This window comes from Neorhizobium sp. SHOUNA12A, from assembly GCF_023006505.1.
Taxonomy (GTDB): domain Bacteria; phylum Pseudomonadota; class Alphaproteobacteria; order Rhizobiales; family Rhizobiaceae; genus Neorhizobium.
This window is the reverse complement of sequence record NZ_JALBGV010000051.1, coordinates 1-43,302: the sequence shown is the minus strand read 5'-3', so window position 1 is coordinate 43,302 and position 43,302 is coordinate 1. Positions and strand designations below refer to the sequence as shown.

At 60.9% G+C, this 43,302-nt stretch carries 43 protein-coding genes and 1 tRNA gene; 17 read left to right on the top strand and 27 right to left on the bottom strand.

The window, feature by feature from the left end; all coding sequences use genetic code 11:
• Positions 1-105: 105 nt before the first annotated feature.
• From MOV63_RS21050 to MOV63_RS21025, 6 genes are all read right to left on the bottom strand, one after another.
• Positions 106-1,401, bottom strand: a complete 1,296-nt coding sequence (locus tag MOV63_RS21050; RefSeq protein ID WP_247036496.1) for a CpaE family protein — start codon at positions 1,399-1,401, stop codon at positions 106-108.
• Positions 1,402-1,422: 21 nt separating this feature from the next.
• Entirely contained in the window at positions 1,423-2,103 is a 681-nt protein-coding gene (locus tag MOV63_RS21045) for a CpaD family pilus assembly protein (RefSeq protein WP_247036493.1), read from the bottom strand.
• Between the two features lie 51 nt (positions 2,104-2,154).
• Complete coding sequence (locus MOV63_RS21040; RefSeq protein WP_038548173.1) at positions 2,155-3,696, bottom strand: type II and III secretion system protein family protein; 1,542 nt, start codon at positions 3,694-3,696, stop codon at positions 2,155-2,157.
• Between the two features lie 13 nt (positions 3,697-3,709).
• A complete protein-coding gene (gene cpaB / locus MOV63_RS21035) occupies positions 3,710-4,522 on the bottom strand; it encodes a Flp pilus assembly protein CpaB (protein ID WP_038549949.1) in 813 nt (270 codons plus the stop codon).
• A 114-nt stretch (positions 4,523-4,636) separates the two neighbouring features.
• Positions 4,637-5,149: a prepilin peptidase gene (locus tag MOV63_RS21030; protein ID WP_247036500.1), complete on the bottom strand. Its 513-nt coding sequence runs from the start codon at positions 5,147-5,149 to the stop codon at positions 4,637-4,639.
• A 129-nt stretch (positions 5,150-5,278) separates the two neighbouring features.
• Complete coding sequence (locus MOV63_RS21025; RefSeq protein ID WP_247036491.1) at positions 5,279-5,464, bottom strand: Flp family type IVb pilin; 186 nt, start codon at positions 5,462-5,464, stop codon at positions 5,279-5,281.
• Between the two features lie 419 nt (positions 5,465-5,883).
• Here MOV63_RS21025 and MOV63_RS21020 point away from each other — a divergent pair, with 419 nt between their 5' ends.
• The 7 genes from MOV63_RS21020 (at position 5,884) to MOV63_RS20990 (ending at position 11,282) form a co-directional block, all read left to right on the top strand.
• Positions 5,884-6,276, top strand: a complete 393-nt coding sequence (locus MOV63_RS21020) for a pilus assembly protein N-terminal domain-containing protein (protein ID WP_405029360.1) — start codon at positions 5,884-5,886, stop codon at positions 6,274-6,276.
• Positions 6,277-6,376: 100 nt separating this feature from the next.
• On the top strand, positions 6,377-7,012 hold the full coding sequence (locus tag MOV63_RS21015) for a TadE/TadG family type IV pilus assembly protein (protein WP_247036490.1): 636 nt from the start codon (positions 6,377-6,379) through the stop codon (positions 7,010-7,012).
• Entirely contained in the window at positions 7,012-7,605 is a 594-nt protein-coding gene (locus MOV63_RS21010) for a TadE/TadG family type IV pilus assembly protein (protein ID WP_247036489.1), read from the top strand. The genes MOV63_RS21015 and MOV63_RS21010 overlap by 1 nt, the downstream gene beginning before the upstream one ends.
• Before the next feature lie 112 nt (positions 7,606-7,717).
• Positions 7,718-8,938: a phosphopentomutase gene (locus tag MOV63_RS21005; RefSeq protein ID WP_247036486.1), complete on the top strand. Its 1,221-nt coding sequence runs from the start codon at positions 7,718-7,720 to the stop codon at positions 8,936-8,938.
• Positions 8,935-9,951: an adenosine deaminase gene (locus MOV63_RS21000; RefSeq protein WP_247036484.1), complete on the top strand. Its 1,017-nt coding sequence runs from the start codon at positions 8,935-8,937 to the stop codon at positions 9,949-9,951. Before MOV63_RS21005 ends, MOV63_RS21000 begins: the two co-directional genes overlap by 4 nt.
• A gap of 61 nt (positions 9,952-10,012) precedes the next feature.
• Positions 10,013-10,642: a uracil phosphoribosyltransferase gene (upp, locus tag MOV63_RS20995; protein ID WP_038592343.1), complete on the top strand. Its 630-nt coding sequence runs from the start codon at positions 10,013-10,015 to the stop codon at positions 10,640-10,642.
• A 124-nt stretch (positions 10,643-10,766) separates the two neighbouring features.
• The gene (locus tag MOV63_RS20990; protein ID WP_247036482.1) at positions 10,767-11,282 is read left to right on the top strand and encodes a TIGR02281 family clan AA aspartic protease; all 516 of its coding nucleotides are present in this window, start codon (positions 10,767-10,769) and stop codon (positions 11,280-11,282) included.
• On the opposite strand, the gene deoA is transcribed toward MOV63_RS20990, so the two are convergent.
• The 9 genes from deoA to MOV63_RS20945 form a co-directional block, all read right to left on the bottom strand.
• Positions 11,283-12,593 carry a thymidine phosphorylase gene (gene deoA / locus MOV63_RS20985; protein ID WP_247036480.1) on the bottom strand — a complete coding sequence of 437 codons (1,311 nt, stop codon included), beginning with the start codon at positions 12,591-12,593 and terminating at the stop codon, positions 11,283-11,285.
• A 4-nt stretch (positions 12,594-12,597) separates the two neighbouring features.
• Complete coding sequence (gene deoC / locus MOV63_RS20980; protein WP_247036478.1) at positions 12,598-13,368, bottom strand: deoxyribose-phosphate aldolase; 771 nt, start codon at positions 13,366-13,368, stop codon at positions 12,598-12,600.
• Positions 13,369-13,581: 213 nt separating this feature from the next.
• Positions 13,582-14,370, bottom strand: coding sequence for a purine-nucleoside phosphorylase (locus MOV63_RS20975; RefSeq protein ID WP_247036476.1), 789 nt, complete (start codon positions 14,368-14,370; stop codon positions 13,582-13,584).
• Positions 14,371-14,380: 10 nt separating this feature from the next.
• Positions 14,381-14,773 carry a cytidine deaminase gene (locus MOV63_RS20970; protein WP_247036474.1) on the bottom strand — a complete coding sequence of 131 codons (393 nt, stop codon included), beginning with the start codon at positions 14,771-14,773 and terminating at the stop codon, positions 14,381-14,383.
• 3 nt (positions 14,774-14,776) lie between these two features.
• Positions 14,777-15,748 carry an ABC transporter permease gene (locus MOV63_RS20965; RefSeq protein ID WP_038548141.1) on the bottom strand — a complete coding sequence of 324 codons (972 nt, stop codon included), beginning with the start codon at positions 15,746-15,748 and terminating at the stop codon, positions 14,777-14,779.
• 4 nt (positions 15,749-15,752) lie between these two features.
• Positions 15,753-16,856, bottom strand: a complete 1,104-nt coding sequence (locus tag MOV63_RS20960; RefSeq protein WP_038548138.1) for an ABC transporter permease — start codon at positions 16,854-16,856, stop codon at positions 15,753-15,755.
• Between the two features lie 76 nt (positions 16,857-16,932).
• Positions 16,933-18,456: an ABC transporter ATP-binding protein gene (locus MOV63_RS20955; RefSeq protein WP_038548135.1), complete on the bottom strand. Its 1,524-nt coding sequence runs from the start codon at positions 18,454-18,456 to the stop codon at positions 16,933-16,935.
• A gap of 75 nt (positions 18,457-18,531) precedes the next feature.
• Complete coding sequence (locus MOV63_RS20950; RefSeq protein ID WP_038592324.1) at positions 18,532-19,524, bottom strand: BMP family protein; 993 nt, start codon at positions 19,522-19,524, stop codon at positions 18,532-18,534.
• Positions 19,525-19,869: 345 nt separating this feature from the next.
• Positions 19,870-20,196, bottom strand: a complete 327-nt coding sequence (locus MOV63_RS20945) for a hypothetical protein (RefSeq protein ID WP_051900233.1) — start codon at positions 20,194-20,196, stop codon at positions 19,870-19,872.
• Positions 20,197-20,418: 222 nt separating this feature from the next.
• On the opposite strand from MOV63_RS20945, the gene MOV63_RS20940 reads away from it, so the two are divergent.
• The 3 genes from MOV63_RS20940 to MOV63_RS20930 all read left to right on the top strand — a co-directional run bounded on the left by MOV63_RS20940 (position 20,419) and on the right by MOV63_RS20930 (position 23,937).
• Positions 20,419-20,508: transfer RNA gene (locus MOV63_RS20940), tRNA-Ser, on the top strand.
• A 521-nt stretch (positions 20,509-21,029) separates the two neighbouring features.
• Positions 21,030-22,019 carry a cytochrome-c peroxidase gene (locus MOV63_RS20935; protein ID WP_247036472.1) on the top strand — a complete coding sequence of 330 codons (990 nt, stop codon included), beginning with the start codon at positions 21,030-21,032 and terminating at the stop codon, positions 22,017-22,019.
• 10 nt (positions 22,020-22,029) lie between these two features.
• The gene (locus MOV63_RS20930; RefSeq protein ID WP_247036470.1) at positions 22,030-23,937 is read left to right on the top strand and encodes a methyl-accepting chemotaxis protein; all 1,908 of its coding nucleotides are present in this window, start codon (positions 22,030-22,032) and stop codon (positions 23,935-23,937) included.
• 461 nt (positions 23,938-24,398) lie between these two features.
• Here the strand turns inward: MOV63_RS20930 and MOV63_RS20925 are convergent, their stop codons facing one another.
• Positions 24,399-24,728: a hypothetical protein gene (locus MOV63_RS20925; RefSeq protein ID WP_247036468.1), complete on the bottom strand. Its 330-nt coding sequence runs from the start codon at positions 24,726-24,728 to the stop codon at positions 24,399-24,401.
• Between the two features lie 235 nt (positions 24,729-24,963).
• On the opposite strand from MOV63_RS20925, the gene MOV63_RS20920 reads away from it, so the two are divergent.
• Both MOV63_RS20920 and MOV63_RS20915 read left to right on the top strand, forming a co-directional pair.
• Positions 24,964-26,388 carry a phosphomannomutase gene (locus tag MOV63_RS20920; RefSeq protein WP_247036466.1) on the top strand — a complete coding sequence of 475 codons (1,425 nt, stop codon included), beginning with the start codon at positions 24,964-24,966 and terminating at the stop codon, positions 26,386-26,388.
• Between the two features lie 28 nt (positions 26,389-26,416).
• Positions 26,417-27,844, top strand: a complete 1,428-nt coding sequence (locus MOV63_RS20915) for a mannose-1-phosphate guanylyltransferase/mannose-6-phosphate isomerase (protein ID WP_247036464.1) — start codon at positions 26,417-26,419, stop codon at positions 27,842-27,844.
• A gap of 21 nt (positions 27,845-27,865) precedes the next feature.
• On the opposite strand, the gene MOV63_RS20910 is transcribed toward MOV63_RS20915, so the two are convergent.
• Both MOV63_RS20910 and MOV63_RS20905 read right to left on the bottom strand, forming a co-directional pair.
• Positions 27,866-28,873 carry an NAD-dependent epimerase/dehydratase family protein gene (locus tag MOV63_RS20910; protein WP_038548110.1) on the bottom strand — a complete coding sequence of 336 codons (1,008 nt, stop codon included), beginning with the start codon at positions 28,871-28,873 and terminating at the stop codon, positions 27,866-27,868.
• 102 nt (positions 28,874-28,975) lie between these two features.
• Positions 28,976-29,371 (bottom strand): response regulator, encoded by a 396-nt coding sequence (locus tag MOV63_RS20905; protein ID WP_038592299.1) that lies wholly within the window; start codon positions 29,369-29,371, stop codon positions 28,976-28,978.
• A gap of 320 nt (positions 29,372-29,691) precedes the next feature.
• On the opposite strand from MOV63_RS20905, the gene MOV63_RS20900 reads away from it, so the two are divergent.
• Positions 29,692-30,090, top strand: coding sequence for a DUF1236 domain-containing protein (locus tag MOV63_RS20900; RefSeq protein WP_038548104.1), 399 nt, complete (start codon positions 29,692-29,694; stop codon positions 30,088-30,090).
• 84 nt (positions 30,091-30,174) lie between these two features.
• Here the strand turns inward: MOV63_RS20900 and pncB are convergent, their stop codons facing one another.
• The 9 genes from pncB to MOV63_RS20855 all read right to left on the bottom strand — a co-directional run bounded on the left by pncB (position 30,175) and on the right by MOV63_RS20855 (position 39,724).
• Positions 30,175-31,479, bottom strand: a complete 1,305-nt coding sequence (pncB, locus tag MOV63_RS20895) for a nicotinate phosphoribosyltransferase (RefSeq protein ID WP_247036462.1) — start codon at positions 31,477-31,479, stop codon at positions 30,175-30,177.
• A gap of 167 nt (positions 31,480-31,646) precedes the next feature.
• On the bottom strand, positions 31,647-31,970 hold the full coding sequence (locus tag MOV63_RS20890) for a hypothetical protein (protein ID WP_247036460.1): 324 nt from the start codon (positions 31,968-31,970) through the stop codon (positions 31,647-31,649).
• Positions 31,971-32,053: 83 nt separating this feature from the next.
• On the bottom strand, positions 32,054-33,004 hold the full coding sequence (locus MOV63_RS20885) for a glyoxylate/hydroxypyruvate reductase A (protein ID WP_247036458.1): 951 nt from the start codon (positions 33,002-33,004) through the stop codon (positions 32,054-32,056).
• A 26-nt stretch (positions 33,005-33,030) separates the two neighbouring features.
• Positions 33,031-34,659 (bottom strand): ABC transporter ATP-binding protein, encoded by a 1,629-nt coding sequence (locus tag MOV63_RS20880; RefSeq protein WP_247036455.1) that lies wholly within the window; start codon positions 34,657-34,659, stop codon positions 33,031-33,033.
• Complete coding sequence (locus tag MOV63_RS20875; protein ID WP_247036454.1) at positions 34,656-35,153, bottom strand: type II toxin-antitoxin system VapC family toxin; 498 nt, start codon at positions 35,151-35,153, stop codon at positions 34,656-34,658. The genes MOV63_RS20880 and MOV63_RS20875 overlap by 4 nt, the downstream gene beginning before the upstream one ends.
• Positions 35,153-35,449, bottom strand: coding sequence for a hypothetical protein (locus MOV63_RS20870; protein ID WP_038548091.1), 297 nt, complete (start codon positions 35,447-35,449; stop codon positions 35,153-35,155). The genes MOV63_RS20875 and MOV63_RS20870 overlap by 1 nt, the downstream gene beginning before the upstream one ends.
• Positions 35,450-35,512: 63 nt before the next feature.
• Positions 35,513-36,655 (bottom strand): ABC transporter permease, encoded by a 1,143-nt coding sequence (locus tag MOV63_RS20865; RefSeq protein WP_038548088.1) that lies wholly within the window; start codon positions 36,653-36,655, stop codon positions 35,513-35,515.
• A complete protein-coding gene (locus MOV63_RS20860) occupies positions 36,655-37,740 on the bottom strand; it encodes a microcin C ABC transporter permease YejB (RefSeq protein WP_247036453.1) in 1,086 nt (361 codons plus the stop codon). The genes MOV63_RS20865 and MOV63_RS20860 overlap by 1 nt, the downstream gene beginning before the upstream one ends.
• A gap of 145 nt (positions 37,741-37,885) precedes the next feature.
• The gene (locus MOV63_RS20855) at positions 37,886-39,724 is read right to left on the bottom strand and encodes an extracellular solute-binding protein (protein WP_247036452.1); all 1,839 of its coding nucleotides are present in this window, start codon (positions 39,722-39,724) and stop codon (positions 37,886-37,888) included.
• A gap of 219 nt (positions 39,725-39,943) precedes the next feature.
• On the opposite strand from MOV63_RS20855, the gene mepA reads away from it, so the two are divergent.
• From mepA to dapB, 4 genes are all read left to right on the top strand, one after another.
• Complete coding sequence (gene mepA / locus MOV63_RS20850; protein WP_247036498.1) at positions 39,944-40,978, top strand: penicillin-insensitive murein endopeptidase; 1,035 nt, start codon at positions 39,944-39,946, stop codon at positions 40,976-40,978.
• A 119-nt stretch (positions 40,979-41,097) separates the two neighbouring features.
• Positions 41,098-41,478 carry a methylglyoxal synthase gene (locus MOV63_RS20845; protein WP_247036451.1) on the top strand — a complete coding sequence of 127 codons (381 nt, stop codon included), beginning with the start codon at positions 41,098-41,100 and terminating at the stop codon, positions 41,476-41,478.
• 8 nt (positions 41,479-41,486) lie between these two features.
• Positions 41,487-42,509 (top strand): glucokinase, encoded by a 1,023-nt coding sequence (locus tag MOV63_RS20840; protein ID WP_247036450.1) that lies wholly within the window; start codon positions 41,487-41,489, stop codon positions 42,507-42,509.
• A 155-nt stretch (positions 42,510-42,664) separates the two neighbouring features.
• Positions 42,665-43,302: 4-hydroxy-tetrahydrodipicolinate reductase (gene dapB / locus MOV63_RS20835; protein WP_247036449.1), on the top strand; the 638-nt coding region annotated here is incomplete at its 3' end.

Here is a 43,302-nt window from a genome sequence, read left to right as displayed (position 1 = left end):
GGACCGCGCCGAGGCAGGCGCTGGCGCAGCCGGCGGCGGCGCGACGCTGCCGCTCTTCCCAAATCCCTCGTTTCCGCGTTTTCCAAACATACCGGTTTCCTGGTGTTATGCCTTCTTGCGCCCGAGCATGCCGAGCATCTTGCCAAGCCCACCCTTCTTCACCTTCTTCATGGCGACCCGACCCGTGACGATGTGGGCGATCTGCGAGAAGGTTTCGGCGGCTGGCGATTTTGCGTCGATTTCGGAAATCATGCGGCCGCTATTGGCGGCATTGCCGAACAGCTGCACGTCGAACGGCAGGATGGCGATCGGCTCGATCTCCAATGGTTCAATGAAATCGTTCGGAGCGATCTCCGGACGCTTCGGCATGCCGACCTGGTTGAGGATCAGATGCGGCGCACGGTCGTTCGGCCGAAGCTTCTTCAAGGCATCGATCATGTTCTTGGTGTTGCGCAGGTTGGCGAGATCCGGCACCGCGCAGATCACCACCTCGTCGACCTCCGACAGAACCGCCCGCGTCCATTCCGTCCAGCCATGCGGAACATCGAGAACGGCCATCGGTGCGCTGCGCTGCAGGAGCTCGATGATCGGCGTGAACGCGTTGCGATCGAAATCATAGGCGCGATCGAGCAGCGAGGGAGCCGCCAGCAGCGAGAGATGCTCGGAACACTTGGTCAGAAGGCGATCGAGGAAGACCTCGTCCAGGCGTTCCGGCGCAAAGACCGCTTCAGCGATGCCCTGGGCCGGATCCTGGTCGAAATCGATATTGGCCGTGCCGAAGGGAAGATCGAGATCGGCGAGGATGGTCTCGGTCGAGAACAGATTCGAGATACCGAAGGCGCAGTTGTGCGCAATGGTCGAGGCACCGACGCCGCCCTTGGCACCAATGAAGGCGATCGACTTGCCGAGCGGCTCGGCTTCGGGATCCACGAAAATCGCCGAGATCGAAGCCAGCATGTCGGGCATTTGCACCGGGCCGACGAGATATTCAGAAATGCCGTTGCGGATCAGCTCGCGATAGAGCGAAATATCGTTGTAACGGCCAACGACGATGACCCTGGTCGAGGGGTCGCACACTTCCGCAAGCGGCGTGAGCTCATGCAGCAGGTTCTTCGGCTCGGCGTCGGTTTCCAGAATGATGAGGTTCGGGGTCGGCGTGGACGAAAACATGTTGGCGGCGGCACTGGTGCCGCCGATGGTCACGCGCAGGTTGACCTTGGCCATGCGGCGATCACGGGCCATGCGGTCCATCGTACGCTGCATCGCTTCGCTTTCGCAGAAGGAATGAATGGAGATGCGCGGCAACGGGCGCAGCGCGTCGAAATCGCCGGGACGATCGGCGTCCTCGACAGACCCTTCACCCTGGCCGGGAGTGCGGATTTCGTAGTTGATCGCGCTCATTGTTTTCTCCGGTTCCCTGGCTTACGGCGTCGTGGTGCCACTGGATTCCCCGCGATAATCGCTGATGACCTTGGCGCGCTGCGCCGCGTCGATCGGCGTGATAGCGCGCGGGGCGATGAGGTCCGTGGGGTTGGCGACCTGAGCTGCAAGATTGTTCTGGCTGGCGCAGCCGAAATTGTACCAGTTCTTATTGCCGAACGTGTTGTCCGACAGATCCGCCGGCCATTCACCGCACTGGCCGGTCATCGCCTTGGTCGTCACGTAGGAAAGCCGGATCGGCGCGGCATCGCCGTTCGGCGAGGCTGCATAGCTGCTCATCAGGATCCGCTGCGGCTTGATGCCGGAACGCGTCAGTTCACGGCGGATATCGCCCGCCAGATGTTGCGCGGCACCGGAATTATACGAGCCGTACGGCACCTGGATCTGCATTACGCCGGCTGGCGACGCCATGAAGTTCTGCGCAAATCCCTTGACCGTATCGCGCATCCCGGTGGTCAGGCGGACATCGCCCGAGGCGATCGGAATATCAAGCGCCGACTGACCTTCCGCCAGGACGATCGGATGGCGGGTGCGATAGTCGTCGGGGATGGCGCCGGTGGTGAGCTGGCTGTTGCCGCAGGCCGACAGGAGCATGCCGGATGCCGCGAGCGCGAAGGCTGCGGCAATCTGGCGGCGACGGGACCTGGTTGTAACCTTGGTCATGGCATCCTGTCCTTCGGCGGAGATTTTCTGCGTTTCAATGTCCATGACCGCTCACTTGTAGATAAAGCCGACGGCGCCGTGATATTGGCCCGTCGCGACGGGCTCCTTGCGGCCGTAGATCTTGTTGACGCGGTTCAGGAAGAAGGTCGCCGCATCGTTTTCCGGATTGAAGTTGTCGTCCGGCCGAGCGATCTCGCTGCGCGCAACGGGACGGACCAGATAAGGCGTCGCGATGATCACGAGTTCGGTTTCGTTGCGGACGAAATCCTTGCTGCGGAAGAGCGTGCCGAACACCGGCACCTTGGAAATGCCCGGCAGGCCGGACATCGCCTGTCGGACGTTGTCCTGCACCAGGCCAGCGATCACGATGGAGCCCCCGGAGGGCAATTCGACCGTGGTCGAAGCCTCGCGCTTGCGGATCGACATGTAGGTATTGCCGGGGATCCGCAGCGAAGCACCGTTACCGGTCGCGGCAGAACCTTCATAGGTCGGCTCCGACACGTTGGTTTCGATCACCAGGCTGATGCGTCCCGGCGACAGAACGACGGGCTTGAAGTTCAGTTCGATGCCATAATCGACCGTGTTGACCGTCTGCGTGACGGTCCCCTTCTGGCCGTCGACCTCCTGCTGGGCAGGCAGGCGGAATTCGCCGCCGACGTAGAATTTTGCCTGCTGGCCCGAAATGGCGGTCAGGCTGGGTTCGGCAAGCGTGCGCATAACGCCCGCCTGTTCCATGGCGTTCATGTAAGTCGAAAGAGCGACATTGCCGATGTTGCCGGACAGGACGCCTTGAGCAGCCAAGCCGACGGCATTTCCCAGATTGGCGGGATTGGCAAAGGAAATCGAACCCTTGGGACCGGCCACCGAGCCATTGAAACCAAGCTGCTTCAACACCTGCCGGCTGACTTCCGCAACCGTCACCTTCAGCGTGACTTGGTCTTCACCCTCGATCGTCAGGAGGTTGACGATCTGAGATTTCTGTCGGTTTTCCGCGAAGATGTCCGCGTCGCCGTTATTGCCCTGAGCCGTGATATTCCGGGTGGTCGCCTCACCGCCCTTGAGGAAGGCGGTGGTGAGCTTTTCCGCCTGCGCCGAGTCCTGGGGGGTGCGCACACTTCCCGACAGCACGATGTTGTCCGAGATGATCTCGACCTTGATGTTCGATTCCGGCAGGAACCGGCGAAGGTTCTGCTCAAGACCGGAAATGTCGCGTTCGATTGCCACGTCCAGGCTGACGATTTCCTCGCCGTTGGGCCCGAAGACGAAGATATTGGTCTGGCCAACGGTCTTGCCGAACAGATAGATGCGGCGGGAGGTGCGCGTCACCGCGTCTGCCATGCTCGGGTCGGCGACCAGAATATCGTGGGCGTCGGAAGGCAGGTCGACGACCAGGGCCTTGTTGAGGCCGAGCTGCAGCCGTTTACGTATGCCAGGGCCACCTTCGGTGATGCGGACGACGCTGTTTTCGGCCGCCAGGGCTTGCGCAGGTTCAAGGCTGATCGGGGCGATATTCAGCGAAATGCCGGAAAAGGCGAGGCAAAAAGCCAAGCCTGCCGCTGCCGAGCTACGAATCTTGTGTTTCAGACTGTTCACTTGAGCGCTCCGTTCATTTCGCCTGCACCGCCGTCGCCGTGCTCTTGACGATCGCGCCCGATTTGATGACCTGGATATCCGCCTTGCCATCGCCCCCATGCAGCAAATAGCCCGGGGCGACCGTGTCGGCCTCCTGCGAGTCCGCGACCGAGCGCAGCGCGAGCGTCAGCCGCTGGGCCATCTGCTGGGCGACGGCGATGACCTTTGCCTGATCCGGCGTCAGTTCCAGCGTCGCCGTCGTGCCGACCACCGATTTCTTGCCGTCTTCACTTTCCTGGACCTGCTGGTCGATCGCGAGGACGCGGACGTTGCTCAGGATGGTTTCGGTAATGTAGTTGCCGCTGTCCTTGTTCTCGCGCACCATGATGATGTCGACGCGATCATTCGGCAGCACGAAGCCGCCGGCGCCTGTCGCCACCGAAATCTCGGTTGCGACGGCCCGTTTTCCTGACGGAAGCAACGAGGACATGATGCGGCTGGATGAATCGGCAATCTTCTCGGCGCGCATCGGCTCGCCCTTGAACATCGGCATGCGGACCACGACGCCCTGAAGCTCGGTCATCGCGTTCGGCCGTGTGGAATCGGTGATGAAGCCGTCGACGACGCCGCTCGAGGGCCAGGACGCCCACTGCATCGACTTATCGTTCAGCCGGCTGCCGATGGGCAGGTTCTCAGCCGAGACGAGCACCTTGACCGTCGGCTCCTTCTGGATGACGGTTTCCACCAGTTCGGGTGCCTTGGTGCCGGAAAGGCGCATGGCGAGCATGCCGGCGAGACCCGCCGCCACCACGGCAACCGCGAGAATAATGATACGGGTGGGCTTCATGGCCATTCCTTGAGGGAACACTAATTCCCCCGGAGAATGGTCTCCAATGGTGTAATTATAGTTAATGAGACGCTTACAATTCTGGTTAACGCGATCTTTCCATCGCGGAAACCTTTATTGAAACGCCTTCACGGCCAGGAGATGGATCGGGGCAAGCTCGAGGGTCAGGAAGCCAGCGATCGCGATGGCGATACCGTAAGGAATCTTCTTGGCGTTGACGAGGGATGAGGGGAGCGGGATGCCCATGGCCATGACCGACTCCGCCTGCGAGCGCAGGAGCAAGAAAGCAAGCGTCACCGCGCCGCCGACATAACCGACGGTGACGAGGAAAACGAGAAGCGAATGATTGAAGCCGAACCAGACGGCGGTCGCGGTCAGGAGCTTCGCATCGCCGCCGCCCATGACATTGAAGGCAAACAGCGCGAAACACGCGCCGAACACGGCAAGGCCGGCGACCAGATTCATGCCGATCTCCGGCCATGCGAGACCCGAAAACGGCGCCAGTATGAGAAAGCACGCAAGAAGCCCAACCGATACACGGTTGGGGATCGTCATCGTAAACAGGTCGCTGATCGCAGATATCGCTAGGCCAAGAGGAAGGATGGCGAGAATCGCTACTGCGGCTATCACGTTTACCATGTATCCACCTCAGTTTTTACAGGCATTCGGCCATTGGCCGCTCGAGCGTCAAAACACGTAAAGCCGCCCAACGAGGCGGCTCGACGAGACACATGCAGATAACCCGAAGCGGGCCTATTACGGATGTGCAGTACTTGCAGTCGTCATCTTAGTAGAGATGCTATTGAACGTGGTGCTCAGCGAATTGCCGAGGGTCGTTGCACCAGCGATCAGAGCAACGGAGATGAGAGCTGCGATGAGACCATACTCGATGGCGGTCGCACCAGACTCATCTTTCATAAAACGGGCGAAAATCTTGGTCATGGAACTCTCCTACTCCACATTTGTTGTTCAGCACGTCCCGACAACTGTTTCCGTTGTTCGGATGACTGCAATCTACAGAGGGACGATTGCCATCGGCTTAAGGAACATCGTTACCGACCCGTTAATGGAGGATTGCCGGTGGCGTGGTAAACGAAGGGGAAAGAAAAAAGATCGCATTCGACCATGTGTTCACTACCGCTCATAATTGACTAATGTACATTTTTTTACAGAGCTTTAATTTACATGCGGGAAGGCTGATACTTGCTCCATGGGCTGCGATCCCGGCCATTCGGCAATGGTTAAGATGAGATCAAACCCGGCCGCCTGTGCCGCTTAACCTTTCATACACCAATCACATCCATTCTTGGCCGATAACAACCGCACCCTAAAGGCTGCCCCCAATGCTGTTCCGTAGCGTCATGGTCCGACTCCTCGCCATTTGCGGTGGCGTGTTCGCTGGCGCAGGACATGTTACTGCGCAGGATCAGGGGGATCTTCTGCGCGTATTCATGAATCATGCGCGCGTGCTGAAACTCGACCGTCCGGTCAGCAAGGTCATCGTTGGCAATTCCAACGTCGCCGATGCCACCGTCGCGGACTCCACTACGATCGTTCTCACCGGCCGCAGTTTCGGCACGACCAATCTGGTGCTGCTCGATGCCCAGGGCAATGCGATTGCCGATGAACGCATCCTCGTTTCCATCGACGAAGGCAACACGGTGCGCGTCTTCCGGCAAACGGAACGTTCCATCCTCTCCTGCACACCCAATTGCGAGCAGCACGCCGAGTTCAAGAACACCGCTTCGCCCTGATCGGGGACAGGTGGTTAAACTGCAGACGATTGCGGCAACGGAATCTCAATAATCGAACCCTAGGATCGGCGTGCTCAAACCGGGCTGTCGGGCGGGAACCATGTGCCAGGATCATGACGATACCAAAAGCGATGCGCCCGTACCTGTAAAGGGTAGGCGCGGTGCATGGCGGCGGATCATCCGCTCGAAAGACGGAGCAGCGGCGATCGAATTCGCGCTGCTGGCAATTCCCTATTTCCTGATCGTTTTTGCGATTGTCGAAACCTTCATAGCCTATACCGGAGAACAGCTTGTCGCCAATGCCGTCGACACGATGGCGCGCAAGCTCAGGACCGGCAACATCACCTACCAGCTCGGCCGCACTACCTACAAAAACGAAACGGATTTCCGGCGCGCTTTCTGCGCCGAAATATCGATCATGATCACCTGCAGCGACGCAGAAATTACGACGCCGGACAAACTTCTGCTCGACGTCCGTTCGTTCGCGAGCTTCGCATTGATTCCGACGACGATCCCGCGTACCGGCGGCGCTTTCGGGGATCTCGATACGTCTTCCTTCGCCTATGCGCCGGGGCCCGCCAAAAGCATCAACATGCTGCGCGCCTATTACCGCTGGGACGTCATCACCGATCTGATCCGGCCTTACATCACCAATGTCCGGCCCGCGGACGGCGGACGGCCGAACTATTTCCTGATCGTCGAGACATCCGCCTTCCGAGCCGAGGACTATCCGTGATGGAAGAGCAAAAACCCCAGCCGCAGTTGCGATATCCGGGCCTGTTGACCCGCATCAGGCAGTTCTTAACCGACAGGCGTGGCGTCGGCGCAGTCGAGTTTGCGCTGATCGCACCGCTGCTTCTCAGCCTCTATATCACGTCCTTCGAGATCACCATCGGCCTCAGCGTCTCCAAGCGGGTGACGCGCAGCGCCAGCACCATCGCCGATCTCGTGACCCGGGAAACGAGTGTCGACAAGACGATGCTCACGACGATGAAAGATGTCACCGCCAGTCTTTTCGCCCCCTATACGCCCAACACGCTCAGCATCAAGATCACGGGGGTGACGCTCGATGCCAATGGCAGTCCAACCGTTGCCTGGTCGTGGAACCAGGATAACGGCAGGCCCTATGTGGTCGGTTCTGCGGTCCCGGTGCCGCCCGACATGCATATAGCCAATTCCTTCCTCGTCCGGGCGGAAGTTTCGGTCCACCACGAACTGTTGATGTTCATGCCCGGCCTTTTGCCAAGCGAGGTTCAGAACATCACCATCGCGCGGGAGTATTTCTACCGCCAGCGCCTCGGGAACAACGTCGCCTGCACCAATTGCTGACGCGCATCGGACGTCATGCCCTTTGCTAATACATCCGCACGGCTATATGAATCCCGATTCGAGCCGGCAGCCAGACCGTCGGCCGGGCGATATTCAAACTTCCGGGTGACCGATGGCGCGTGCGTTCCTGTTCGTTCTTGATTCCTTCGGCGTGGGCGGTGCCCCCGATGCAGACGAGTATGGCGATCTCGGCTCCAATACGCTCGGGCATATCGCGCAGTTCTGCGCCGCAGGCGTCGGCGACCGCGCGGGTCTGAGGGAAGGCCCGCTGCATCTGCCGAACATGTCATCGCTCGGTCTTCTGGAAATCGCAAAGCTCGCCGGCGGCGACTATCCCGTCGGCATGCCGATGCCGGAGCGGATCTTCGGCCTGTACGGCGCAGCCAACGAAATTTCCCGTGGCAAGGATACGCCATCCGGCCATTGGGAAATCGCCGGCACGCCGGTTATGTTCGATTGGGGTTATTTCCCGACCGAAGGCGAGGCCTTCTCTCCCGAACTGGTGGACGCCATCTGCCGTGAAGGCGGCATTTCGGGCATTCTCGGCAATTGCCACGCATCCGGCACCGAAATCATCGCCCGGCTTGGGGAAGAGCATATCCACACCGGAAGGCCGATCTGCTACACATCAACCGACTCCGTCTTCCAGATTGCCGCCCACGAAACCCATTTCGGCCTCGACCGACTGCTCAAGCTCTGCGAAACCGTACGGGTGCTGGTCGATCCGATGAATATCGGCCGGGTGATCGCCCGGCCTTTTGTCGGCGAAACGGCGGCCACGTTCCAGCGAACCGGCAATCGCCGCGACTTCTCCGTGCCGCCGCCCGAGCCGACATTGCTCGACCGGCTGATCCGGGGCGGCCGGTCGGTACATGCCATCGGCAAGATCGGCGACATCTTTGCGCACCAGGGCGTGTCGCGCGTCATCAAGGCGGACGGCAATGCGGCGCTGATGGAAGCGACGCTTGCTGCGATGGACGAGGCGACCGTCGGTGATCTGGTCTTCACCAATTTCGTCGATTTCGACATGCTCTACGGCCATCGCCGTGACGTGCCGGGTTATGCCGCGGCGCTCGAAGCCTTCGACCGCGCGCTGCCGGATGTCCACCGGCGGCTGAAACCGGGGGATCTCGTCATCCTCACCGCAGACCACGGCTGCGATCCGACCTGGCGCGGCACCGACCATACCCGCGAGCGGGTGCCGGTCATGGCGTTCGGGCCGGGTATCCGCTCTCGCTCGATCGGGATCAGATCAACCTACGCGGATATTGCCGAAACAATCGCTGCCCATCTATCGATCCCGCCTGGGCCCAACGGATGGAGCTTCCTTTGACCAGACACCTCCTCAAGGCCGAGATCCACTGCCATATCGAGGGCGCCACGCCCCCGGCACTGGCTGCAGCCCAGGCCAGGAAATACGGCGTCGATGCCAGCAAGGTGCTGCGCGACGGCGCTTATGTCTGGTCGGATTTCTCAGAATTCCTCGTCTGCTACGATGCTGTCGCCGCGCTCTTCAAAACCGCCGACGACTATGCGCTGCTGACCGAGACCTATCTTCTGGAACTTGCCGCCGCCAGCACGATCTACAGCGAGATCATCGTCTCGCCCGATCATGGAGACCGGATCGGGCTCGGAGCGGATGCCTATCTCGCCGGCATCTGCGACGGCATCCACGCAGCCCGCGAAAAGACCGGCATCGAGGCGCGGATCATCGTCACGGGCGAGCGGCATTTCGGCCCGGACCGGGTGATCTCGGCCGCGGAATATGCGGCACGCGCGAAAAACCCGCTGGTGACCGGTTTCAACATGGCCGGCGAGGAACGCATGGGCCGCGTCGCCGACTATGCTCGTGCCTTCGATATCGCCCGCGATGCCGGATTGGGTCTGACCATCCATGCCGGTGAGGTCTGCGGTGCCTTCAGCGTCGCCGATGCGCTCGATCTGGTAAAGCCCTCGCGGATTGGCCATGGCGTGCGCGCAATCGAGGATCCGGCGCTGGTGGAACGGCTTGTCGAGCTTGGCACCGTGCTCGAAGTCTGCCCCGGCTCGAACATCGCGCTGAAGGTGTTTCCGGATTTCGACAGCCACCCGCTGAAGCGCCTCAAGGCCGCGGGGGTGCGGGTCTGCATCAATTCCGACGACCCGCCGTTCTTCCACACCTCGCTCGCCCGCGAATACGAGATCGCGTCGGCGGTGATGGGGATGTCGGACGGCGAGATCGATGAGATGACGCGCACGGCGATCGAGGCTGCCTTCGTGGACGACGCGACAAGGGCAAAACTGATCGCCCGGTTCGACGCCCAGAGCGGGTCAGAGGCTGGGGATGAGGCGGCCATACGCGCCTGATGGGTTGCGGAACCGGCCTTTTTCCTGAAAGAAGAGACAGGCAAACAAGAAGGGGAAGCTCATGGACGGCGTCACTGTCATCGATCATCCGCTGGTGCAGCACAAGCTGACGATCATGCGCAAGAAGGAAACCTCGACGGCGGGCTTCCGACGGCTGCTCCGGGAAATCTCGATGCTGCTCTGCTACGAGGTGACCCGCGACCTCGAACTGACCATGGAAACGATCGAGACCCCGCTCGTCGAAATGCAGGCGCCGATCGTCGAAGGCAAGAAGCTGGTTTTTGCCTCGATCCTGCGCGCCGGCAACGGGCTTCTCGAAGGCATGCTCGAACTTGTGCCTTCGGCCCGCGTCGCGCATATCGGCGTCTACCGCGACCACGAGACGCTGCAGCCGGTCGAATATTACTTCAAGGCGCCGGAAGACATTGCCGAGCGGCTGATCATCGTCGTCGATCCGATGCTGGCGACCGGCAATTCCTCGATCGCTGCCGTGGACAAGCTCAAGGAACGCGGCGCCCACAATATCCGCTTCCTTTGCCTGCTTGCAGCCCCCGAGGGCATCGCCAACTTCCGCGCGGCGCATCCGGATGTGAAGATCTACACGGCCTCGATCGACAGCCACCTCAATGAGAAGGGCTATATCGTGCCCGGCCTCGGTGACGCCGGCGACCGGATGTACGGCACCAAGTAAGTAATTTAGAATTCGCTTACCAAGCTTTTAAATGAACGGCCTGCGGGGATTTCGCGGGCCGTTTTCTTATGAATTGTCGGTTATGCAGGAAGCGGATATCCGGTTCATGCCGAGAGGATTGTTCATGCTCCTGCGCACCGTCATTTTTGCAGCCGTTACGGCGCTGCTGGCGACACAGATCCCAGCGCTGATCCAGCGTGCAGATCATGCGCCGGAGGCAATGGCTGCGGCCGAAGCGCCGGCAAAGGCCACGCCTGTTTCGGTGACACCCGGCAGCGTGACCCTGGAAGCCGATGGCCGAGGTCACTTCAACGGCACGTTCCGGATGAACGGCAAATCCGTCGACGGCCTCGTCGATACCGGTGCGTCGCTGGTGGCGATCAACGAAAGCACGGCGCGCAAGCTGGGCTACAGCGCCAACGGCCTGGATTTCCGCTACACGGTCAACACCGCCAATGGCGGAACCGAGGCGGCGCATGTGGTCCTCGACCGCATCGAGATCGGCGGCGTGCGCGTCAAGGACGTCGATACCTTCGTGCTGCGCGACAAGGCGCTTGCCGGCACGCTGATCGGCATGAGCTTCCTGAAGAAACTGAAATCCTTCCAGGTGGAAGGCGGCAACTTGAAGCTGATCCAGTGATCAGCCGATACGTTTCAAGATGACCGACGCGGCTGCGACCGGGGCGTCTGAGATCGTATAGAAGCGCGCAATATCCTCAGCGATCCGCTCGGCATCCTCTTTTGTCCTGGCATGCACCATGGCGATCGGCTCGCCTTCCGAGACTTGGCGACCGAGCGGCAGAAGCTCGTTGATGCCGACGCGATGATCGATCGGATCCGCAGCCCGCTTGCGGCCTCCACCGAGTTCGACGACGGCCAGGCCGATGGCCCGGGTCTCGCAGGCTGCGAGATACCCATCGCGCGGCGCCGGCACGCGCAGCCGCACCGGCGCACGTTCAAGATAGGAATCCGGACGCTCGCAGAAATCCGCGGGACCGCCGAGTGCATGGACCATGCGGGCAAACCGCTCCATCGCTTCGCCGGAGCTCAGACCCAGCCGCGCTCTCTCCTCGGCCTCGGCCAGATTGCTGGCCACGCCGGCCTGGACCAGCATTTCCGCGGCCTCAGCCAAAACGACGGCCTCGAGCCGGGTACCGGCCTTCAGGCCCGCCAAGAAATCGAGACAGTTGACGATTTCGAGCGCATTGCCCGCCGCGTCTGCCAGCGGCTGGTTCATATCGGTCAGAAGTGCTGCGGTCTTGACGCCCGCCCCATTCGCCACTTCGACCAGAGAGCGGGCCAACGCTTCTGCTTGCTGCGGGCTTTCCATGAAGGCGCCGTTGCCGACCTTGACGTCGAGCACAAGGCTGCCGAGACCGGCCGCGAGTTTCTTGGAGAGGATGGAGGCTGTAATCAGCGGCACGGATTCGACGGTCGCTGTCACGTCGCGGATGCCGTAGAGCCGGCGGTCGGCGGGGGCGAGATCGCTCGTCTGTCCGATAATGGCACAGCCCACTTCGCCTACGACCTTGCGGAACAGAACCTCGTCCGGCATGACGCTGTAACCCGGGATTGACTGCAGCTTGTCGAGCGTGCCGCCGGTGTGACCAAGGCCACGGCCGGAAATCATCGGGACTGCAAGGCCGCAGGCCGCCACGATCGGCGCGAGCATCAGCGAGACATTGTCGCCGACGCCGCCGGTCGAGTGCTTGTCCGCCACCGGCCGGTCAAGAGCGTCCCAGTTCAGGACAGTCCCGGAATCACGCATGGCAAGCGTCAACGCCACCGTCTCATTGCGGGACATGCCCCGAAAGAAGACAGCCATGGCAAAGGCAGCTGCCTGGCCTTCGGAGATTTCCTCTTTTGTCAGGGCAGCAATGAAGGCTGCGATCTCATCGCCGGTGAGAACCTTTCCGTCGCGTTTGCGACGGATGATTTCCTGCGGGATCATCGTGTCAGTAGCCGCTCGACGCGCGGACGGTGGTGCTGCCGCTCAACACGCCGAGAATATCATCGAGCAAGCTCGATGCGCCGAAACGGAAGGTGGAGGGCATGATCCAGTTGGGGGCCATGATCGTTTCGGCAAGCCGGAAGTAGAGATCGGCGTCCGCAACCGTCGAGATCCCGCCGGCAGGCTTGAAGCCGACGCGCTTCTTCGAATCCCGGATCGCCTGCAGCATGATGTCGGCTGCTTCGAGCGTCGCGTTGACGGCGACCTTGCCAGTCGACGTCTTGATGAAATCGGCGCCGGCAGCGATCGCCAGGTCGGAAGCGCGGCGGATCAGAGCGCTATCCTTCAGCTCGCCCGTCTCGAGGATCACCTTCAGGCAGGCATTCGGGCAGGCGGCGCGGACGGCCTCGACCATTTCGGTCACCGCCGCCTCATCGCCGGCGAGCAGCTTGCGATAGGGAATGACCATATCGATCTCGTCGGCGCCGTCTTCGATCGCTTTGCGCGTCTCCCAGACGACGGTCGCGACATCCAGCTCGCCGGAAGGGAAATTCACGACCGTAGCGATGCGGACCGGATGTTCGGACCCCAAGATCTGGCGCGCATGGGCGACGAAACGCGGCCAGATGCAGATCGCAGCCGTGTTGCCATAAGGCGTCTGGGCACGCTGGCACAGTTTCTCGATCGCGGCGTAATCGCAATCGTCGCGCAGGTTCGTCAGATCGAGAAGCGAGAGCGCAAAGGCTGCCGCCTCACGCGGGCTCAGGAGTTCCATGTCGAGTGCCTCCCCGGCTTGCTTACTGCGCCGCGCGCCTATCGGTCCGATACTGACGCAGTAAATTCAAAGGCGACGCAGGTCCGGTCAAAATCTGCTCGATTTCTGGGTCATGCGGCTCGCCCATATTTATCGTTCAAACGATTAGATGCAAGCCACACCAGAGGGGCACGCGCCCACACGGGACTTATCCGCTTGAAATACATCGTGTAATCAGGCCAACATTTCTTTCAGAATGGCCGCCAGGCGCTGCCCGCCGACGGGCGCCATGTCCTTGGTTTCCGCGTGGCTGAGCTCCGCCCCGGTCATGCCGGCGCCGAAATTTGTGATGACCGAGGCCGCCGCGACCTTGAGCCCGAAATAACGCGCGAGGATGACTTCCGGCACCGTCGACATGCCGACCGCATCGGCGCCAAGCGTGCGCGCCATGCGGATTTCCGCAGGCGTCTCGAAGCTCGGTCCGGAGAACCACATGTAGACCCCGGAAAACAGCGGGACGCCGCAACGGATCGCCGCATTGCGCATGTCGAGCGCGAGGTCGGCATCATAAGCAGTGGTCATGCCCACAAAACGCCCGTCGCCTTCTTCGCCGATCAGCGGATTCATGCCGGAATAATTGATATGGTCGGAAATCTGCATCACCGAGCCCGGCGGCATATCCTCCCTCAGGGAGCCTGCCGAGTTCGTGAGGATCAGCGACTGGACGCCGAGGCCCTTTATCACCTCGATCGGAAAGCGCATCACCTTGGCGTCGCCATGTTCGTAATAATGCGCCCGCCCGGAAAGCATGATGACCGGCTCGGCTCCGAGATAACCCGCGACGATCTCGCCCGCATGGCCGGTGACGCCGCTCACCGGGAAACCCTCCAGCGCGCCATAAGGCACACGGACAGCCTCCGTCACCTGGTTCACCAGTGAACCGAGGCCTGAGCCGAGTACGATCGCATGGCGCGGCACCAGGCCGTTCAGGCGCTCGACGAGCAGATCGATGACTTTCCTCATCTCCACCGCCTCAGCCGATCACGTCGGTTTCGAAAGCAAAAGGCAGGAGTTCCGCCATGGTGACGGTCTTCTGCACGCCGAGATCGTCGCAGAGATAAATGCGCGTATCGGCGGAGGCAAATTCCGCGATTTTCTGCCGGCAGCCACCGCAGGGCGAGCAGAGCGCCAGCTTTTCGGCAAGCACTGCCAGTTCGACGATCTTCTTACCCCCGCCCATGATCATCGCGCCGATCGCCGTCGGCTCGGCGCACCACCCTTGAGGAAAGGAGATGTTCTCGATGTTGGCGCCGAGATAGACTTTGCCGTCATCGGCACGGAGCGCCACGCCCACCGGAAATTTCGAATAGGGGGCGTGAGCCTTGGCCATCGCACCGCGGGCGGCTTCGAAAAGGTCATGAGACATCTATCAACGCTCCTTGGTATAGGGCACGCCGCCGGCCTTGGGCGGACGGGCGGTGCCGATGAACCCGGCCAGCAAAACGCAGGTGAGGATATAGGGCAGCGCCTGGAAGATCTGTACCGGCACTTCGCCGATCAGCGGCAGCGACTTGCCCTGCATGAAATTGGCGAACGCATCGAGGAACCCGAAGAGCAGGCAGGCGAGCATGACCGGCACCGGTTTCCATTTGGCGAAGATCAGTGCTGCAAGCGCGATATAACCCTTGCCGGCCGACATGTTGTTGATGAAGGCGGCCGACTGGGCGATCGACAGGTAAGTGCCTGCGAAACCGCAGAGGAACCCGGCGACGATCAGAGACCGATAGCGCATCCAGGCAACCGAAATGCCGGCGGTATCGACCGCGCCCGGATTTTCGCCGACAGCGCGCAGGCGCAGGCCGAAACGGGTGCGGTAGAGAACCCACCAGGAAATCGGCACCATCAGGAAAGCGATGTAGGTGAGGATGTTGTTGCCGGAGATCACGTGTGCATAAAGCGGGCCGATGATCGGCACGTCGCGCATCATGTCGGCGCCCGGCAGGACGATGGACGAGAAACGGCCCTCGGGCGGCACCTGGCCGGTGCGCCCGCCCTGCCTGAACCAGGCCTGGCCGAGCACGATTGTCAGACCGGCGGCGACGAAATTCAGCGCCACGCCGGAGACGATCTGGTTGCCGCGATTGGTGATCGAGGCAAAGCCGTGCACGAAGGAAAATACGATCGACACGCCGATGCCGCCGAGCAGGCCTAACCAGGCATTGCCGGTCCAGTACGCGACGCAGGCGGCTGCGAAGGCCGAGGCCAGCATCTTGCCTTCGAGACCGATGTCGAAAATGCCGGCGCGCTCCGAAAACAGTCCGGCAAGCGCCGTGAACAGAAGCGGGATCGAAAGGCGGATCGCCGAACCGAGAATGCTGATGAAAATATCGAAATAATCCATGAGCCTATTTCCCGGTGAGCTGCTGGTAGAACCGGACGATGGCCGGGCGGAGCATATATTCCAGGGCTCCGGCAAACAGGATGACCATGCCCTGGATGACGACGATCATGTCACGGGTGATGCTCGGCATGTCGAAGGAGAGTTCGGCGCCGCCCTGGTAGAGGATGCCGAACAGCAATGCCGCCAGGATGATGCCGGCCGGATGATTGCGGCCCATCAGCGACACAGCGATGCCGACAAAGCCGGCACCGCCGACGAATTCGATCTGCAGGCGGGCGGAAGCGCCCATGACCGGATTGAGTGCCATCATGCCGGCCAGGCCGCCGGAGATCAGCATGGTGATCATGACGATCTTCGAATAGCGGATGCCCGCATAACTCGCAGCCGTCGGACTGATACCGAGCGTACGCATCTCGTAACCGAGCTTGGTGCGCCAGATCAGCACCCAGACCAGGAAGCACATGATCAACGCGATCAGGAAAGAGAAGTTGAGCGGTGCCGCGCCGAGCTTGCCGCCGAACATGGCGATCAGCCAGTCGAGCTTGGGGAGTTGGCCGCCGGGCAAGAAGGTGCGAGTTTCGGGCGCCATCTTGCCGGGAACGATCAGCACGCGCACCAGCATGTAGTTCATCAGCGATGAGACGATGAAGTTGAACATGATGGTGGTGATGACGATGTGGCTACCACGCTTGGCCTGCAGCCAGGCAGGAATGGCGGCGCAGGCTGCACCGAACAGGGCGGCGCCGATCACTGCAAACGGCATCGTTACATACCAGGGCACGTAATGGTCCATGGCCAGCGCCACGAGCGCCGCACCCAGGCCGCCGAGATAGGCCTGACCCTCCGAGCCGATATTGAACAGGCCGGCATGGATCGCGACTGCCACCGACAGGCCGGTAAAGATGAAGCTCGTCGTATAAAACAGGGTGAAACCGATGCCTTCGCCGCGGCCGAGCGCGCCTATCAACAGCAATTGCAGCGCCTCGAACGGGCTTTCGCCGATCGCCCAGACGACCAGACCGGAAAAGAAGAAAGCCAGGATGAGGTTGAGCAGCGGGATGAGGCCGTAATTGATCCAGGCGGGAAGCGGAACGGATGCGGTGGTCATGCCCCTGCCCTCGTCCGCCGTGCTGCCGCCGAAAGTCCGATCATTCCATGCTCCGGATAGGTCATTGCTGAAAGCGTCATGCGGCGATCCCGGCCATCATCAGGCCCAGCGTCTGTTCGCCCGCCTCGCCCGACTTTTCGCCGACGATCCTGCCCGCGAACATCACCAGGATGCGGTCGGAGAGCGAACGGATCTCGTCCAGCTCCACCGAGACCAGCAGCACCGCCTTGCCGGCGTCGCGCATCTCGATGATCCGCTTGTGGATGAATTCGATGGCGCCGATATCAACGCCGCGGGTCGGCTGACCGATGAGCAGCATTTTCGGATCGCGCTCGATTTCGCGCGCCACGACGATCTTCTGCTGGTTGCCGCCGGAAAAATTGGCGGTCCGCAGCCGCGGGTTCGGCGGGCGGATGTCGTATTTGCCGATCTTCTCCTCGGCATCCTTCCGCATCGCATCGAGATCCAGGAACGGGCCGCGGCCGTACCTGGGATCGCGATGATAACCGAGGATCGAGTTTTCGTATTCCTCGAATTTCAGGACCAGGCCCATATGGTGGCGGTCTTCCGGGATATGCGCGAGGCCGAGATCGCGCAGGCCTGCCGGATCGACACCGGCGACGGGCTTGCCATCGATGAAGATCTCGCCGGACGACGGCTTGCGGATGCCGGCGATGGCTTCGAGCAGTTCCGACTGGCCGTTGCCGGCGACGCCCGCTATGCCGACAATCTCGCCCGCGCGCACGTCGAAGGAGACGTCGTCGACCATGGTGACGCCACGACTGTCCTTGACCGTCAGGTTCCTGACCGACATCAGGACCCCTCCCGGATGGGCGGCTCCCTTTTCGACACGCAGCAGGACGCGGCGGCCGACCATCAGTTCGGCAAGTTCTTCGACGGTCGTTTCCGCGGTCTTGCGGGTCGCGACCATTTCGCCGCGGCGCATGACAGACACCGTATCGGTGATCGCCATGATCTCGCGCAGCTTGTGCGTGATGAGGATGATCGTCTTGCCCTGATCGCGCAGCACCCGCAGGACCTTGAAAAGATGATCGGCCTCCGGCGGGGTCAGCACCCCCGTCGGCTCGTCAAGAATGAGGATGTCGGCGCCGCGATAGAGCGCTTTCAAAATTTCGACGCGCTGCTGGCTGCCGACCGGCAGTTCCTCGATGACCGCATCCGGATCGACCTCGAGGCCGTAATCGTCCTCCAGTCGCTTCAGCTCCTTGCGGGCGCTCGCAACGCCCTTGGCGAGAAGCTGGCCGCCTTCGGCGCCGAGCATGACGTTTTCAAGCACTGTGAAATTCTCGACCAGCATGAAGTGCTGATGCACCATGCCGATGCCCGCCGCGATCGCCGCCTGGCTATCCCGGATCGTCATCGGCTTTCCCGAAATGCGGATCTCGCCGTGGTCGGCCTGGTAGAAGCCGTAGAGGATGGACATCAGGGTCGACTTGCCGGCGCCGTTTTCCCCGATGATGCCGTGGATCGAGCCTTTGGCAACTGTCAGATTGATGTTCTTGTTCGCGTGTACCGTACCGAACTTCTTGTCGATGCCGACAAGCTCGATCGCGGGCTCCTTCGGAGAATCGAAGCTCAATGGTCCGCCCTTCCGCCTGATATGCAAAAAGGGCGCATGGCGATTATCGTCGCCCTGCGCCCCTCAAAACCGGCCTTACTTGTTGCAGGCCTTATCCGACATGTAGTCGTGCACCTTAATGGTGCCGGCGATGATGTCGGCCTTGGCCTTTTCGACGGCGGCCTTCATTTCGGGCGTAATCAGCGCCTTGTTGTTGTCGTCAAGCGCGTAGGCAACGCCGTCTTCCTTGACGCCGAGAGCCTGGATGCCGGCCGTGAACTTGTCTTCCTTGGTGTCCTTGAAGGCATTGTAGACGGCGAGATCGACGCGCTTGACCATCGAAGTCAGAACCGAACCCGGATGCAGGTGGTTCTGGTTGGAGTCGACGCCGATCGAAAGCTTCTTGTTGTCGGCAGCAGTCTGCAGCACACCGAGACCGGTCGCACCGGCAGCCGCGTAAACGACGTCGGCGCCCTGGTCGATCTGGTTCTTGGTGAGTTCACCGCCACGAACCGGATCGTTCCAAGCAGCACCGGTCGTGCCGGTCATGTTCTGGAAGACCTGCGCATCGGGCTTGGCCGCCTTGACGCCCTGGACATAACCGCAGCCGAACTTGCGGATCAGCGGGATATCCATGCCGCCGACGAAGCCGACCTTGCCGGTCTTCGACGCCATGCCGGCGAGAAGGCCGACGAGGTAGGAACCTTCTTCCTCCTTATAGAGGATAGAGCGGACGTTCTTCAGGTTGACGACGGAGTCGACGATCGCGAACTTGGTGTCCGGGAACTCGGCCGCGACCTTCTCCATGGCCGAGGTCCAGGCGAACGATACGGCGACCACCGGGTTGAAGCCGCGGCTGGCGAAGTTGCGGATGGCCTGCTCGCCCTGGGTGTCGCTGGTCGGTTCGAAATCCCGGAAGTCGATCCCCGTTTCCTTCTTGAACCTTTCGGCGCCGACGGAAGCGGCTTCGTTGAAGGATTTGTCGAACTTGCCGCCCGTGCCGTAGACCAGCGCCGGCTTGATATCCGCGGCGAGCGCGGTTGCCGACATGGCCGCCATGGCAATGAGGCTTAAAAGGGTTTTCTTCATCGTGCAGCCCTGTTTTTTAGCTGTTAGGTCCTCCCGCAATCCCCGTTCCCCGGTGATGTCTGCGGCCACCTGCCCTTTTTCTTCAAGGGTCTGGCTTCGGTCACTCTTGCACGGGTTTCGGAAAAATTCACGAGATTTTTTTCAACTGGTAAAAAACAGCGAAGCTGCTGAAAACTTCGACAATGTTGTCGAAAACTGCTCAAACGGAAGGCTTCGAGACTTAGTTCTGCCCATTCGTCGAGCGAGGCCGGAGGCATCTGCATCATGCAACCCATGACAGCATCCAACTCCGCTTACAACACTACCCCCAGCAGTTCTTGGGAGCCGGCAGGATCAGCTTGGGCTTCAGGCGGAAAACCGCCCGGCAAACTGTGGCCGGCTGTATCCGGCCATCCAGAAGATCAACGCAATCCCCAGGAACACCGCGAATGCCGGCTGCGCCAGCACCGGGGCCACGAAAGGCCGCCAGATGTCCTGGCCGAGATAGGTGGTCGCGGTGATCTCGGTGAGCGCCAGGCTTTCCGGATCGAGATTGAGCCAGGCATTGCCAAGGCTGGTCAGCACCACCGACGAGGCGGACACGGACTGGATCGCATCCAGCGTGCCGGCCACGATCGCGGCAACCAAAGCAAGCCCGCTGAGCAGATGGAAAACGAACCGTATGACTGCCATTGCGAACAAGCCCGCATCGTTGATCACGGCCGCGCCGCCTGCCGCGCGACGGCGTTTATGGCAGAAGAAATAGTCCGGGGCCCAAGGCTTGGCAACGCGGTCGACGGAGTTTTCCCGCCCACTGTCAAAAAACGTTCAGATTCGGGTTGATCCCGGGGAATTGATCGGTATATATCGCGGCCGTTCCAACGTTTTGCTTCTCAGATGACGCAAAGCAACCAAGGACAGGTGGCCGAGTGGTTTAAGGCGCACGCCTGGAACGCGTGTGTGCGTGAAAGCGTACCGTGGGTTCGAATCCCACCTTGTCCGCCATTGGCTTTTTAAATAGCTGCTTCATGCTTTGTCGGCCGCGAGGTGACTCCTCGATTGGCACGCTGCGGCGAAGTATCGTGTTTTGCGGTCATCGCCGTCGCTCACCGCGACGCCCGGCGATTTCCGGCATGGGACTGATCAGCGACGTGCCGGCGGCGGCTCCGCGCTCCTGCGGCATGACCGAGAAGCGGTTTCGTTCCGGCCGGCATCGGTTGTATGTTCGCAGCCGCATTTTCCGCCCGGGAGATAAAGCCGCCAGTCTCTGAAGAAGAGTATGGCGGCGCTGTGAAATTGACAAATATCAAGCCCTTTCAAATGGATGACAGGATCCACCAAAGCGGCTGCCCGATTGCCTCTACTCTTCTCATTTGTCAACTCTTCAATAATAAGTTGAGTTAGAAATTCGTTATACAAAGATTTTACTCTTTTTGGTTACGTTTGCTCCAGACGACAACCAGATGATTTCGGCTGCGAATTCATCCGGTCTTCAAGCGCTAAATCAGCTTCTGGATAATCCAATCATGCGCCGTTCGCTTCTCTGCATAACCCTCTTCTCAGTCGTGTCATTCCAAGGCGCGGCTGCTGGCAATCTCGCCGATTTCAAGCGACCTCTCGCAATTCCCTTCGACAAGGTGACGCTATATTCGTTGCAGTTGGCGACACTGGGGAAGATGTTGTTTTTCGATCCGCGCCTGTCGGGCGCGAAGAACATGAACTGCGCCAGCTGTCACAATCCCTCCTTCGGGTTCGAAGTGCCGGTCAAGACGCCGGTGGGTGCGGCCAATACGCATCTGGCCCGCCAGTCGCCAACTATTCTGAACGTGGCGTGGACCACCCCCTTGTTCTGGGACGGCCGCGCGCCAACGCTGGAAGCGCAAGCCGCAGGACCGATCACGGCACCGGCGGAGATGAACGGCAAGCTCGACCAGATCGTCGCCGATCTGCGAGCCATTCCCGACTACAACAGTTGGTTCAAACAGATATTTCCGGACAAAGGCGCCACGAACGAGACGCTGCTGACGGCGATCGCAACCTATGAACGTACCGTTGTTTCCGCCTGGTCGCCGTTTGACCGCTGGGTGGACGGTGACGAAACCGCAGTCTCAGACAGCGCCAAGCGAGGCTTCGAACTGTTTACCGGCAAAGCAAACTGCGCCGTTTGCCACACAGGCTGGAATTTCACCGACAACAAGTTTCACGATACGGGCCTGCCGACAGACGACATAGGGCGCGCCAAATTCGAACCGAATAATCCCAAAGCGTTATATGCCTTCAAGACGCCGAGCCTGCGCAACACTCTCTATCGCGGTCCCTATATGCACGACGGCAGTCTGGCGACCATGGAGGACGTGATTGCTCACTATGAGAGCGGTGGGGTCAAAAGCGCGTCGCGCTCGGATAGCATTTCCCCAATTTTCATCACCGATCACGAGCGGGAAGAGTTGATCGCTTTCCTGAAGACCTTGACCCCTGAACAGCAGGATTTGCTCCTGCCGACATTACCCAACTGAGTAGCACGCCATGGCACTGTCAGTCCGATTCCAAATCCTTCTACCCCTCGTCGTCTCCATCCTCGCGGGCCTCGGCGCTGCCGCTCTCGTTGGTTCCCAGGCGATCGATGGCCAGACGCATATCGAGCGCGTCGTGCAGGACGCGATTGCCGCCAAGACGCTGGCTGCAAGGACCGCAACACAATTCGAGAATGTGTCGGGCGTGGTCACAAACCTCCTGGCGATGACGACATTCGTTTCGGTCGAAGAAGTCAAGAAACGGTTTGACGCGACCAATGGCGCTCTGGAGACGACGCTTGCCGAATTTGGCCGCAACTCGCTGTCACCCGCAGTCTCCGGGAACGTCAAGAACCTCGGTGATCTGCATGCTGTGTGGCGCAGCAATGTACGTATTCTGCTCGGACTCGATCCGGCAACCGCAATTCCGACAGCCGAGCAGCTTATGCGCTCGCGCACGGCCATCCTCGCGAAGATCCTCGACATCAACACGCTCGTGGACAAGACGGCATCCGACTCGGTTGCGTCCGCGGGGAAGGCGCTTGAGACCGAAATTCGCAATGAATTGACGACCGCCGCTGCACTCGCGCTCGTGGGCGTCATCATTCTGCTGTTTGTCGCCCAGCGAATTGCCGGCCCGATCGTGCGGATCACCGCGTCGATGAAGCTGCTTGCGGGCGGCGACATCGAGGTGGTCGTACCGAAGCGCCGGGGCGCCAAGGAAATTCGCGCCATGATCGATGCCCTGGCCGTGTTCCGTGAAAATGCGCGCATGCGCGATACGTTGGAGCAGGAAGCGCGAACCCAGACCGCCAGCCTCGCCCATGTCTCGGCGGAAGCCCGGCTGCTACAGAGCCAGGTGCGCGGAGTTGTCAACAAGGCCGCTGAGGGTGATTTTTCCGGTCGTGTCAGCGGACCGTTCGAGCGTCCCGAACATCACGAGCTTGCCCAGAGCCTCAATACGGTCATATCGAGCTTCGAAGGCGGGCTCAACGAAACCAGCCGCGTTCTGGATGCACTTGCGAATGCCGATCTGACGATCCGGTTCGAAGGTGTCCACAAAGGCGCATTTGCCGAACTGCAGAACAATGCGAACGCCGTGACGACCCGCCTCTCGGAGGTCGTGTCGCGACTGGCTGCTGCTTGCGCCTCCGTTTCGGCATCCAGCGACGAAATTCTGCGCGGGACGACCGAACTGAACGGGCGGTCCACGCGTCAGTCGTCGATGCTTCAGAACACCGCCGTCACGACAAACGCCGTTGCCGAAACCGTCGGCCAGAACTCCAAGCGGGCGGGCGAGGCCACCAGCGTGATTTCGGATACCAGCCAGATGGCTGAAAACGGCAGCCAGGTCATGAGCGGCGCGGAAAACGCCATGGCGCAGATCACCGTCTCCTCCGGCAAGATCTCCGAGATCATCGGCGTCATCGAGGATGTCGCTTTCCAGACGAACCTGCTGGCGCTCAATGCAGGGGTGGAAGCCGCACGTGCAGGGGAAAGTGGCAGAGGGTTTGCGGTCGTCGCAACCGAGGTGCGCTCTCTCGCCCAGTCGACGGCCAATGCTTCGAACGAGGTGAAGGCGCTCATTCAGAAAAGCCAGGCGGAGGTGAAGGCTGGTGCCGAACTGGTCCGCAAGGCGAGCGAGCAGTTTTCCCAGATCGTCTCATCCATCGCATTCGTCTCTTCGCTTTCCAGCCAGATAACCAGCGAGAGCAACAATCAAAGTGCCAACCTTCGGCAGTTGTCGAGCGCCATGAAAGATCTCGATGAGCTCAATGCCCATAGCAACCGGCTGGTCGGCGATCTTTCGGCCTCCACCGAGAGGACAAGCCGGGAAATGGAGGCACTGGCCGAGATCGTCAATCTGTTCCGCATCGACAAGCGAGGGCAACCCCGCGCCAGATCCAATCAGGCTGCCTGAAGCGTTTTGTTGTGAGCGAGACGGGCATTGCGGGACATGAACGCAGCTGTCAGCGTTTGTTCATTTTCCGCAGTCTACCTTCATAGAAACCGCCAATCCAGCGGCCAATCTGAAGGAGGAGAAGATGAAAAAGTTCATTGCCGCCTGCATCATCGGGCTTGGATGCCTCACCACGACTGCGGCCCCCACCCTCGCTGATAGTTTCAGCATAACGATTGGCGATCGGGGCTACCGGCCGTCCGGGCACTATTATCGGCCGGGTTACCATCGCTACCACCGCCCCTACTACCGCCAGTATTCCAGGCACCATTACCGGCCTTACTGCAGGGTCCGGAGCGTCCAGTACCGCCATCACGGGCGTTGGGTCACTAGGACCACACGCGTCTGCCGGTAAATCGATTTCGACGACCAGGCCCCGACATGGCTGACGGGGTCGTTTGGGCCGCGGCACGCGCTTCGCATTATTGCGAGGTCGAAAAACTGACTTGCTGCCAACGATGCAGCTTCGGATCGAAAGCGACCACGAGTTCGAAATCCTTGCGGTCCAGGCCTTTGTCGGTGTTGATATCGGCATAACCGCCAATCGCGAACCGGCAATCGGCGATCCAGCGGAAATCGCTCCAGGCGACATCGACCACATCCGGACGTTCTTCAACGAGCTGGCGGGATTTCTCGAATGCGAGGCTTCCCGGGCAGGTTTCGTCTTCGGTCGGCTCGCCCATGGCCATAAGAAGTGCCAGGCCGGCGATCGGCACGACGAAGGCGACGCTCTTTACGACATTCGCTCCCATGACGGCTCTCCCAAGCTTCGAACCCGAAGCAGCCGAACCCAAGAACAGTGCCTCACCATCTGGAACAAGGCCTGATCGTGCTGCAAATGATAGCATCAATTCGGCTGGCCCGCCAAGCTTTGCGGAAAGGGTTATGGCGCTACACCGCCGATTTGGGGTATTGCCAATTTCGACTTTATTTTCATAGGAAATGAACTAGGACGATCAGGCTTGGAGTCTCCTTGATGGATAGCGCATGAAATTCGGAACAAGCGGCCTTCGGGGCCTCGTGAGTGATCTGGAGGGCCGAGCTTCATCCCTCTACACCCAGGCCTTTGCCCGGCATCTCCTGGAAACGGGCGCTGCCCGGCCCGGTGACGCAGTTCTGGTCGGCCGCGATTTTCGTCCGTCGAGCCCCGACATTGCCGCCACCTGCATCGCCGCACTCAGCCAAGCCGGCCTTTCGCCCATAGACTGCGGTGCCATCCCGACGCCGGCGCTGGCGCTCTACGGACTTCAGCTCAAGGCCGCATCGCTGATGATCACCGGCTCGCACATCCCCGCGGACCGCAACGGCATCAAGTTCTACCGGCCCGACGGCGAGATCGACAAACAGGACGAAATGCGGATCACGGCGATCGCCGCCGAACTGGACAGGAGCGAGATCGACGCGACGCGTAGCGAAGCGCCTGATCATTCCGTGCAAGCCGAGACGTTGTTCCTTGCCCGCAATGCGGCAATGTTGCCGCAAGGCGCGCTCGCCGGCCTCAAGGTCGGCGTCTATCAGCATTCGACGGTTGCCCGCGATCTCATGGTCCGGGTTCTTGAAGGTTATGGCGCACACGTGGTGCCGCTCGGCCGTTCGGAAGATTTCATTCCGGTCGACACGGAAGCAGTCTCGGCCGAGACGATCGCCCTCCTCAAGGGTTGGGCGCGCGAATACCGGCTTGACGCAATCGTCTCCGCCGATGGCGACGGCGACCGGCCGCTGGTTTCCGACGAAACGGGAGAACCGCTGCGCGGCGACCTTCTAGGCCTGATCGCGGCAAAGTTCCTGAAAGCGCAGGTGGTCGTAACGCCGGTCACCTCCAATTCGGGCATCGAGGCGGCCGGGGATTTCGAAGTGGTCCGCACCAAGGTCGGATCGCCTTTCGTGATCTCTGGCATGCTCGCAGCACTCGAAGCCGGCAAGACGGGCATCATGGGTTTCGAGGCGAATGGCGGACTTCTGACCGCCTCGCCTTTCGAAACCGGCACGGGCACGCTCTCGCCACTTCCCACCCGCGACAGTTTCCTGCCGGTGCTGGCGACGCTTGTGCTGGCTGCGCACGAAAAGGAGCCCCTGTCGCAAATCGCCGCCGGTTTCCGCTTGCCGTTTGCGGCGGCCGACCGGCTGGAGAATTTCCCGGTCGAGACCAGCGCCGCGCTGATGTCCTATCTCAGGCAATCCGACGACAATCTTGCAGCCTTTCTCGCGCCGATTTCGACAGTCGTCGCCAAAAGCGATATCGATGGCCTGCGGGTGACGCTTGAGGATCGGCGGATCGTGCATTTCCGGCCATCGGGCAACGCACCGGAAATGCGCTGTTACGTCGAGGCCGGGACGGAAGACGAGGCGAAGGCCCTGTTGCATGAGGGGCTGATCCTCATCCGGGCCTGGGCCGCAAAGCTTGAACGATAATTGGACGAGAACTGCCGGAGATATTGGAATGAATAGCAAAATCATCCCCGTCATCATGGCCGGCGGCAAGGGCACGCGGCTCTGGCCGCTGTCTCGCGCAAGCGCGCCAAAACAGTTCATCCAGTTCATCGGCGACAAGACGCTGTTCCAGGCGACGCTGTCGCGCGTTTCGGACCCGAAGCTTTATGAGGCTCCGGTCGTCATCACCAACGAGGATTTCCGGTTCCTGGTGGCCGAACAGGCCCGCGAGCTCGGCATCAAGCTCTCCGGCATCCTGCTCGAACCCGTGGCCCGCAATACGGCCCCGGCCGTGGCCGCCGCTGCCGCCTTCGTCGAAGGTCGATTCGGCGAGGACGCCATCCTGCAGGTGCTTGCCTCTGATCATGAGATCACCGCCGATGCCGGTTATTTCGATGCGATCCGCATCGCCAGAGAGACGGCTCTCTCCGGCAAGCTCGTCACGTTCGGCATTGCTCCGACGGAACCCGCCACCGGTTACGGTTATATCGAGATCGGTGAGGCGCTTCCTTCAGGCGCCTGCACGGTCAAGCGTTTTGTCGAAAAGCCGGTGCTGGCTGAGGCCGAGAAGATGCTGTCGACCGGCGGTTTTGTCTGGAACTCCGGTATCTTCATGTTCAAGGCCGGGCAGGTGCTGAGCGAACTTTCCGCCTTCGCGCCCGAGGTTGAGGCGGCCGCGCGCACCGCACTTGCCAAGGCTTCGAGCGATCTCGACTTCACCCGCCTCGACGCGCAGGAATTTGCCGCAAGCCCGGATATCTCCGTCGACTATGCGCTCATGGAAAAGACCTCCAATGCCGCGGTCGTGCCCTCCTCGTTCACCTGGTCCGATCTCGGAAGCTGGGACGCCGTCTGGAAGCTCGGAGCCCGTGACGAGGCCGGCAACGTCACCTCCGGCAAGACGACGCTGATCAACACCAGGAACTCGCTCGTGATGTCGCGCACCAGCCATCTCGCCGTTCAGGGCCTGGATGGCGTCGCCGTCATCGCCAGCGAGGACGCGGTCTATATCGGCCGGCTGGAAGACAGCCAGGATGTCGGCAAGATCGTCAAGCAGCTCGCCGCAACCAAGGCGACCGCCGCGCTGACCGAAACCCATCCGACCTCCTATCGGCCCTGGGGCGGCTATACGTCGGTGCTCAACGGCGACCGCTTCCAGGTGAAGCGGCTGTTCGTGACACCCGGCAAGAAGCTCTCGCTGCAGAAACATCACCACCGCTCGGAACACTGGATCTGCGTCAAGGGTACCGCGGAAGTGACAATCGGCGAGGAAACCCGGATCGTGCGGGAAAACGAGTCGGTCTATATCCCGCAGGGCGAGGTGCATCGGCTTGCCAATCCCGGCAAGATCATGCTCGAGATGATCGAGGTGCAGACCGGATCCTATTTCGGTGAGGACGACATCATCCGCATCGTCGACGAGTTCGGACGCGGCTGAGGAGGCTCGGCGAATATCGGCTCAGTCGATCTCGTGGCGATGGTCGAGATACCATTGCACGAAGGCCTTGACGCCTTCCTCCAGACCGATCTCCGGCTTGCGGCCGGTGAGCGCCACGAGAAGATCGGGGCTGGCGAAGGTTCTCGGGACGTCGCCCTTCTGCATCGGCAGCATCTTGCGCTTGGCCGGTTTTCCCATGATCCGTTCGATCGTCTCGACGAAGTCGATGAGGCCCGAGGGCTGGCCGCCGCCGATATTGACCACCCGGAAGGGTGCCTGATGAGAGAGCGTATCGATGCCCTCGACGCGATTGTCCTCGCCCGGATAGACCTTGGACAGGTCGATGATCGAATTCACCAGGTCGTCGATATAGGTGAAGTCGCGGCTCATCTTGCCTTCGCCGTAGATCTCGATCTCGCGATCCTCGATCATCGCCTTGACGAACTTGAAGAGCGCCATGTCCGGCCGGCCCCAGGGGCCGTAGACCGTGAAGAAGCGGAAGCCGGTGATCGGCAGCTTGTAGAGATGCGCGTAGCTGTGCGCCATCAGCTCCGTGGCCTTCTTGGTCGCCGCATAGAAGGTCAGGGGTTCGTCGGCCCGATCGGTTTCCCGGAAAGGAATATCCGGGTTGGCGCCGTAGACCGACGATGTCGAGGCGAGCATCAGATGGCCGACGCCGTAATTGCGGGCGATCTCCAGGATGTTCCATGAACCGACGAGATTGGAATCGAGGTAAGCCTTGGGGTTTTCGAGGCTGTAACGCACGCCGGCCTGGGCGGCGAGGTGGATGAGGACATCCGGCTTGAAATCCTCGACGGATTTGTCGAGCAGCGACTTGTCTTCCAGCATGCCGATCACGGGGCGGAAGGCAGGGAATTGAGCGAGCCCGGCATTGCGGGCTTCCTTGAGGCGCAGGCTGTAATAGGGCGTCATCCCGTCGAAGCCGAGAACCTCGTGGCCATCCTCCAAAAGGCGTCGCGCCAAGTGGAAACCAATGAAGCCTGCCGTTCCGGTGATGAAATAACGCATGTATGACCCGCTGTCGCTCTGCGGCCGATCCCATAGCGCGGATATTCCGCCCTGTCATCCGAGTGGCAGGAAGTTATTTTATCGGCGGGATCGCGCTGGCCCTCAGTGAAAGAGCCGCAGCCGCGCCGGCGGCACGCCCGGCCGGCCATTCTTGCGATCGACGGCGAACTGGATGAGGTCCATCGAGGCTTGGTCGGTCAGCGGTTTTGCCATTACGCCAAGGACCCCGGAGACACCCGCCGCCACCAGCCCCGGATTGCCGGTGATCATGATCACCACAATGCCGCATTCCGCCAGTGTCTTGGCGATCTCCGGGCCGGTCTCGCCATCCGCAAGCCGCACGTCCACGAAGGCGATATCCGTGTCACGGGTATAATTCAGCGCCACGGTCATGTCGGGGGCTATTCCGACGACGTCATGACCGCTTCGATGAATGGCGTCCTCGATATCCATCGCGACCAGCAGACTGTCTTCGACGATCAGGAAACGATATTCCAAGGGCAGATCCTCCCAGACTGAAGGACGCAAATAGACTCCGATCGCTGCTTGGCAATAGGAGCAGGGCCCGATATCGATTTTTTGATCTAGCTCCCCCTGGCGTCGAGCCGCAGAACGGGGCGCTCGGTGATTGATTTGCCGGCACAGAAGTGGTGAGGGCCGCGTTGCCGGCTCAGGTTCGGCAAGCGGAACATGGCAACATCTCTCGAACACCTCCTCGCTCAAGATTTCAGACACTTACGAAAGGTGACCGGTAGACAGGAACCACTCAAAAACTGGTGGGTTAGCTCTTCGGAAGTCCAATGAAAAGGAGAAGACCCATGAAGAAGATCATTCTGGCGTCCTGCGCTATTCTTGCCGCTTCCTTCGCAACCCAGGCCGGCGCACAGCAAGGCACCGTCAACGGTGCAGCCGGCGGAGCTGTTACCGGCGCAATCGTCGGTGGCCCTGTTGGCGCAGCGGTCGGCGGTGTCGTCGGCGCCGTAGCCGGTACCGCGCTCGATCCGCCGCCGCGCGAAGTCGTTACCTATGTCGAGGAACAGCCTGCTCCGACCGCATCCGTGACGGTCGAACAACCGATCGTTGTCGGCAAGCCGATCCCGCAGAGCGTCGTTGTGACCCCGGTGCCCAGCAATCCACGATATGCCTATACGGTAGTCAACAACCAGCGCGTAATCGTCGATCCGCAGACCCATACAGTGGTTCAGGTCCTCCGATAAGCCAGGCATCAGCGGCTTCAGCCAACCAACAAACGCAGGCTCCGTCGACTTCCGGCGGGGCCTGTTGTCGTTCGAGCGTTTCAATCAGACGAGGACGACCTGATCGACGCGGTCTTCCTGACCGAAGAATTTCAGGTAACGCTCCACCTCGGCCGGGTCTCCGGTCGCCTTGCGCGGATTGTCGGAAAGTTTCACCGCCGGACGGCCATTCGCCTCGCTTACCTTGCAGACGATGGAGATCGGCATCAGGCCGGCAATTTCGTGGGGTGCGCAGCCGGCGAAATCGTTGGTCAGGTTGGTGCCCCAGCCGAAACTCATGCGCACGCGGCCTTCGAAATGCCGGTAGGTATCGACGATCGCATCGACGTCCAGCCCGTCGGAAAAGATCAGCAGCTTTTCCCTGGGATTGCGGCCCATCTTCTTCCACCAGGCAATGATCTTTTCCCCGCCCTCGATCGGCGGAGCGCTGTCGGGGCGAAAGCCGGTCCAGTCGGCCACCCAATCCGGCGCATCGCGCAGGAACGCCGCCGTGCCGAAGGAATCCGGTAACACGATCAGCAGGTTGCCGCCGTAGAGCCGGTTCCAGTCCTTCAGGACCTGGTAAGGGGAGGCGCGCAGCTGCTCGTCAGTCTCGGCGAGTGCCGCAGCCACCATCGGCAGCTCATGCGCATTGGTCCCCACCGCTTCGAGATCGGAGTCCATCGCCAGCAAGACGTTGCTGGTGCCGGTAAACGCTGGGCCGATACCTTCCTTGAGCGCTTCGACACACCAGCGCTGCCAGAGGAAACTGTGACGACGGCGCGTACCGAAATCGGAGATGCGCAGGCCCGGCAATGCCTGCAGCCGCTCGACCTTTTCCCACATCTTGGCCTTGGCCCGCGCATAAAGCACATCGAGCGTGAAGAAACCGAGCGAGCGCATCGCGGAACGGGAGCGCAACTCGTTGATGATCGCGAGTGCGGGGATTTCCCAGAGCGTCGTTTCCATCCATTTGCCGTGGAAAGTCAGTTCGTACTGGCCGTCACGCTTCGAAAGTTCGTATTCCGGCAGCTTGTAGGTCGACAGCCAGTTCAAAAATTCCGGCTCGAAGATCTGCTTGCGGCCATAAAACGTGTTACCCGCGAGCCAGATCATCTCCTTCTTCGACAGACCCACCGTGCGGGCATGGTCGAGTTGTTCGCGCAGCGCGCCTTCGTCGATCTCCTGCGCCAGCTTGACGCTGGTCGTACGGTTGATCAGCGAAAAGGTGGCGTCCACATCCGGATAGAGCTTCCAGATCATCTGCAGCATCAGGAGCTTGTAGAAATCCGTGTCGATCAGACTGCGGATGATCGGGTCGAGTTTCCAGGTGTGGTTATAAACCCTGCTCGCGATATCGGTCTTGGTCATGCCTGCCCCTGCCCCGGCCGTTCCGGGCCGGCTCCGCCGATTTCGATGCATATGGAGGCAACGGCTGATCAACCTCCGGGCATTTTTATCGAAAAAAATGCAGAGTAAGTCCAGACGCAATTCGGCCGCGAGGGATCGCGGCCAAAAAAATCAAGGATGATGCCCCGTCAGTTGCCGGACTGCGATGCCGGCGGCGTGGCAACTGGCGGAGTGGAAGGATTGGCGGTCGGCGGCGCATTCGGATTAGCCGGCGTCGTGCTGCCAGCCGGCGGGGTGGCCGTCCGGTCGGCAGGCGGTGCGGTGCTTTCGCCCCACCATTCGGCGCCGGCCCAGGCGACCATTGCCAGAATAAGGCCGGCAATCAACATCTTCAGCACCGGCGCACCCCAGCTTCCCTGACGCGCTTCCGTGGCGGTTTCCACCACCGGCGGCGAACCGGCCCGATCCGGACGACGGGTATCGGCTTCCTGGGGATCGAAACGGGTGTTCATGATTTCGCTCCTTATTCGGCCGGAATGCCCGGCTCATGCACAAGAAACGGCCCGCAGCTACGAATGTTCCGGATGGGAACGGCTCAGTAGCCCGCCCGGCGGTCCACCACATGCTGCAAAGGTTCACCAGCCTCATAGCGTTCCATCTGGGTCTCCGCATTGCGGAACAGCGCCCGTACATCGGACGCGGAAGCCGCGTGCGGCGTGATGATGACATTGTCCATCGCCCAGAGCCGGCTATCTGCACCGAGCGGTTCTTTCTCGAACACATCCAGCGACGCGCCACCGAGAATGCCGTTGTCGAGCGCGGCAACAAGATCGCTCTCCACCTGGCTGCCGCCGCGTCCGGCATTGATGAAGACTGGTTTGCCCAGGGCGCCGCCCTGGCGAAGCTTTGTAAACAGCGAAGCATTGAAGATGCCGCGCGTCTCCGGCGTCAGCGGCAGAAGGCCGACCAGAATATCGGTGCGGGCAAGGAAAGCATCGAGTTCGCCGCCGTCAAAGGTCTCAACGCCCTCGATCGTCTTTTTGCTGCGCGACCAGCCGACGACATCGAAGCCCATGATCTTCAGCTTTCGGACCGAATCCAGGCCGAGCACGCCAAGGCCCATGACGCCGACGGTCAGGTCCCTCGCTTCCGGCTGCGAGAGTTCACGCCACTGGCGTTCGCGCTGCTGCCTGAGATAGGCCGGCACCTGCCGGAGGTGGCTCAGGGCCTGCAGCACGACCCATTCGCTCATCCGCGTCGTCAGGCTCTCGTCGACGAAACGGACGATCGGGACGTCAGGCAGGCCGGGCATGGTGAGGATATAGTCAACCCCGGCGCCGCCGGAAAACAGCACCTCCAGCTTCGGTGCCCGCTGGAACAGGTCCGGGTCCGGCTTCCAGATCACCGCATAGCGCGCCTCGGAAATATCCACGCCGGGATCGGAGGCGTGCAGCACGGTGCGACCGGCAAAGGCGTTGGCGAGTGCTAAATCGATCTCGCGGCGTTCGAACTTGAGATCGACGACGACCGGATGTCTGGCGGGCATGGACGGAATGACCTTGATTGCTGTGACTATTGATTGATGGCTTCGGTCTCGACCGCTTCGAGATGGAAGGCGGCGGCCATCAGCGCGCGGGTATAATCCTGCTTCGGCGCCTGGAAAATCTGGTCGGCGGGACCTTCTTCCACCACCTTGCCGAGCCGCATGACGATGACGTGGTTGGCGAGAGCCTTCACGACCTTGAGATCGTGACTGATGAAGAGATAGGCAAGATCGTGCTTCTTCTGCAGGTCGCGCAGGAGATCGACGACCTGCGCCTGAACGGTCATGTCGAGCGCCGAGGTCGGCTCGTCTAGCATCACGAACCGCGGTTTCAGGACCATGGCGCGGGCGATCGCGATGCGCTGCCGCTGGCCACCGGAAAACTCGTGCGGATAACGCCAGCGCGTTGCGGGGTCGAGGCCAACCTCGGTCAAAGCCCATGCGACGCGCTCATCGCGGCCATCGGGGGAAAGCGACCGCTCATGCACCTTCAGCCCCTCGGCGACGATATCGCCGACCGACATGCGGGGGCTAAGCGACCCATACGGATCCTGGAAGACGACCTGAAGACGGTCGCGGAAGGGACGCATTTCCTTGAAGGAGAACTTGTCGATGTCCGTACCGATGAAGGCGATGCGGCCCTTGGAGGAGATGAGCCTTGCGAGCGCCAGACCCAGCGTCGTCTTGCCGGAGCCGGATTCGCCAACGACGCCGAGCGTCTCGCCGGCCCGCAATTCGAGATCGACGCCATCGACTGCCTTCACATGATCGACCACCTTGCGCAGGAAACCCGCCTTGATCGGAAACCAGACACGGATGTCCTTGCCTTCCATCACCACCGGCTTCGAGGGATCGGTCGGCGGCGGCTCGCCACGCGGCTCAGAGGCAAGCAGGTGGCGGGTATAGGCGTGCTGCGGGTTGGCGAAGACCTCCTCGACCGTGCCGGTCTCGACGATCTTGCCCTTGGTCATGACGCAGACCCGATCCGCGAATTTCCGGACAATGCCGAGGTCGTGGGTGATGAACAGCATGGACATGCCGTGCTCACCCTTCAGCCCGCGCAGAAGATCGAGGATCTGGGCCTGCACGGTGACGTCGAGCGCCGTGGTCGGCTCGTCTGCTATCAGCAGTTTCGGGCGGTTGGCGAGCGCCATGGCGATCATCACGCGCTGTCGCTGGCCGCCCGACAGCTCGTGCGGATAGGCCTTCAGGCGCTTTTCCGGCTCGCGAATGCCGACCTGGTTCAGGAGTTCGAGCGTGCGAATACGCACCGCCTGGCCGTTGATTCCGTGGTGAAGCTCAAGGATTTCGCCGATCTGCCTTTCGATCGAATGAAGCGGATTGAGCGAGGTCATCGGCTCCTGGAAGATCATCGTGACGTCGTTGCCGCGCACACGGCGCAGTTCCGGCTCGGACGCCTTCAACATGTCCTTGCCGTCGAACAGTATTTCGCCGGACGGATGGCTTGCCGAAGGATACGGCAGTAGCTTGAGGATGGAATTGGCCGTCACCGACTTGCCGGAGCCGGATTCCCCGACCAGCGCCATCACCTCGCCGGGCATGATGTCGAACGAGACCCTGTCGACGGCAATCGAGGTATCTCTGCCCTGGTGGAAGGCGACGGAGAGATCGCGGACGGAAAGGAGCGGCTCTGTCATCGGCCAAGGCTTTCGATGAGTGAGTTAAGCGTCGTTTCGTCTGGGCGAAGGACGGTTAAAGGCGAGCTACTCTTGGTGAGACCGTAGCGGAAATGCGTAATTTCATAAATTTCCTTCAGTCCCATGTCGGCGGTCAGCATGTGCGTGCAACCGGCACCGAGCGCGGTAGAGATATGGATCGAGTCCGGGAGTTTCAGCCCCAAATTTTGAGACCTTAGGACCGCAGCATACCATAACATCTGCCTAGCAACCGGGAGCACTTCGAGCCATTCATTTGTTTGAATCAGCCCCTCATATCTGTCGATAGCGCTGTCGTTTCCATCCCGGTACGGTTTAACCAATAACTCGGACAATGTCAGTTCGCTGGTAGCGAACCGTCGGGTGTGGTCGCCTATCGAAAGGAGGTTGGCCAATGCGGTGCTGATTTTGCTGTCGTTCTCAAATGCCAGAATGAAGATGTTTGTATCCAGGTAGATTTTTCCGAGCCCCAGCATCAATCATCCCATTCATCGCGTAATTCGCGTATGCGAGAGACGGCTTCTTCCACGCTGACAGACGGTCTGCCCTCGGCCTTGTATGTCCTGATGGCTTCCAGTGTATCTGCGAGGCTCATCGGCTTTCGCTCAACCATCGGGAAATCTTTGAAACCGGGATATCTCTCTACGTCGTTCCGTATCGAGACATCTTCCACCTCAACAATGATCCTGACGGTCGCGTCCGTCTCCAATCCCTCCCGCAGATCCTCGGGAAGGTTGGCGACCGGGTAATGCTCTCTGACGATCTTGTTCATGGCGTCACGCTCGCTGATATACCCGATAATCTAGCGCATCGATCATGCAATTACGACCCGCCATCACCCGAACGTCTTTCTGGGATCGAAGGCATCGCGCACTGCCTCGCCGATGAAGATCAGCAGCGACAGCATGATCGACATGGTGAAGAAGGCCGTGAAGCCTAGCCATGGCGCCTGCAGGTTGTTCTTTCCCTGCGAAATCATCTCGCCGAGAGACGGAGAGCCTGCCGGCAGGCCGAACCCGAGGAAATCGAGCGAGGTCAGCGTCGCGATCGATCCGGACAGAATGAAGGGCAGGAAGGTCAGCGTCGCGACCATGGCGTTCGGCAGAAGATGCCGGGACATGATCGTCCAGTTGCCGACGCCGAGCGCGCGGGCGGCGCGGACATATTCGAAATTGCGCGCCCGCAGGAACTCGGCGCGCACCACGCCGACGAAACCGACCCAGGAGAAAAGCAGGAGGATGCCGAGTAGGACGAAGAAGCCTGGGGGCAGGATCGAGGCAATGATCAGCAGGATGTAGAGAACCGGCATGGACGACCAGATCTCGATGAACCGCTGCATCAGAAGATCGGTCCATCCGCCGAAATACCCCTGCACAGCGCCCGCCGTCACCCCGATCATCGCCGAAAAGACCGTCAGCACCAGGCCGAACAGGACGGAGATGCGGAAGCCGTAGATCATGCGGGCGGTCACGTCGCGCGCCTGGTCGTCGGTGCCGAGCCAGTTCAGGTTGCCGAGGATGCAATTCGGGTCCTGATCTTTTTGCGGATAGGCGGCGCAGCGATCCGCTTTCTCCATCAGCCAGAAGGGTTCGGTCGGCGCCGAATGGGGAATGTTGGAGTTGACCGTCTGATAGGAATAGCGGATCGGCGGCCAGACCATCCAGCCGTTCGCCTGGATTTCCTGCTGGATGTAGTCGGAGCGATAATCGGTCGTTGCCAGGAAGCCGCCGAATTTTTCCTCCGGATAGTCGACGAGGACCGGGTAAAGGATTTCGCCCTTGTAGGAGGCGACGATCGGCCGGTCGTTGGCGATGAATTCCGCAAACAGGCTGAGCACGAAAAGGACCATGAACAGCCAGAAGGACCAATAACCGCGTTTGTTGGCGCGGAAATTGGCGAGCCGCCGGCGGTTGGTGGGCGTGATCCAGGGCCGCTTCTGCGGCGTCTGCACGGCGGTCTTTGCGGCGGTTGCCTCCATCAGACATCCCTCCGCTCGAAATCGATGCGCGGATCGATCCAGGTATAGATCAGGTCGGAAATGAGGCTGACGAACAGGCCCATCAGCGAGAAGATGTAGAGCGTGCCGAAAACGATCGGGTAATCGCGGTTGACGATCGCGAGATAACCGAGGCGCCCCAGCCCATCCAGCGAGAAGATGTTCTCGATCAGCAGCGAGCCGGTGAAGAAGGCGGAGATGAAGGCGCCGGGAAAGCCCGCAATGACGATCAGCATGGCGTTTCGAAACACGTGGCCATAAAGCACCTGTCGCTCGTTGAGGCCCTTGGCACGCGCCGTCGTCACATACTGTTTCTTGATCTCGTCGATGAACGAGTTCTTGGTCAGCAGAGTGGTTGTGGCGAAAGCCGAAAGCGACATGGCGATCAACGGCAATGTCAGATGCCAGAAATAGTCGATGATCTTTTCCCACCAGGAGAGTTCGGCAAAATTATCCGAAACGAGACCCCGCAGCGGGAACCAGTCGAAAAACGAACCGCCCGCGAAGAGTACGATCAGCAGAATGCCGAACAGGAAGCTCGGCACCGCGTAACCGATGATGATCGCGCCGGAGGTCCAGACATCGAAGGTCGAACCGTCCTTGACGGCCTTGCGGATGCCCAGTGGAATCGAGATCAGGTAGGAAACGATCAGGATCCAGAAACCGAGCGAGATCGACACCGGCATCTTGTCGATGATCAGGTCGAGGACCGAAGTATTGCGGAAGAAGCTCTCGCCGAAATCGAAGCGAATGTAGTTCCACATCATTTCGAGGAAGCGCGTCGCCGGCGGCTTGTCGAAACCAAACTGCTTTTCGAGCTTCTTGATGAATTCCGGATCGAGGCCCTGCGCGCCACGGTAACGGCTTTCCTCGCCTCCGCCCTGTTGCTGCAGCATGTCGCCGCCACCGCCGGAAAGCCGATCACCGCTGTCCTGACCCTGGATCTGGGCGATCACCTGTTCAACAGGCCCGCCCGGCGCGAACTGCACGACGAGGAAGGAAATCGCCATGATGCCAACGATCGTCGGTATCATCAGCAGGAGACGGCGAAGAATATAGGCGCCCATCAGAGCTCCCTGCCTGTCGTCACGGGGCTTGTTTCACCACATATCCCAATGCCGATCAAATGGCTCTTTCCTCTTTTCCGGTGCGAATCATACGGGTTCATTTGGAACAGGTGCCGGTCGGCGGCGCAAGTCCGCGCTTATTGCGTTACTTCGCAGCGCTTTTGGCCGACCAAGTCTCGGGAAAACCGATGCTGTATTCCGGCAGTCTCTGCGGATGCGTGATGCGGTTCCAGTAGGCGATCCTGGCTTCGCCGGAATAGAACATCGGAACGACATAGTGGTTGGCGAGCAGCACCCGGTCCATCGCCTTGACGGCCGCCACCTGATCCTCCCGGTCCTGGACAGCGGTGATCATGCTGATAAGCTGATCCACCGCCGGATCGGCAATACCTGCATAGTTGCGTGATCCCGGCCGGCTGACGGACGCCGATCCCCAGTAGTCCGCCTGTTCGTTGCCGGGGTTCATCGTCTGGGCCCAGACCCCGTACATCATGTCGTAGTCGAAGCTGCGGACTCGATTGATATATTGCGATGCGTCGACTATCCGGAGCCGGGCGTCGATGCCGATTTTCTTGAGACTTGTCACATAGGGCATCACGGTACGCTCCTGCGACTGGCTGTTCAGGAGAATTTCGAAGCTCAGGGGCTGTCCGGTCTTGGCATTGAGCATCCGGTTGCCCTTCAGCTCCCAGCCTGCCTCCTTCAGCAGGCTGATGGCGGTGCGCAGGTTATCGCGCACCTTGTTCGGGTCGCCGCCGACGGGGTTGGTGTACGGAGTTGTGAACACCCTCGCCGGAACTTTGTCCTTCAATCCGTTGAGGATCTCCAGTTCCTTTCCCTGCGGCAGGCCGGACGAAGCAAGCTCGGTGCCCCAGAAGAAGCTATCGACCCGCTTCAGGCCGCCATAGGCAAGGTTCTTGTTGAGATCCTCGAAATCGTAGGCGTAGTTCAGCGCCTCGCGAACCCGCGCATCCTTGAACATGTCGCGCCGCATGTTCGGCACGAAAGCCTGCATGACGCCGACGGCCTTGAACGGGTTGGTCAGGGCTTCCTTGATGACCCGCCCATCCTTCACCGCATCGAAATCGTACCGCGTGACCCAGCGGCTCGAACTGTTTTCCTGGCGGTAATCGATGTTGCCGGCCCGGAAGGCCTCGAATTCCACGTCGGCATCGGAAAAATAGGTATAGTTGATCGTCCGGAAGTTATATTGGCCGAGATTGATCGGCAGGTTCTTGCCCCAGTAGTCGTCGCGCAGTTCGTAACGAATGGTGGAGCCCGGCTGAACGGCGCCGATCTTGTAGGGGCCGGACCCCATCGGCGGCTCCAGGGTGGTGCGGGAAATGTCGCGCTGGTTGCCCTGTGCATCCTTGCCTTCCCACCAGTGCTTCGGCAGGACCGGAAAATCGCCGACGATCGAGGGTAGTTCGCGATTGTTCTTTTCGTCGAAGCGGAAGGTCACTTCGCGGTCGCCGGTCTTTTCAGCACCCGTGACGTGCCGATAGTAGCCGGAATAGAGTGCGCTATGCTCCTTCAGCTTCTCCAAGCTGAAGATCACGTCCTCCGGAGTGACCGGCTGGCCGTCCGCCCATTTCGCCTCCTGCCTCAACCGGAAGGTCACCGAAGACACATCGTCCGGATGGGACACGGCCTCGGCCAAAAGGCCGTAGGTGCCGAAAACCTCATCCTCCGACCGCTTCATGAGCGTGTCGTAGATCAGGCTGACACCCGAAGCCGCGGTACCCCGGTCGATCACGAGGTTGAGGTTGTCGAATGTGCCTTCGTCGCCGAGGCGCAGCTCGCCGGCCTTCGGCGCGTTCACATCGACATAGGGGAGCTGCTTGAAGTCTGCCGGCAGCTTCAGGTCACCGACGACAGCCATGCCATGCCGCCATTTCGGCTCCTGGGCGGTCGCCGCCGATGTCCAAAGAGACATTGCTGCGAGAGCGATCACGAAAGCTATCTTCAGGCGGGCCAAGAGCATGCGTTACCCCTTGTGAGTTTCTTTGTTGCGGTGAAGCATAGGGCAAAAGGCGGCGAAAAACAGGAGTTCCAAACTCACATCCGTTTTATCCGGCATTATGTTCCTGAAAATCGGCAAGGCGTTCGCCATCTCCATTTCACCAAAATCCTGTTTCACGGTAGTTTGGAAGCGATCAGGTGATTTGCGGCGGATGGCATGAGATCGATTTCGAGTACAATTATGCGGCTGACGACGGCTGCTTTCCTTTGCGGCACGTTCGCGGGATCGGTGGCAGCGCAGGAGGGCACACCGGCGAAACAACTTTTCGCCGGCGTCAAGCTTCCGAGCAAGGCGGAGGCGGAACCGCTTGGTTTCTATGCCAAGGGCTGCATGTCGGGCGCGGTGGCGCTGCCGACCGACGGGCCGACCTGGCAGGCGATGCGCCTTTCGCGCAACCGTCGCTGGGGCAATCCCGAACTGATCGCACTGCTCGAACGCTTCTCCGGCGACGCAGCAAGGCTCGGCTGGGGTTCCGGCATTCTCGTCGGCGACATTTCGCAGCCGCGCGGCGGCCCGATGATCAACGGCCATTCGTCGCACCAGATCGGCCTTGATGTCGACGTCTGGTTCACGCCTAAGCCCGCCCAGCCGTTGACCGTGCCGCAGCGCGAAAGCTATCCCTTCACCTCCATGCTCGACAAGAGCAAGTTCCTGACCGTCGATTCCAACCGCTGGACCAGCACCCATGCCAAGCTGATCATGCAGGCCGCGAGCTATCCGCAAGTGGAGCGCGTCTTCGTCAATCCCGCGATCAAGAAGAAGCTCTGCGAGACCTGGACCGGAGACCGCGACCTGCTTGGCAAGGTGCGGCCGATCTACGGCCATGATGAACACTTCCATATCCGCATCTCCTGCCCGCCGGGCTCCACCACCTGCCAGAAGCAGGCCGCAGTACCGAAGGGCGACGACTGCAGCAGCAAGGGATTTGCCTGGTGGTTCACCAAGGAGCCTTGGGCGCCGCCGCCCAAACCGGACCCGAACAAGAAACCGGTAAAACCGCGTCAGGTCATGCTCTCGGACCTGCCGAAGGCCTGTGCGGCCGTGCTCGCCGCCCCCTCGCGTTCCGAAGACGACGCTACATTCGGCGGCAGCGCCGTTGCCTACACGGCTCAGCCTGCGGCGTCAGCATCGGCAAGGACTGTCGAAGCGATCGTCAACGATCCGCCGTCCGCTTCCAGTGATATGCCGGTCCCGACGCCGCGTCCGCTGCAATAGTTTCCCGACAAGGCCGGCAATCGAAACGCCGGCCCCTTCGCGACCTTCCCAAGACCGAAGCGGCACGCTAGAACGCATCACAAATCGATTGAAAATCGTTCTGGCGAGGACACCCAATCATGTCGGCCAAGCCCTGCATCGCGTTGATCGCACACGACCAGAAGAAGGACGACATGGCGGATTTCGCCCGCCATCACCAGGCAGCACTTTCCCGGTTCAACATCGTCGCCACCGGCACGACGGGCGGCCGGGTTCAGGATGCCTGCCCCGGTCTTGAAGTGACGCGGTTGAAGAGCGGCCCGCTCGGTGGCGACCAGCAGATCGGCGCGATGATCGCCACCGGCGAGGTGCACATGCTGATCTTCTTCATCGACCCCTTGAGCGCGCTTCCCCACGATGTCGACGTCAAAGCGCTGACGCGGCTTGCGACGGTCTATGACATACCGATGGCGCTCAATCGGGCCACCGCCGAAAAACTCATCGACTTTCAGAAGGACTAAGCTTCCCGATGGCCGATAACATGAAGACCGACAAGCTGCCCTTTCCGATCCTGATCGGCGATATCGGCGGCACCAATGCCCGCTTCTCCATCCTCCTCGACGCCTATGCGGAACCGAAGCCGTTCCCGAACGTGCGCACCGCCGACTATCCGACGATCGACGACGCGATCCAGAAAATCGTGCTCGATTCGAGTTCCGTGCAGCCGCGCTCGGCGATCCTTGCCATCGCGGGACCGATCGACGGCGACGAGATCGATCTGACCAACTGCGATTGGGTGGTGCGGCCGAAAGGCATGATCGCCCAACTCGGCTTCGAGGATGTGCTGGTCGTCAACGATTTCGAAGCCCAGGCGCTTGCCGTCGCGGCCATGCCCGACGAATACCGCGAGACGCTTGGGCCCAACAACGAGCCGCATATGGCATCGCGCGTCGTGCTTGGTCCGGGTACCGGCCTCGGCGTTGCCGGCCTCGTCTATGCGCGGCACATGTGGTTTCCGGTTCCCGGCGAAGGCGGACATGTGGATGTCGGCCCGCGCTCGGAACGGGATTTCGAGATCTTTCCGCATCTCAAGCGCATCGAAGGCCGCGTTTCTGCGGAAGAAATCCTGAGCGGGCGCGGCGTCGTCAACATCTACCAGGCCGTCTGTGCGGCCGACGGTCTGCAGCCCGCGTTTTCCGATCCGGCGGATATCACGGCTCACGGTCTGAACCGTTCGAATTCCCAGGCCGTCGAAACGCTATCGCTGTTTGCCACCTATCTCGGCCGGGTCGCCGGCGACATGGCGCTGATCTTCATGGCGCGCGGCGGCGTCTATCTCGCCGGCGGCATCTCGCAGAAGATCGTTCCCGCGCTGAAAGGCCCAGAGTTCCGCGCCGCCTTCGAAGACAAAGCGCCGCATACGGAGCTGATGGGCACGATTCCGACCTTCGTGGTGACCCATCCACAGGCGGCACTCGCCGGCCTTGCAAGCTTTGCCCGCACGCCCTCCGCCTACGGCCTTTCCATGGATGGCCGCCGCTGGCAACGCTAGGACCGGACTGAGATCATCGCCGCGGGCGAGGCCGGTTTTCCTGAAGGCGGCGTGCAAGAGATGCTTGCGCAGCGTGGAAGCGGCCTTTACGCTCGCCCCAACAAGCTGTAACCGCTCGAAAAGACCGACCGACAAAAGCAGGGACTACGCCGCACATGACCGCAAATGACATGAAACTCGTAGTGGTCGGCGCAGCGGGTCGGATGGGCCAGGCACTGATCCGGGTCATTCATGAAACCGACGGCGTGGCATTGCATGCAGCGGTCCAGCGCGAAGGTTCGCCGTTCATCGGCAAGGATGCAGGCGAGCTCGCGGGTGTCGGAACGCTTGGGGTCCCCGTGACCGCCGATCCGCTTCAGGCTTTTCTGGATGCCGAGGGCGTGCTCGATTTCACCACACCCGCGACCAGCGTCGCCTTCTCGGTCCTTGCCGCGCAGGCACGGATCGTCCATGTGATCGGCACGACCGGGTGCTCGATCGAGGACGAGGAAAAGTTCAAGGCGGCGGGCCGTCACGCGCGCGTAGTCAAATCCGGCAATATGAGCCTCGGCGTCAACCTGCTCGGCGTGCTTGTCGCGCAGGCGGCGAAGGCTTTGCCCGCCGCCGGCTGGGATATCGAGATCCTCGAAATGCATCACAAGCACAAGGTCGACGCGCCATCCGGCACCGCACTGCTGCTCGGCGAAGCGGCGGCACAAGGCCGCGGCATCGATCTCGCAAGCCAGTCCGTCAGGGTGCGTGACGGCCATACGGGCGCCCGCCCGACCGGCACGATCGGGTTTGCGACGCTGCG

Coding starts and splice junctions, on each gene's coding strand:
- MOV63_RS21050 (WP_247036496.1), bottom strand. CDS start 1,401: ATGAGCGCGATCAACTACGAAATCCGCACTCCCGGCCAGGGTGAAGGG.
- MOV63_RS21045 (WP_247036493.1), bottom strand. CDS start 2,103: ATGACCAAGGTTACAACCAGGTCCCGTCGCCGCCAGATTGCCGCAGCC.
- cpaB (WP_038549949.1), bottom strand. CDS start 4,522: ATGAAGCCCACCCGTATCATTATTCTCGCGGTTGCCGTGGTGGCGGCG.
- MOV63_RS21025 (WP_247036491.1), bottom strand. CDS start 5,464: ATGACCAAGATTTTCGCCCGTTTTATGAAAGATGAGTCTGGTGCGACC.
- MOV63_RS21020 (WP_405029360.1), top strand. CDS start 5,884: ATGGTCCGACTCCTCGCCATTTGCGGTGGCGTGTTCGCTGGCGCAGGA.
- MOV63_RS21015 (WP_247036490.1), top strand. CDS start 6,377: ATGTGCCAGGATCATGACGATACCAAAAGCGATGCGCCCGTACCTGTA.
- MOV63_RS21010 (WP_247036489.1), top strand. CDS start 7,012: ATGGAAGAGCAAAAACCCCAGCCGCAGTTGCGATATCCGGGCCTGTTG.
- MOV63_RS21005 (WP_247036486.1), top strand. CDS start 7,718: ATGGCGCGTGCGTTCCTGTTCGTTCTTGATTCCTTCGGCGTGGGCGGT.
- upp (WP_038592343.1), top strand. CDS start 10,013: ATGGACGGCGTCACTGTCATCGATCATCCGCTGGTGCAGCACAAGCTG.
- MOV63_RS20990 (WP_247036482.1), top strand. CDS start 10,767: ATGCTCCTGCGCACCGTCATTTTTGCAGCCGTTACGGCGCTGCTGGCG.
- deoA (WP_247036480.1), bottom strand. CDS start 12,593: ATGATCCCGCAGGAAATCATCCGTCGCAAACGCGACGGAAAGGTTCTC.
- deoC (WP_247036478.1), bottom strand. CDS start 13,368: ATGGAACTCCTGAGCCCGCGTGAGGCGGCAGCCTTTGCGCTCTCGCTT.
- MOV63_RS20975 (WP_247036476.1), bottom strand. CDS start 14,370: ATGAGGAAAGTCATCGATCTGCTCGTCGAGCGCCTGAACGGCCTGGTG.
- MOV63_RS20970 (WP_247036474.1), bottom strand. CDS start 14,773: ATGTCTCATGACCTTTTCGAAGCCGCCCGCGGTGCGATGGCCAAGGCT.
- MOV63_RS20965 (WP_038548141.1), bottom strand. CDS start 15,748: ATGGATTATTTCGATATTTTCATCAGCATTCTCGGTTCGGCGATCCGC.
- MOV63_RS20960 (WP_038548138.1), bottom strand. CDS start 16,856: ATGACCACCGCATCCGTTCCGCTTCCCGCCTGGATCAATTACGGCCTC.
- MOV63_RS20950 (WP_038592324.1), bottom strand. CDS start 19,524: ATGAAGAAAACCCTTTTAAGCCTCATTGCCATGGCGGCCATGTCGGCA.
- MOV63_RS20945 (WP_051900233.1), bottom strand. CDS start 20,196: ATGGCAGTCATACGGTTCGTTTTCCATCTGCTCAGCGGGCTTGCTTTG.
- MOV63_RS20935 (WP_247036472.1), top strand. CDS start 21,030: ATGCGCCGTTCGCTTCTCTGCATAACCCTCTTCTCAGTCGTGTCATTC.
- MOV63_RS20930 (WP_247036470.1), top strand. CDS start 22,030: ATGGCACTGTCAGTCCGATTCCAAATCCTTCTACCCCTCGTCGTCTCC.
- MOV63_RS20925 (WP_247036468.1), bottom strand. CDS start 24,728: ATGGGAGCGAATGTCGTAAAGAGCGTCGCCTTCGTCGTGCCGATCGCC.
- MOV63_RS20920 (WP_247036466.1), top strand. CDS start 24,964: ATGAAATTCGGAACAAGCGGCCTTCGGGGCCTCGTGAGTGATCTGGAG.
- MOV63_RS20915 (WP_247036464.1), top strand. CDS start 26,417: ATGAATAGCAAAATCATCCCCGTCATCATGGCCGGCGGCAAGGGCACG.
- MOV63_RS20910 (WP_038548110.1), bottom strand. CDS start 28,873: ATGCGTTATTTCATCACCGGAACGGCAGGCTTCATTGGTTTCCACTTG.
- MOV63_RS20900 (WP_038548104.1), top strand. CDS start 29,692: ATGAAGAAGATCATTCTGGCGTCCTGCGCTATTCTTGCCGCTTCCTTC.
- pncB (WP_247036462.1), bottom strand. CDS start 31,479: ATGACCAAGACCGATATCGCGAGCAGGGTTTATAACCACACCTGGAAA.
- MOV63_RS20890 (WP_247036460.1), bottom strand. CDS start 31,970: ATGAACACCCGTTTCGATCCCCAGGAAGCCGATACCCGTCGTCCGGAT.
- MOV63_RS20885 (WP_247036458.1), bottom strand. CDS start 33,004: ATGCCCGCCAGACATCCGGTCGTCGTCGATCTCAAGTTCGAACGCCGC.
- MOV63_RS20880 (WP_247036455.1), bottom strand. CDS start 34,659: ATGACAGAGCCGCTCCTTTCCGTCCGCGATCTCTCCGTCGCCTTCCAC.
- MOV63_RS20875 (WP_247036454.1), bottom strand. CDS start 35,153: ATGCTGGGGCTCGGAAAAATCTACCTGGATACAAACATCTTCATTCTG.
- MOV63_RS20870 (WP_038548091.1), bottom strand. CDS start 35,449: ATGAACAAGATCGTCAGAGAGCATTACCCGGTCGCCAACCTTCCCGAG.
- MOV63_RS20865 (WP_038548088.1), bottom strand. CDS start 36,655: ATGGAGGCAACCGCCGCAAAGACCGCCGTGCAGACGCCGCAGAAGCGG.
- MOV63_RS20860 (WP_247036453.1), bottom strand. CDS start 37,740: ATGGGCGCCTATATTCTTCGCCGTCTCCTGCTGATGATACCGACGATC.
- MOV63_RS20855 (WP_247036452.1), bottom strand. CDS start 39,724: ATGCTCTTGGCCCGCCTGAAGATAGCTTTCGTGATCGCTCTCGCAGCA.
- mepA (WP_247036498.1), top strand. CDS start 39,944: ATGCGGCTGACGACGGCTGCTTTCCTTTGCGGCACGTTCGCGGGATCG.
- MOV63_RS20845 (WP_247036451.1), top strand. CDS start 41,098: ATGTCGGCCAAGCCCTGCATCGCGTTGATCGCACACGACCAGAAGAAG.
- MOV63_RS20840 (WP_247036450.1), top strand. CDS start 41,487: ATGGCCGATAACATGAAGACCGACAAGCTGCCCTTTCCGATCCTGATC.